The organism is Pseudoalteromonas sp. S3431 (genome assembly GCF_000690035.1).
Classification (GTDB): domain Bacteria; phylum Pseudomonadota; class Gammaproteobacteria; order Enterobacterales; family Alteromonadaceae; genus Pseudoalteromonas; species Pseudoalteromonas fuliginea.
Genome location: NZ_JJNY01000041.1, coordinates 115,343 through 158,563, shown reverse-complemented (window position 1 = coordinate 158,563; position 43,221 = coordinate 115,343). Strand labels below are relative to the sequence as shown.

The 43,221-nt window shown below is 39.9% G+C and carries 39 protein-coding genes and 3 tRNA genes; 30 read left to right on the top strand and 12 right to left on the bottom strand.

Annotated elements, in window-relative coordinates:
• Positions 1–539: 539 nt before the first annotated feature.
• The 3 genes from DO88_RS08790 to uvrD form a co-directional block, all read right to left on the bottom strand.
• Positions 540–1,388, bottom strand: coding sequence for a hypothetical protein (locus DO88_RS08790; protein ID WP_033039517.1), 849 nt, complete (start codon positions 1,386–1,388; stop codon positions 540–542).
• Between the two features lie 103 nt (positions 1,389–1,491).
• A complete protein-coding gene (locus DO88_RS08795) occupies positions 1,492–3,561 on the bottom strand; it encodes a GNAT family N-acetyltransferase (protein WP_033039514.1) in 2,070 nt (689 codons plus the stop codon).
• A complete protein-coding gene (gene uvrD / locus DO88_RS08800) occupies positions 3,539–5,704 on the bottom strand; it encodes a DNA helicase II (protein ID WP_033039511.1) in 2,166 nt (721 codons plus the stop codon). The genes DO88_RS08795 and uvrD overlap by 23 nt, the downstream gene beginning before the upstream one ends.
• A gap of 303 nt (positions 5,705–6,007) precedes the next feature.
• On the opposite strand from uvrD, the gene DO88_RS08805 reads away from it, so the two are divergent.
• The 3 genes from DO88_RS08805 to DO88_RS08815 all read left to right on the top strand — a co-directional run bounded on the left by DO88_RS08805 (position 6,008) and on the right by DO88_RS08815 (position 7,446).
• On the top strand, positions 6,008–6,232 hold the full coding sequence (locus tag DO88_RS08805; protein ID WP_002963009.1) for a hypothetical protein: 225 nt from the start codon (positions 6,008–6,010) through the stop codon (positions 6,230–6,232).
• 116 nt (positions 6,233–6,348) lie between these two features.
• Positions 6,349–6,717: a YacL family protein gene (locus DO88_RS08810; protein WP_024590551.1), complete on the top strand. Its 369-nt coding sequence runs from the start codon at positions 6,349–6,351 to the stop codon at positions 6,715–6,717.
• 105 nt (positions 6,718–6,822) lie between these two features.
• A complete protein-coding gene (locus tag DO88_RS08815; protein WP_033039508.1) occupies positions 6,823–7,446 on the top strand; it encodes a dUTP diphosphatase in 624 nt (207 codons plus the stop codon).
• Positions 7,447–7,461: 15 nt separating this feature from the next.
• On the opposite strand, the gene yrfG is transcribed toward DO88_RS08815, so the two are convergent.
• Entirely contained in the window at positions 7,462–8,109 is a 648-nt protein-coding gene (yrfG, locus tag DO88_RS08820; protein ID WP_033039505.1) for a GMP/IMP nucleotidase, read from the bottom strand.
• Between the two features lie 61 nt (positions 8,110–8,170).
• On the opposite strand from yrfG, the gene nudE reads away from it, so the two are divergent.
• The 7 genes from nudE (at position 8,171) to DO88_RS08855 (ending at position 12,752) form a co-directional block, all read left to right on the top strand.
• Complete coding sequence (gene nudE, locus DO88_RS08825; RefSeq protein ID WP_007378907.1) at positions 8,171–8,743, top strand: ADP compounds hydrolase NudE; 573 nt, start codon at positions 8,171–8,173, stop codon at positions 8,741–8,743.
• The gene (cysQ, locus tag DO88_RS08830) at positions 8,736–9,539 is read left to right on the top strand and encodes a 3'(2'),5'-bisphosphate nucleotidase CysQ (RefSeq protein ID WP_007378906.1); all 804 of its coding nucleotides are present in this window, start codon (positions 8,736–8,738) and stop codon (positions 9,537–9,539) included. Before nudE ends, cysQ begins: the two co-directional genes overlap by 8 nt.
• Before the next feature lie 136 nt (positions 9,540–9,675).
• Positions 9,676–9,752 (top strand) — tRNA-Met (locus DO88_RS08835).
• A 161-nt stretch (positions 9,753–9,913) separates the two neighbouring features.
• Positions 9,914–9,990, top strand: a tRNA-Met gene (locus tag DO88_RS08840).
• 149 nt (positions 9,991–10,139) lie between these two features.
• Positions 10,140–10,216: transfer RNA gene (locus DO88_RS08845), tRNA-Met, on the top strand.
• 375 nt (positions 10,217–10,591) lie between these two features.
• Positions 10,592–11,206, top strand: coding sequence for a trimeric intracellular cation channel family protein (locus tag DO88_RS08850; RefSeq protein WP_007376180.1), 615 nt, complete (start codon positions 10,592–10,594; stop codon positions 11,204–11,206).
• A gap of 34 nt (positions 11,207–11,240) precedes the next feature.
• Entirely contained in the window at positions 11,241–12,752 is a 1,512-nt protein-coding gene (locus DO88_RS08855) for a YifB family Mg chelatase-like AAA ATPase (protein ID WP_033029287.1), read from the top strand.
• Here DO88_RS08855 and DO88_RS08860 read toward each other — a convergent pair.
• Positions 12,749–13,453 (bottom strand): response regulator transcription factor, encoded by a 705-nt coding sequence (locus tag DO88_RS08860; RefSeq protein WP_033029285.1) that lies wholly within the window; start codon positions 13,451–13,453, stop codon positions 12,749–12,751. The genes DO88_RS08855 and DO88_RS08860 overlap by 4 nt on opposite strands.
• A 216-nt stretch (positions 13,454–13,669) precedes the next feature.
• Positions 13,670–16,165: an alpha/beta hydrolase family protein gene (locus tag DO88_RS08865; RefSeq protein WP_033039502.1), complete on the bottom strand. Its 2,496-nt coding sequence runs from the start codon at positions 16,163–16,165 to the stop codon at positions 13,670–13,672.
• 84 nt (positions 16,166–16,249) lie between these two features.
• Between DO88_RS08865 and DO88_RS08870 the strand changes: the two genes are divergently transcribed.
• Positions 16,250–17,326 carry a hemolysin family protein gene (locus tag DO88_RS08870; RefSeq protein WP_033029281.1) on the top strand — a complete coding sequence of 359 codons (1,077 nt, stop codon included), beginning with the start codon at positions 16,250–16,252 and terminating at the stop codon, positions 17,324–17,326.
• Between the two features lie 32 nt (positions 17,327–17,358).
• Here DO88_RS08870 and DO88_RS08875 read toward each other — a convergent pair whose 3' ends face one another.
• Entirely contained in the window at positions 17,359–18,570 is a 1,212-nt protein-coding gene (locus DO88_RS08875; RefSeq protein ID WP_033039501.1) for an EAL domain-containing response regulator, read from the bottom strand.
• A 163-nt stretch (positions 18,571–18,733) separates the two neighbouring features.
• On the opposite strand from DO88_RS08875, the gene DO88_RS08880 reads away from it, so the two are divergent.
• The gene (locus tag DO88_RS08880; RefSeq protein ID WP_007376186.1) at positions 18,734–19,750 is read left to right on the top strand and encodes a metalloprotease; all 1,017 of its coding nucleotides are present in this window, start codon (positions 18,734–18,736) and stop codon (positions 19,748–19,750) included.
• A 67-nt stretch (positions 19,751–19,817) separates the two neighbouring features.
• Here the strand turns inward: DO88_RS08880 and DO88_RS08885 are convergent, their stop codons facing one another.
• The gene (locus DO88_RS08885) at positions 19,818–20,765 is read right to left on the bottom strand and encodes a chemotaxis protein CheV (RefSeq protein WP_007376187.1); all 948 of its coding nucleotides are present in this window, start codon (positions 20,763–20,765) and stop codon (positions 19,818–19,820) included.
• A 159-nt stretch (positions 20,766–20,924) separates the two neighbouring features.
• Between DO88_RS08885 and DO88_RS08890 the strand changes: the two genes are divergently transcribed.
• The gene (locus DO88_RS08890; protein WP_033029275.1) at positions 20,925–21,992 is read left to right on the top strand and encodes a potassium channel family protein; all 1,068 of its coding nucleotides are present in this window, start codon (positions 20,925–20,927) and stop codon (positions 21,990–21,992) included.
• 108 nt (positions 21,993–22,100) lie between these two features.
• Here the strand turns inward: DO88_RS08890 and DO88_RS08895 are convergent, their stop codons facing one another.
• A complete protein-coding gene (locus tag DO88_RS08895) occupies positions 22,101–22,562 on the bottom strand; it encodes an EVE domain-containing protein (RefSeq protein WP_033039499.1) in 462 nt (153 codons plus the stop codon).
• Between the two features lie 77 nt (positions 22,563–22,639).
• Here DO88_RS08895 and tesB point away from each other — a divergent pair, with 77 nt between their 5' ends.
• Positions 22,640–23,497, top strand: a complete 858-nt coding sequence (gene tesB, locus DO88_RS08900; RefSeq protein ID WP_002957902.1) for an acyl-CoA thioesterase II — start codon at positions 22,640–22,642, stop codon at positions 23,495–23,497.
• 20 nt (positions 23,498–23,517) lie between these two features.
• On the opposite strand, the gene plsB is transcribed toward tesB, so the two are convergent.
• On the bottom strand, positions 23,518–25,956 hold the full coding sequence (plsB, locus tag DO88_RS08905) for a glycerol-3-phosphate 1-O-acyltransferase PlsB (protein ID WP_007376190.1): 2,439 nt from the start codon (positions 25,954–25,956) through the stop codon (positions 23,518–23,520).
• 417 nt (positions 25,957–26,373) lie between these two features.
• Between plsB and rpsJ the strand changes: the two genes are divergently transcribed.
• The 12 genes from rpsJ to DO88_RS08965 all read left to right on the top strand — a co-directional run bounded on the left by rpsJ (position 26,374) and on the right by DO88_RS08965 (position 32,515).
• Positions 26,374–26,685, top strand: a complete 312-nt coding sequence (gene rpsJ, locus DO88_RS08910; protein ID WP_002957900.1) for a 30S ribosomal protein S10 — start codon at positions 26,374–26,376, stop codon at positions 26,683–26,685.
• Between the two features lie 27 nt (positions 26,686–26,712).
• Positions 26,713–27,348: a 50S ribosomal protein L3 gene (rplC, locus tag DO88_RS08915; protein ID WP_002957898.1), complete on the top strand. Its 636-nt coding sequence runs from the start codon at positions 26,713–26,715 to the stop codon at positions 27,346–27,348.
• Positions 27,349–27,365: 17 nt separating this feature from the next.
• The gene (rplD, locus tag DO88_RS08920; RefSeq protein WP_002957897.1) at positions 27,366–27,971 is read left to right on the top strand and encodes a 50S ribosomal protein L4; all 606 of its coding nucleotides are present in this window, start codon (positions 27,366–27,368) and stop codon (positions 27,969–27,971) included.
• Complete coding sequence (rplW, locus tag DO88_RS08925) at positions 27,968–28,270, top strand: 50S ribosomal protein L23 (RefSeq protein WP_002957896.1); 303 nt, start codon at positions 27,968–27,970, stop codon at positions 28,268–28,270. The genes rplD and rplW overlap by 4 nt, the downstream gene beginning before the upstream one ends.
• Before the next feature lie 15 nt (positions 28,271–28,285).
• Positions 28,286–29,110 carry a 50S ribosomal protein L2 gene (gene rplB / locus DO88_RS08930; RefSeq protein WP_007376192.1) on the top strand — a complete coding sequence of 275 codons (825 nt, stop codon included), beginning with the start codon at positions 28,286–28,288 and terminating at the stop codon, positions 29,108–29,110.
• Between the two features lie 15 nt (positions 29,111–29,125).
• Positions 29,126–29,404: a 30S ribosomal protein S19 gene (rpsS, locus tag DO88_RS08935; RefSeq protein WP_004588689.1), complete on the top strand. Its 279-nt coding sequence runs from the start codon at positions 29,126–29,128 to the stop codon at positions 29,402–29,404.
• Between the two features lie 13 nt (positions 29,405–29,417).
• Complete coding sequence (gene rplV, locus DO88_RS08940; RefSeq protein ID WP_002957892.1) at positions 29,418–29,750, top strand: 50S ribosomal protein L22; 333 nt, start codon at positions 29,418–29,420, stop codon at positions 29,748–29,750.
• Between the two features lie 11 nt (positions 29,751–29,761).
• Positions 29,762–30,463: a 30S ribosomal protein S3 gene (gene rpsC, locus DO88_RS08945; RefSeq protein WP_002957891.1), complete on the top strand. Its 702-nt coding sequence runs from the start codon at positions 29,762–29,764 to the stop codon at positions 30,461–30,463.
• Between the two features lie 12 nt (positions 30,464–30,475).
• Positions 30,476–30,889, top strand: a complete 414-nt coding sequence (rplP, locus tag DO88_RS08950) for a 50S ribosomal protein L16 (RefSeq protein WP_002957890.1) — start codon at positions 30,476–30,478, stop codon at positions 30,887–30,889.
• On the top strand, positions 30,889–31,080 hold the full coding sequence (gene rpmC, locus DO88_RS08955; RefSeq protein WP_002957889.1) for a 50S ribosomal protein L29: 192 nt from the start codon (positions 30,889–30,891) through the stop codon (positions 31,078–31,080). The genes rplP and rpmC overlap by 1 nt, the downstream gene beginning before the upstream one ends.
• On the top strand, positions 31,080–31,337 hold the full coding sequence (gene rpsQ, locus DO88_RS08960) for a 30S ribosomal protein S17 (RefSeq protein WP_007376193.1): 258 nt from the start codon (positions 31,080–31,082) through the stop codon (positions 31,335–31,337). The genes rpmC and rpsQ overlap by 1 nt, the downstream gene beginning before the upstream one ends.
• Positions 31,338–32,176: 839 nt before the next feature.
• Positions 32,177–32,515 carry a hypothetical protein gene (locus tag DO88_RS08965; protein WP_150115546.1) on the top strand — a complete coding sequence of 113 codons (339 nt, stop codon included), beginning with the start codon at positions 32,177–32,179 and terminating at the stop codon, positions 32,513–32,515.
• Between the two features lie 55 nt (positions 32,516–32,570).
• Here the strand turns inward: DO88_RS08965 and DO88_RS08970 are convergent, their stop codons facing one another.
• A complete protein-coding gene (locus tag DO88_RS08970) occupies positions 32,571–34,208 on the bottom strand; it encodes an endonuclease (RefSeq protein WP_008133324.1) in 1,638 nt (545 codons plus the stop codon).
• 305 nt (positions 34,209–34,513) lie between these two features.
• Between DO88_RS08970 and DO88_RS08975 the strand changes: the two genes are divergently transcribed.
• The 4 genes from DO88_RS08975 to DO88_RS08990 all read left to right on the top strand — a co-directional run bounded on the left by DO88_RS08975 (position 34,514) and on the right by DO88_RS08990 (position 39,523).
• Positions 34,514–36,328 carry an assimilatory sulfite reductase (NADPH) flavoprotein subunit gene (locus tag DO88_RS08975; RefSeq protein WP_033039496.1) on the top strand — a complete coding sequence of 605 codons (1,815 nt, stop codon included), beginning with the start codon at positions 34,514–34,516 and terminating at the stop codon, positions 36,326–36,328.
• Between the two features lie 61 nt (positions 36,329–36,389).
• The gene (gene cysI, locus DO88_RS08980; protein ID WP_033039494.1) at positions 36,390–38,087 is read left to right on the top strand and encodes an assimilatory sulfite reductase (NADPH) hemoprotein subunit; all 1,698 of its coding nucleotides are present in this window, start codon (positions 36,390–36,392) and stop codon (positions 38,085–38,087) included.
• Between the two features lie 42 nt (positions 38,088–38,129).
• Positions 38,130–38,870 (top strand): phosphoadenylyl-sulfate reductase, encoded by a 741-nt coding sequence (locus tag DO88_RS08985; protein WP_007376198.1) that lies wholly within the window; start codon positions 38,130–38,132, stop codon positions 38,868–38,870.
• Positions 38,871–39,001: 131 nt separating this feature from the next.
• Positions 39,002–39,523 (top strand): DUF4124 domain-containing protein, encoded by a 522-nt coding sequence (locus tag DO88_RS08990; RefSeq protein WP_007376199.1) that lies wholly within the window; start codon positions 39,002–39,004, stop codon positions 39,521–39,523.
• 245 nt (positions 39,524–39,768) lie between these two features.
• Here the strand turns inward: DO88_RS08990 and acnA are convergent, their stop codons facing one another.
• Positions 39,769–42,513 (bottom strand): aconitate hydratase AcnA, encoded by a 2,745-nt coding sequence (gene acnA / locus DO88_RS08995; RefSeq protein ID WP_033039491.1) that lies wholly within the window; start codon positions 42,511–42,513, stop codon positions 39,769–39,771.
• Positions 42,514–43,221 lie beyond the last annotated feature (708 nt).

Genomic DNA, 43,221 nt, shown 5'->3' with positions numbered 1-43,221 from the left:
CCAGGCTTCAAATTGTAGAGACCCGTTACAGCAATGTGACGGGTTTTTTGCTGTCTGGGATTTAGTAAATAGCCCATGCCGAACTCAGTAGTGAAACAAAATAGCTCGAAGGCGAGCCCCGGCCAACGATAGTGTAGCATTTGCTATGTGACTTTCTACCGCTGTGGGCACTACGACATCCCAGGCTTTAAATTGTAGAGAGCCCGACTAGAAATAGTCGGGCTTTTTTACGTCTGCAGAAAAGTGAAATGTGCGCAATTAACACACACTCATATCGCGACACAAAGATAGTGTAGCATTTCACTGTGGCTCTCCACCGCTGTGGGCACTACGACATCCTACTGCGTAGCGCACAGGCTTCAAATTGTAGAGAGCCCGAATCTAACGATTCGGGCTTTTTTACGTCTGCAGAAAAGTGAAATATGGGAGAGTAACGGACATTACATACTCGATTCTTCTCCAATTCATCTAAATGTACAAGCTGAGCGGAATAGCTCATTATTCCGGTACTAAAGTTAATAACCAAATTTAAAGGCTATTTAAAATAGCCCGTAAGCTTGAGTTTCTTCACTTTCAGATTCTTCTAGTTGTGTTGGTTTAAATATTACGCTTGGATCAATTAATACACTGTGCTTTTGTGAAAGCTTGATTAATCCTCGCATCATATTTTTAGTTTGTGGGTCTAGATCAAAACCGACCTCAGTGAGCTTATCTAGTGGTTTAATGTCTTCTTTTTTATAGTCGATATTATCTTCGACTTTATCTACCAATAACCCTACATGTGGGTTTAAGCCGTCTTTGGTGGTGAAAACAATAATAGGTTTATAGTCTAAGGTTATTTGCTCTTTAGCTGATTCAAATAAACGCTCTAGCTGAATTAGGTTACTACGCTTAATTTTTTCGAGCAGAGCTGATACTTGTTTATAATCGCTTTGATTATGAGCTGATATAGCTTCCTTTACCGTTTCTAGCAATGATTGGAAAGGTTCGTTAAGCCGAGACATTGTTAGTTTTAAGTCTTCATTATCGGTGTTGAACTCTTTGTAAAACAGAATAAAATCTTGTAGTTCTGCATCATTGCTTGAAATAGAAGCCGAGCTATTTAATAAGTTACTTTGAAGGGTATTGAACCAGTTTAATAGTTTTTCTTGCCATATTCTTAGTTGTTTTAGTATATGCGCATTACTTTGTTCGGTTGAGATATTATTTAAAATAATACCTAAATCAAAAACAGGCGTTGGTATATCCATATAATCTTTAACACCAATAAAGCTTTTATTATTGTTGGGTAAAGTTGTTAGATTATTGTCAAAGCGCTCTGTTAATAAAATATCGAGTATTTTAAGTGAAATTGTTTTGCAGCCCACTTTAAAGTTTATTAATTCCATGCCTTTATCTTAATTTACCTATTAATGTTTTAAGGATAGAACAAATTAAATAAATAGCTTAAAGATGGATAAAATTTAACAGTGATAGGGCAACTAAAAGCTATTAGATGGTACTTGTGAGGTTTTTTATGGCACGTTTAAATTGATTCTCAAGCTGTTTTTTTCCTAATAAACCTAAGTGTTGAATCATTTTTTCATTACTTTCATTTTGAAGCACTAACTTTATTAAAAGTTGTTTATCCGACTCTGTTAATTGAGATATACAAGAAGGTGACTGGCTCAGTAACTGCCAAAGAGTTGCAGAGATACTAAATTGAGTGAAGTTACTTTTAGTGAGCAGCGCTAGTCGCTCGTGAGTCTCTAGGCTTATTAACTCGTCGCGAAATCCTTCAATTAGGATATTCACGAGTTGCCAATCTAGTGTTTTAAAGTGTGTTAAAAGCCCATAAAAAAAATCGTTTTTAAACTGCTTTTTCAAAGGTTGAATAATTGTACTTTTGTCACTTAAGCATTTAACCACAAGCGCCGAATGTTCAGCGGTGCTTTTATCGCGTTGATAACCTAATTTTACAGTATCAAACCCTCGGTTTTGCCAAAAATTAAGTAACTGCGCTGTTGCCCCAAAGCTTGCACCAAGCCAACTACATTGGCTTTTTACCTGCGATTCGCAAAAACTAAGTAGCTTTTTACCAAGTCCTATATTGTGGGAACTCGGATCAATCGCTATTCGTACAACGCGAGCGCTCAGTTGCGTTAAACAGTCATTATTAAAGCTAAGTTGTGAGAGTGCTTGCGCCATTAAATGCCCTTGCGGACGGCGCTCTCCACTTATAATCTGTAGGGCAATTTCTTCACTCAAACCACCTTCTATGGCGATTAAGCATACGCCAACTAATTGATTATTAATTTTGCTAATAAATAGTCTTTGCGATGGTGCGTCTAGTAGTTGGCGTAAGTCGTTGACACTACTTTGATAGTGAGCCAGTGCAAGTAGGGCAATAACTTGCTGCAGTAAAGGCTCATTGTTTACAAGGGATTGCTGAGTTATTTCGCTATGTACTGGCTGCTCTAATTCATTACTACTTAACTCTATATATTGTGCATCGAGTGCTAGTAGTGTGCGAATGTGTTGCTCAAGAGGATCGTGTTTAGCAAAGCGCAGTGGCTCATCAAGTGTTACAACTTTAGAGGCTTTATAGTGTGCTTTAATATAGTTACTAAAGCGAATGGTATAACCCCTACCATTGCCTTCATACCCAACCAGAGTGCTTGCAAATACTATACGAGGGTAATGAGCTAGCATTTGTAGTAATAACGGAACAGGAATTGCTGCAGCTTCATCAACGAGTAGTAAATCGCACTCAGGTAGTGTGTTTAATAACGCGTCAGGTGCAACGTAGTGCAAATTGGCGAGCTGTTTATGTTCAGCGTTGTATTGAAGGCTTAACTCTTGGGCTAAATGTTTAAAGCTGCTATGGGTCGCTTTAAACTGAGTGCTGCAAATAATTACTTTTTTATCAGTTAGTTTTGCCGTTGCTAAGCCAAGTGCTGCCGACTTACCTCTGCCTCTATCGGCATTAATGAGTAAAGGCCTGTTGGCACGACCGTTAGCTACTTTTACTATTTGCTCAATACAGTTTTGCTGTGGCTCATAATCAATTTTATTATGCATTACATAGCTAGCGTTATTACTAATACAGCCATTTTTTTCACTAAAGTGAAAAGCGGGCAACGGTTTAATAATAGTCGCGAAACGCTGATTAAATATGCTGTAGTTAATGCTCTGACCGTGTGATTGCACTGTACTCAATGCTGGATCTTGCCAAGAGGCTAAATCATCCAGTTCAGGCAGTAATAAAAACAGTATACCGCCTGCTTTAACGGTGCCGGCAAGTGCTGCAAGTTTATCAGGGTGCAAACCACTAAAGCCATCGTAAACAGCATGAGCAAATTCTTGCCCTAAAATTTGGTGTGTGCGAGTAGGCCAGTACGAATCTTTAATCGCGCACTGCTTGGATACAACAAGTGTATTGTTTTCATCTATTAATGAGTTAAGTATTTCATAACACCAAGTTGAGCTGCCAGTAATTAGCACCAGCTGACGATGATACGCGTCAGCTAATTGTTGCTCTAACTCATTTAGGTGTGCTTTATACCGCTTGTAATCGTGCATAAGCCGTTACTAACCATTTACTACCAAGGTCGTCAAAGTTAACTTGTACGCGAGATTGCGCGCCACTACCTTCATAATTCAGTACAGTACCAATACCAAACTTAGCATGCAGTACGCGTTGTCCTAAGTTAAAGCCACTGTCTTCAAATGCGGCATGGCTAACTGATGCGCTAAAACGCCCAGCGGCAGGCGGGCGAGAAACCTGTGTTTTAATACGAATTTCTTCAACGCAGTCTTCAGGGATTTCGCGTAAAAAGCGAGATGGGCTATGGTATTTTTCTTGCCCGTATAAGCGGCGACTCTCAGCATGGCTAATGTATAACTTATCCATTGCTCGTGTCATGCCTACATAACAAAGGCGGCGCTCTTCTTCTAAGCGACCCGACTCTTCGTTGCTTTGCTGAGAAGGGAACATGCCTTCCTCTACGCCTACCATAAACACTAGCGGAAACTCTAAGCCTTTAGCTGAGTGAAGCGTCATCATTTGTACGGCGTCTTCGTGTTCTTCTGCCTGTCCTTCACCTGACTCAAGTGATGTATGCGCTAAAAAGCCTTGTAGTGGTGAGCTGTACTCTTCGTCTTCAGGCAGCTCATACTGATCACACGCACTAATTAGCTCTTCTAAGTTTTCTACGCGAGCACGACCTTTTTCACCTTTTTCGGCTTGGTACATTGCCATCAAGCCTGAGGTTTGAATTGTGTACTTAGCTTGCTCATGCAAAGTTAGGTCGCTAACTTTATCTTCTATTTGTTCAACGAGTTCTACAAACTTACTTACTGCACCAGAAGCACGACCAGATAAATGCTGTTGTTCTACAATTGCTTTGGCGGCATACCAAAGCGGTAACGATTCTGCTCGTGCACAATCGCGTATATGGCTCAATGTTTTATCGCCAATACCGCGTGCTGGCGTATTAATTACACGCTCAAACGCGGCATCGTCTTGACGATTACCTACTAGGCGTAAGTACGACAACGCATCTTTAATTTCTTGTCGTTCGAAGAATCGCATACCACCATAAATACGGTATTTTAAGCCTTCTTGCAGCATAGCCTCCTCGAGTACACGAGATTGCGCGTTACTACGGTATAAAATTGCGGCATCTTGCAGGGCATTACCTGCATTTAACCAGCTTCGTAGTTTGCTACTTACAAAGCGTGCTTCGTCTAACTCATTAAATGCCGCATAAATAGAAATTGGCTCGCCGTCGTTACCGTCGGTCCACAAGCTTTTACCCATACGCTCTGAGTTATTTTGAATTAATGCATTAGATGCTTTCAAAATAGTCGCGGTTGAACGGTAGTTTTGTTCAAGGCGAATGGTTTCAGCGCTAAAGTCAGTTAAAAAGCGTTTAATGTTTTCGATTTTAGCACCACGCCAACCGTAAATGCTTTGGTCATCGTCGCCTACAATCATAATGCTGTTAGTATCGCCTGCAAGTAACTTTAACCAAGCATATTGAATGGTATTTGTATCTTGGAACTCGTCTACGAGCATATGTGCAAAGCGTTGCTGGTAATGACGTAGTAACGTAGGGTTATTTTTTAACACTTCGTAGCTGCGTAGTAATATTTCGGCAAAATCAACTAAGCCAGCTCTGTCACAGGCTTCTTGATAGGCGGCGTAAACACGCAGCATCATTTGCTCGTTAATATCGTATGCTTGAATATCTTTAGGGCGAAGTGCTTCATCTTTTTTGGCGCTAATGTACCAGCCAAATTGTTTAGCAGGCCATTTTTTATCATCGATATTCATCGATTTTAATAAGCGCTTGATCATCCGAAGTTGATCGTCAGAGTCTAAAATTTGAAAGGCTTCAGGTAAGTTAGCTTCACGGTGATGAGCACGTAAAATACGATGCGACAAACCATGGAACGTACCAATCCACATACCACCTACAGGGGCTTTTAGTGTTTCTTCAACGCGGCTGCGCATTTCTTTAGCCGCTTTATTAGTAAAGGTTACGGCAAAAATACTGTAAGCAGATGCTTGCTCAACTTGCATAAGCCACGCAATACGATGAACTAACACTCGTGTTTTACCAGACCCAGCACCTGCTAACACCAGCATGTTTTGTAGTGGTGCTGCAACGGCATCGCGTTGTTTGTCATTTAAGCCATCGAGTAATTGTGAAACGTCCATCGTTACGCCTTTTTAATCAATATTGTGGGCAGTATAACAGGTGTTTTTGTTAGGCTAAATAAAATACTGTTTTTATAAACAGCTATTTATAAAATAGCCTTAAAAACGAGTAACTTGATAATTTTTTGAACAAAAAAAAAAGCGTAAACGCACAATAAAAATTGCTAATTTGACCTAAAGTTAGCAAAATTTACTAACTCTCTAAATCTAGGCTAATTTAACTATTTGATTTGTAAGCTTTAATAAATTGGCATAGAGTGTGTAAGTAAATAATTATAAAATCAAATAAATACAGAGGTTAGTATGGCAGATCAAGGTTCTGGCGGTAACGTAATCGCAGCATTATGTAATATATTTTTTCCTGGCTTAGGGCAGTTAGTGCAAGGGCGTATTTTAGCGGCTATATTTTTTGCACTCGCTATTATAATAAGTTACGCACTAATTTATGTGCTTGTAGGCTTTGTACTTGTGCCTATTATTTACTTATGGTCGATTATTGACGCAGCGCGTTATAGATCGCGAAGTTAACGGTTTTAAAGTTGAGTAAAATAGCGCCCATGTGGCGCTATTTTACTTTATATGTCCTGTGGTTTACGGGCGTTTACGTATATAATTACGCAATCAAAGATTTACAGGCAAACCCTATGGAATATCAATTTATTCGCGACCCTATTAGTGGGCTACGTATTAAAATAAGCAGTGAACACGCTATTATTGGTCGCTGGCTAAACGAAGAAATAGGCAAAGACAAAGTAGCCATGGTGCTAGCGCTTATTGCATCGGTAAGTTCAAGCTATGAGCCGCTAACGCTAAAAGGCCAAGAAATAGATTTAATATTAACCAAAGACGAAGCATTATTTGAAGCCCATGCGCTTCATCAAGACAGCGAAGACCTAATAGCGTATCAGGATGACGATTTAGCGCTTGAAGAAAATGGTTTAAGTAGTGGTTGTGGCTTTGAAGATTTCATTGATTTAATTGATTCATGGCATGAGTTTACGACGTCACGATAAACATAATTAGCACACTAATAAAAATATACAGCAATGCACAATCAGCATTTTATCTGTATTATTACACCAACGAAATTACGCCAACCAAAAACGACAGGAATTGATATGTCTGCCAATTTAAACAAGCTAGTAGTGATGCTAGAAATGCAAAACGCCATGAACACTAAAGTACATGAGCAATGGTTTACTCAAGGATTTGAATGGTACCGCGCTATTTGGGTTGAGTGCGCTGAAATGCTGGATCATCATGGTTGGAAATGGTGGAAAAAACAAACACCAGATACTGAACAAGTTATTTTAGAGTTGGTTGATATTTTTCATTTTGGTCTATCGCTTAGAATTGACGGCAAAACTAGCTACGAAGACTTAGCAAAGCAACTTGAAACTGAGCTTAGTAATGCTCAACAAGCGGATGACTTTAAACAAACGCTAGAAATATTAGCGGCTTGCGCTGTTGCAGATAAAATGTTTAATGCCGCTGCCTTTGCCGGCTGTATGGCGCAAATGGGTATGGATATTGATGATTTATATCGCGGCTACGTAGGTAAAAATACGTTAAACTTTTTCCGCCAAGATCACGGTTACAAAGATGGTAGCTATATCAAAGAGTGGAACGGGCAAGAAGATAACGAGCATTTAGTTGAAGTAGTTAAAAGCCTTGATACGGAACATGCAGATTTTGCAAAGTTAGTATACCAAGGCCTTGAAGCGCGTTACCCAAAAATCTAGCCCACGTAAACTACGTTAAATAATCTTACGATAGTCGGTAACACTCAGGTAATCGGCTATTTCGTTATGTGGTTGTTGGCTATCAGGGTTAGCAACTGCAAGTAAGTGCTCGATGCCGTATTCTCGTGCGGCATTTAATACCGGCACACTGTCATCTACAAACAAAGTGCGCTGCTTATTAAACCCTAAGTTTTTTTGTACTTGGTGCCACAAACTTTGTTGCTCTTTACTTACTCCATATTCATGAGTAGACACTACACCATCTAGGTAGTTATCAATCGCTGTATGCTCAAATTTAAGCATGACACTCTCAGGGTGGGCGTTGGTAAGTAAAATTAACTCTTTGCCTGCTTTTTTAAGCTCAGTTAAAAAATGAGGTACGTCTTCGCGCATTTTAATTAAATGCTGAGACTCTCGTTTAAGCTCCATTATAGGCAAGCTTAATTGCTGCTCCCAATAATCTAAACAATACCACTGTATTTGACCGCTCACAGCTTGATAGCGTTTTAAAATATCTGCTTTAGCTGCATCTAGGCTAATGCCTCTCGCTAATGCGTGTTGCGCAGGGATAACGTTAAGCCAAAAATGACTGTCGTAATGTAAATCGAGTAATGTTCCATCCATGTCGAGCAAAACGGTATCGATTTTTGACCAATTTAACATAGGAATTTCAACTTATAAGGTTTATTATTGAACTAACTGCCATGATAGCAAATTAACGCCAATGACACAGAAAAAGCACCCAACACCACCACAAATCCTCAGTAACAATGTTGTCGCTAAAAGCCGCCTGTTTACTGTGGAGTCTTTAGAGCTAAAGTTTTCTAATAACGAAGAGCGCCAGTATGAGCGAATTCGCGGCGGTGGCCGGGGAGCAGTGATGATTGTTCCGTTAAGTGCAGATAATGAGTTACTACTTGTACGTGAATACTGTGCGGGCACAAACAATTACCAGTTAGGTTTTCCTAAAGGCTTAATTGATCCGGGCGAAACCCCAGAGCAAGCTGCTAACAGAGAGCTTAAAGAAGAAATTGGCTTTGGTGCTGAGTATTTTAAACCATTAAGAACAGTAACAATGGCGCCGAGTTACTTTAATGCCACAATGCATATTTTATTTGCTAAGCAATTATACCCTCAAACCCTTATTGGTGACGAACCTGAGCCGCTTGTTGTTGTTAAGTGGCCATTAACTCAGTGGCAGTCATTATTAGAGCAAGAAGATTTTACCGAAGCACGCAGTGTTGCAGCTTTGCTATTATTAGATAAGTATTTAGCGTCTGGAGCTGCCGATGAATAAATTAATCGAACCGTGCATTGAATTAGCTGAGCGTGCTGGCGATGCAATTATGGCTATTTATAAAAAAGGCGATATTGGCCAGCAAGAAAAATCAGATAACACGCCTGTTACCAAAGCTGATTTAGCAGCAAATGACGTACTGGTTGCTGGATTAAAAGTATTAGCGCCCGATATTCCAATTATGTCGGAAGAAACACCTATACCAGCACTCGCTGACAGACAAGACTGGCAGCGTTATTGGTTGCTCGATCCGATGGATGGTACAGGCGAATTTATTTTAGAAAGTGGCGATTTTGCAGTAAATATTGCATTGATTGAAAATAACCAGCCAGTGCTAGGGGTTATTCATTGGCCTGCCAAAAGTGTGACTTATTTTGCTACAGCTAAAAATGGTGCTTTTAAACGTGAAAACTCAATTGATAAGCAAATATCTGTAGCGCCACCAGAGAACTTAACGCTTGCAGTGAGCCGCCGCCAAAAAATAGAAGCGGTGAGCCAGTATTTAAATAGTCAGTTTACAACGATTGCTGTTGGCTCCTGTTCTTTAAAAGCTTGTATCGTTGCAGAAGGCAAAGCAGATTGCTTTTTAAGAATTGGCCCAACGGGTGAGTGGGATACAGGTGCTTCGCAAGTTATTATTGAGGAAGCCGGTGGCTGTATTACCGATGCAGAATTTAACCCGTTAACGTACAACCAGCGCGAGAGCACTGAAAACCCTGACTTTATAGTAATGGGACATCCTGATTGGGAATGGCAAAAAATGATAAATCCACACCAAAGATTGAGCGCAGAATAGCGCTTTGGTTGCTTTTTGTTCACTTGAACAACATTAAGTAGTTTAAGCCTTGCATTATATGTTTATTCCTATATAGTAGCGCTCTCTTCAAGGCAGGCTCGTAAATATTACGAAAATGTTTTAAAGAAATTACAGGCGCGGGATGGAGCAGTCTGGTAGCTCGTCGGGCTCATAACCCGAAGGTCGTCGGTTCAAATCCGGCTCCCGCAACCAATATTTTTATTGAAATTTGGTGCAATAGGTAGTTTTAAAAGGTCGTCGGTTAATTCTTCACCTTCACAACTCCCGCAACCAATTTCCTTAGGGATTGAGGTTACTGTAAACTCTAACTTAAGAGATAAAATAAAGTAGTCGATAGACTTAAAATATACAGGCGCGGGATGGAGCAGTCTGGTAGCTCGTCGGGCTCATAACCCGAAGGTCGTCGGTTCAAATCCGGCTCCCGCAACCAATTTTTTATAAAGATTTAGTGCAGTAGGTAGCTTAAAAAGGTCGTCGGTTCACTTTCCACCTTTCCACCTTCCCAGCTCTCGCAATAAATTTTTAATTGGAAGCCAAGTTGTAATGTAAGCAACTTAAAACAAGTCTACAAATTTCAGGCGCGGGATGGAGCAGTCTGGTAGCTCGTCGGGCTCATAACCCGAAGGTCGTCGGTTCAAATCCGGCTCCCGCAACCACTGAAATTAAATATCTAAAAAATTAAAACAAAATCGCACTCTTTATTGAGTGATTTTTTGCGTTTGGAGTTTAATAAATTATTATAAATTTAAATCCACTGTTACTGCGTAAAACACTTTGCACAAGTAAGCGAAGGTCGTCGGTTCGCTTTTTACAAACTCAAGCTCCCGCAACCACTGAAATTAAATATCTAAAAAATTAAAACAAAATCGCACTCTTTATTGAGTGATTTTTTGCGTCTGAAGTTTGGTAAAATTCTTTATATTCTGCTTTATTTAATGACTTTCCTCTAATACCTGTAGCCTTTAACAAATAAATTTTTTAAAAGAGAATTTTATGTTAAAACGGTTAAAATATTTTAAGTAACAATACACATGACAGAACTTTATCACTGGTTTGATTTAATAGGCATTGCGGTGTTTGCTGTATCGGGCACTTTATTAGCGTACGAGAAAAAAATGGATGGCTTTGGAGTCGTAGTTTTAGCTACGGTAACCGCAATTGGTGGTGGTACAGTACGAGACCTAATTTTAGACGCTCCTGTGTTTTGGTTACACGATCAAAGTTACTTTTTAGCCATACTCGCTTCAGTATTTGTTACAACACGCCTTATAAATAAGCAAAAGCCGATACCTCATTATATTTTACAAACAGCGGATGCGTTTGGCTTAGCTTTTTTTGCAGTAATGGGGGCGCAAAAAGCGCAACTTGCTGGTATGCCTGATATGACAGCGGTAATAATGGGTGTAATTACAGGCTGCTTTGGTGGATTAATTCGAGATGTACTTGCCCGTGAAATCCCTATGTTATTAAAAGGTGAGCTTTACGCTATTACCTGCATAGCGGGAGGCACTGTTTATACACTTAGTATTGGTATTTCGTTAGCAACCGAAGTGGCAATGATATTAGGTATGTTAATGACCTTATTACTTCGTTTAGCTGCAATAAAGTGGCAAATCACATTACACGTTTTTAAATATCCTGACTAAACTGGTGTAATCACACCATTTACTAGGATAAGGAATGTCTTTAGCTCGTATATTTTCTCGTGCCCAAGTGGGTATAAGCGCCCCTGAAGTTATTGTAGAAGTTCACCTAGGAAATGGTTTACCCGCTTTTCATATTGTAGGCCTGCCCGAAGCGTCAGTTAAAGAGTCGAAAGATAGAGTGCGTAGTGCGCTCGAAAACTCTCAATTTGGCTTCCCCGATCAACGAATAACCGTAAATTTAGCCCCTGCTGATTTGCCAAAAGATGGCGGGCGGTTTGATCTTGCAATTGCTGTGGGTATTTTAGTCGCCTCTGGACAAATAGTGTGTCCTGATATTCATAAATACGAGTTTTATGGTGAGCTTGCACTTAATGGTGAGGTGCGTGGTGTGAATGCTATTTTACCTTCGGTACTTGCTGCAAAAGAGCAAGATCGCTGCTGCTTTTTACCCTTTGCAAATGACAGTCTAGCAAGCCTAGTTAATGGCGTTAAACGCAAAGCCGTCAGTTCTATTCAAGAAGTGTGGGGGGACTTACTTAATCAACAACCTTTGCCATTGAATATAGAGTACCCCGACTGCACGCAAGCCCCTGACTTTTTGCTCGATTTAAGCGATGTGAAAGGTCAGCCTGGCGCAAAGCGAGTATTAGAAATCGCCGCAGCTGGCGGGCATAATTTACTTTTTTTAGGCCCCCCAGGCACTGGTAAATCAATGTTGGCCCAGCGAATGGCAACTATAATGCCTACTATGTCGGACGATGAAGCTATTTCGACTGCTGCGCTTTACTCTATTATTGGGCAATCTATAGATTTAACTAATTGGCGACAGCGGCCATTTCGTAACCCGCATCATACGTGCTCAGCGGTTGCTTTGGTTGGTGGCTCATCAAACCCTAAACCGGGTGAAATTTCATTGGCACATAATGGAGTGCTTTTCTTAGACGAATTACCAGAGTTTGAGCGTAAGGTGCTTGATTCACTGCGTGAGCCGATGGAGACTGGTACGGTTACTATTTCACGTGCAGCTAGGCAAATGGAGTTCCCAGCGCAGTTTCAGCTTATAACCGCATTAAACCCAAGTCCAACAGGGAGCCATACTGATAAGCGAGCAACTCCCGATCAAGTTATGCGTTATTTATCGCGCGTGTCGGGGCCTTTTATTGACCGTATTGATTTACAAATAGAGCTTCCTCGGTTAACGAGTGTTGAATTACAAAGCACTCAGCCGGAGGAAAGTAGCGCTGAGGTTAGAGTAAGAGTTGAAGCGGCTTATTACCTACAGTTAAAACGCCAAGGTAAGGTTAATGCGAGGCTTAATAATAAAGAAATGAGTGTGCACTGCGTATTAGCGCCTGCAGAGTTGCAGTTCTTAGCCAGAGCAAGCGAGAAGCTGTCTTTATCGCCACGTTCTTATCATCGAGTGATAAAAGTGGCGCGTACTATTAGTGATTTAAAAGGCGCTGAAAATATTAGTTTAAATGAGCTTAAAGAGGCACTTAATTACCGTGCTTTTGAGCGCCTTATTGCGCAATTGACTAAGTATTAAATAGAAAGCATATAACCTTTACCGCGTACGGTAACAATGCGTTTCTGATCTTTTTCGTCATTTAACTTTTTACGTAAACGACCAATAAGTACATCAACAGTGCGATCATTTGGGCTCCAATCTGGCTGGCCTATTTCTTCTGATATTTTTTCGCGGGAAGTTGCTTTACCTGCATTACTAATTAAACAAATCAGCACTTTATGCTCGGCTTCAGTTAAGCGTGATTCAACGCCCGCAGCAGTAATTAATGTGCGGTTATCGGGATGAAGCTTAAAGTCAGCATACTCTATAAACTCTTCGCTTTCGTCGTCTTCTAGGTTAACGGCAACACGCTTATAGAGCGCGCGCATGCGTAGCTCCAACTCAAGTAAATCGACGGGCTTACAAATATAGTCGTCAGCACCTTGAGCAAGACCAGCAATACGATCGGCTTGGGAGTCACGACTCGATAATACAATAACGCCAATATCGGTCAGTGTGTTTAATTCTTTTGCGAGCTGAAGACCATCGCGCTTAGGTAAAACAATGTCAATTATGGCTAATGATATAGCACCGCGCAGGTTTACTCGCTGCTTTACAATGCTAAGTGCATCAGCGCCAGTGGGGTCTACCTCTATTGTAAATTCGGTATCTGCAAAGTGATTTTGGATGCGTTTAACGAGTAGTTCATCGTCTTCAACCAATAAAACATTAATAGCCATAGTACTTTATTTTGAATGCTTATAGCCTTATATGGTAGCACCATTAGGTAAATGCTGAGAAGGGTGTTTAGTCGTTTTAGGTAACTTAATATTTCAAAAGAGAGAAAGGCGTTATGAGAGGATGAGATTAGCACCTTTAAACTAATTCAAAGGTGCTAAATAATTAATACTGCTATTAATAAACCTGTATTAAGTCGTTATTTTTAAGGTCCAGGCTCAGTCATTTTTATACATGGAGTCCCACCATTGAGGCTCGTCTTTTAGTTTTTTATCAAAATATGCGAGCATGGTGTTCCACCAATTAAATCGTTTATCGCGTGCAAAAATTTGGTGGTCGGCGCCTTTGTATTCTATTAACTCTACATCTTTATTAAGCAGTTTAAGCGCAGTGTACATTGTTAAGCTCTCGCCAACAGGTACATTGGTATCGCTATCACCATGAAGAAGTAGCATAGGTGTTGTTACTTTGTCGGCATGAAATACAGGACTATGTTGGCTGTACAGCTCAGAGTTATTCCACGGGAAGCTATTTTTTGATGCTTCGCCAGAATATAAGTAACCCCACCAACCTTCACCCCAATACGAGGTAATATTAGAAATACCCGCATGAGCTATTGAAGCACTAAATATATCGGTTTTAGTTGCTAATAACATGGTCATGAAGCCACCGTACGATGCCCCTAAGTTACCTACTTTTTTACTATCAACATAGTCGTATTTCTTTAAAAAGGCTTGCGTGCCTTCGATAATATCGTCTGCAGTGTAGTCGCCCCAGGCATTAACATGCTGCGCTGAAAACTTTTGTCCAAACCCTGTTGCGCCAGTAGGTTGTACTACATAAACAACGTAGCCATTTTCTGCCCATAAGTTAAACGGGTAACGACCTGTAAAACCACGCGTAACTGGTGAAGTGCCGCCGTAATAATACACGAGCGCCGGGTGCTTTTTAGTTTTATCTAAATTGCTAGGAATATAAACGCGGCCAGTTATTTCAACCCCATGTTTATTTTTAAAATTAAACTCTTCTAATGTAGGGAGTCGTGTATTTGCATAGCTACTTGGTTTTGAATCCCATATTAAATCTATTTTATTTTTACTTACGTTAAGGCGCTTTAGTTGTTGTGGCGCTAAAGCGTTAGTGCCACTTAATAAAATTTCGGTATTACGGTCGTGCGAGTAACTAAATTTTTCAACGATATCCAATCCCGTATTTAATTTTTTAAAGCGCTGTTTACTTAAATCAAATAGATAAAGTGGTTGAGTGTCTTGCTCTGTTACTTTAATAAGCGCATCGCCGTTTTCTAAAACGTGCAGTTGGCCAATCGCGGGGTCGAACTGTTTACTGAGTGCTTTTACGTTTTTACCGCCTTCAGTAAGTAGGTAAAGTTGCCCGTCGTAGTTATTAGCGAGCATAGCTTTTGGTAATGCTCTGCCTGCGCCATTTTTAAAGTCGGGGCCTGCAACTACATAAATATCTTTATTTGTGTATTTGGCTAAATTAAACGTTTTGAATTTACCAAGCGATGAAAGCTTGCTCGATTTTAAATCGAGTTCAACTAACTCTGTTTCTGGGTGGGTTGATGCCTGCATTGCCATTACTGGGCGGCTCATTAATATTTTGCCACGGTTACTATTTGAATCTTCAAGGCTGTAAGAAAGAGGACCTTGGCTAAGTGCTTTTGTTAAACCACTTTTAGTATCAAGCATATAAATTTGGCTGATGGAACGTGCATACGACCAGCGATCTTGCAGACCTTTATAATGCTTAGTTAAGCTATCAGTACTCTCAGGTGATTTAGACCAGCTAAATAAAAGGCTACTGTCGTTATAAAAGGTAAAGCCATTGGCTCCTTCTAAATCGTTTGCTAATATTTTTATTGATAAATTTTTACGATTCAGTTGTTTTAATTCACCGTTGAGCAAATACACCAAAAACTGATTATCAGGGCTCCAGATTATGTTACTTGGTTGACCTGCTTCAAATCGATATAGCGTGTGGTCGTCTGCATCTTTAAGTACAGTAACGGTATTTGCTTGGTTTTGTGTTTTATCGCTATAAGTGCGCGTGGTAGTAACGTACTGCTTGGCATTAGGTGCGAGTGATAATTGGCTAATTGTAGGGGCGTCAAACAGTTGTTTTGCAGATAAACGTTTTGTTTGTGAAGTGCTAAGCGTAATTTTATCAACCTCGCTTTTAGGTGCAAAATCAAGCGTTACGTCGCGCCAATTAGCTACTTGCTGAGCTACTATTAAAACAGTGTGAGTACTGTTATTCAAAGCTAGCTTATAGCTATTTTTATCGCCAGTTTGTAGTTCACCATTAATAAATAACTGACCTTGCTCGAGCCCTTTTAAGGTAAGCGTACCTTGTGTGAAGCGGGTTGTTTCAATATTAAATTTTAGTGCTTGTAACCCACCTAGAGTAAGTGCATTAATTTTATTAAATGGTTGCCAATTTTGTTTTTTCCCAAATACAGAAAAGCTCTCTGAGTCTGCTTGTAATTGCGGTAATAGGTTGTTAATAATGGTCTCACCGTGAGGTGTTTGAAAAGGCTTTAACTGCATGTCTTCGGCAAGTGGGCCGATAAATTGAATTTTTGATTTATCCAATGGTGCTGCTATTGCTGCAAAGCTTAAGCTACTAAGCGTTAAAAGAGTTGCTGCGCGTTTGACTAGCTTATTTTGATGACACCAAGGTGCGCTAAATTTCATTATTGTGCCTATTATTATTGGAAGTTTGGTCAAATATAGCATGTATTGTTACTATGCTTACATACCCAATATAGAGGAGAGAAAGTGACTTTACTGATAGTTTATATGGTAGTGGCGATTGTGATATCGTTTTTATGTTCTGTGATGGAGGCTGTGCTATTAAGTATTTCGCCCAGTTATGTTGCATCACTTAGAAAAGAGCATCCTGAGCTTGCTAAACGGCTCGAAAAGCTTAAAAACAATATAGATCAGCCTTTAGCTGCTATTTTAACTTTAAATACAGTTGCTCACACTGCTGGTGCTGCCGGAGTGGGGGCACAAGCTGCCGTCGTATTTTCCGACGCAGCTGTGGGTATTGCATCAGCTATTATGACGTTACTTGTATTAATTCTTTCTGAAATTATTCCTAAAACATTAGGTGCTAATTACTGGCGAGCTTTAACGCCAAGTGTGACCTATTCATTACGCTTTTTAGTTATATCCTTAAAGCCTTTTGTTTGGTTTGCACAAAAGCTCACTAACCTGATGAGGCCAGAGCACAACGAAGCGTATTACATCCGTCAAGAAATAGAGGCTATGGCTGATATAGGCACTGAATCAGGGGCGCTTCATCAAGATGAGTCTGAAATAATTCGTAACCTATTGCACTTTAGACATGCAAAGTTATGCGATTTAATGACACCTCGTACGGTCATTTTTAAAGTTCATAAAGATTTGACTGTTAATCAGTATTTAAACGATCACGGCTCGTCATCATTTTCTCGTATATTGGTATTTGATAAAGACAGCGACGATATTGTAGGGTTTGTGCATAAAAACGATATTATGCTGGCATTTCACCGTTTAGGTACTGATTACAAAATTAGCAAATTGATTAAGCCCATTTATACGGTGCCAACCTCTCAGAATGTATCGTCATTACTGCAAACTCTTTTAACAAAGCGCACACATATATGCTTAGTTGTTGATGAGTACGGTGACGTACAAGGAATTGTAACGCTAGAGGATATGATTGAAGCTTTAATGGGATTAGAAATCGTAGATGAGCGTGACCAATCAACTAATATGCGAGCAGTAGCTAAGCAACGTTGGCACAAACGCTTAGCAAGTAGTGCGCATATAGTCAGTGAAGAAGATAAGCACACTCGGGGTGATAATTAGCTAACAGGCCCCGAGTAAATATTAGTACCGCTTTAAGCGGGGCTGCCATCAGTTCTTAGCCAATTTTTAGCCCAATCTATAAATTCATTTTTGGGTTTAGGAGAGCTATATAGAAAGCCTTGTATGGTTAAGTCTTTTTTATAGTGTTTTAGATAGGCAAGCTCTTCTGGTCGTTCAACACCCTCGGCTACTAAATCTAAATGCTCTTTGTTCGTGATATTAACCAATGAACTAACAATAACCTGAGAAAATAAGTCAGTTTCTATATTACTAATGAGGGAGCGATCTATTTTAATTTCAGTAAAGGGTAGGTTTCTGAGTTGGTTTATATTAGTAAAACCAACACCAAAGTCGTCAAGCGACACTCCAAAACCATGCATTCTTAATCTGTTTAATGTTTCAAGCTGTGCGAGGCTTGAGAGTGCATGCTGTTCTGTTATTTCAATAATAATGTTACTAGGAGTGAGTTGATTAAGCTCTAAAATTAGCAGTAATTTATCTGGACAATTTAGATCATCAAGTTGGATAGGTGATAAGTTAAATGCCATTTTAAAATCGTGACCGAGCTGTGCTTTTATATTTGAAAATTCGCTGGTGGCCTTTTCAAAAAGAGAGAATGTAATTTGATTAATTAAATTGTACTGCTCAGCAAGGCTAATAAAGCGATTTGGTAAAATAATGCTACCATCCTTACTTGATACAATCCGCGCCAGTATTTCAACACTCTCTATTTTATTATTAATCGCATTAACTTTAGGTTGATAAAAGGGTGTTACCTCATCATTTTTTAATGCCTTAATAAGTTCACTTTTTGAGATCAGGCTCTCTCTTAATAAAGTGTGACAATTTAATTTTGCTACTTTGGTAAGTAATTTTCTCATTTGGGATAGTTGAACAGGTTTTGGTATATTACCAATCAGGTGTGCGTTGTGTTGTTTTGCCAGATCAGCTGCTAGGCTAATTACTTTATGGTCCATTTCAGACACAATAATTATTCCGCCTTGATAATTTAATGCTCCGAGATGTCGTATTAATTCCATTCCATCCATTTCAGGCATATTGAGATCGGTGAAAACAGCGTCAAAGCGGTTTATGTCATTGGCTACTTTTTCGAGTGCCTCGGCAGCACTTAAGCAGGTAACAACCTTTTCAGACATATCTAATTCACTGAGTATGGCTTCCATAATTATCAAAATTGCCTTTGAATCATCAACGACTAAAATATTTGGTACCATTTTCTTCATTGTTATCCCTTTCAAAATAAGGCGTATTATTACTATAAAAGTAGTAGTATTTTTTGCGTTTGTCAGTTTTAAATAATTTTATTTAAAAAGTTACTAACTACCGTTACTCGTGTTTTTTAGCCGATTCGGTATACTAACGCCATTGTTTTAAACGGTTTTAATTATGATAAGAATAGATCTTACTTTAGCTGAACAGCCTTTTTCATTTATGGTTTCAGGGCAAAAGATTGTACAAGTTTTTCATGCTCAACAAGCCATTACCTTTGATAATCCTCGTGAAAACTATTATCAATTTACTTACGACAACAAAGTAATAGGTATTGATACAGAGGCAGTGGAAGAGCAAAGCATTTCGCTATTTGTAGATGAGCAATTTGCAACACAACTTGCGTTACCTGCCCCGGTAAATGCAGCACCTAAAAAAGGCTTTTTAGGATTAGCAGCATTAGGTTTTAAGCTTTTTAAAAGTGCCAAGGTAATTAAAGTAGTGCTTGCAGGGGCTTCTGTTGCAGGCTATGCGTGGTTATTTAGTATCGAATTTGCACTAATGCTAATTGGTTGTTTAGTCGTACATGAGTACGGACATGTGCGCGCAATGAAATACTTTGGCATAAAAACCAAGGGCATTTACCTAATCCCATTTGTGGGCGGGCTCGCTGTTAGTGACGATAAAATAACAACGCGTTGGCAAGATGTAGTTATATCACTAATGGGGCCTGCATTTGGTTTAATTACTTCTGTATTGGGCGTGGTTTTATATTATGCCACAGAGATGGAAATATTTGCCGGTGTGGCGGTGCTTAGTGCGTTATTAAATTTATTTAACTTGTTACCTATTTTACCGCTTGATGGTGGGCATGTATTAAAAAGTATCAGTTTTTCAATGCGTTCATGGATTGGTTTGAGCGTATGTTTACTCGGGGTACTATTTGGCTTATGGCTGAGTTACACATTTGGTTTGATGTTACTGGTATTCTTTTTGTTTGTCGGTGCGCTGGAGATTGTATTTGAATGGCGAGGCCGTCACTATTCACATTTGATGCCGCTAGATAAATATGGCCAAGGCTTTTCAGCTGTTATGTATGCAGTTGTAGTGGCTGGGCATGTAGCTGTAATGATGCATTTTGCGGATTCAGAGAACCCCATATTAAGCCTGCCGATGACCATTTTATCGAGTTGATAATCTACGATTAAAGAAGTATCTCAGTAAGCTGTATACGTAGACAATACAAAAGGGTACCTATTGTCTACGTATAATTAAGCACTATCTTTAAACGGCTTTGTACTTCTTCAACGAGTAAGTCTGGCTGAAACTTAGATAAGAATGCATTACACCCTACTTTTTCTACCATAGCTTCGTTAAAACTACCACTTAAGGAAGTATTAAGGACGACATAGAGATTTTTAAGCCTGCTATCATTACGTATTTCATGGGTTAAGCGATAGCCATCCATTGAAGGCATTTCAGCATCTGTAATTACCATTAAGAGCTCTTTTTCGACATCTCGCCCTTCATCAGCCCAGCCTCTAAGCATGTTAAGAGCTTCTAAGCCATTACTTGCAGGCACAATCTCAATGCCCAGTTGTGACAGCGTATCGCTTACTTGTTTACGTGCAGTGGGTGAGTCATCGGCGTGAAGTATTTTACGTCCTGCAAACTCATTGACGATACCTTGATCAAGTACTCCCTCTGAAATATCTACTTCATATTCAACTATTTCGGCAAGCACTTTTTCTACATCAATAATTTCAACGAGCTGTTCTTGGCCATCGCGCTTTATTTTAGTGAGGGCTGTTAAGTAATGATTTTTACCAACAGAGCTAGGCGGAGGCATAATATCTGACCATGTCATATTGACGATTTGATCAACTTTGCCAATTAAAAAGCCTTGTACGCTTCTATTGTATTCAGTAATAACTAAGTTACAGTCTTCGGCGTATTTTACTGCGGACATAGAAATAGCCTGCCGTAAATCGATTACAGGTATAGATTCACCTCTAATATTCGCAACTCCGGTTATTTTGGAATGAGAATGGGGAATTTTGCTTAAATGTGGCAATTTTACCACTTCCTTTATTTTAAACACATTGAGTGCAAATAAATGCCGGCTATGTAAATAAAACAGTAACAACTCTAAGCGGTTTTCACCAACCAACTGAGTACGTTGATCAACCGAAGCTAAAACACCAACCATAATGAACTTATCTAATCTAATTATTTTATAACTATAGTCTACTATTTTTTAACTTCATAGCTCAGTTATTATTTTTCGATTACAGCTAGTTGTTGCTATGGTGGTATAATTTGCAGTACCGTACTACAGAGTAATTTTACTAATCTATTAGCAATAACTATGCATCATATTTTTAAACGTTTTATCGTGTTATTACGCAGTCATATAGAGCAAGTGAGTTGGCAATCTGTTGCGATTGTTACCTTTATGCATATTATTATTACGTGGTGCTTATTAGTGATCGCAAATGAAAAAGCCTTGATACCCCCAAGTACTTTTTTTTACTATTACGTAATAACAACATCAACGGTAGGTTATGGTGATTTTAGCCCAACGACAGAACTTGGCCGTTGGGTGGTAGCATTAGTACAGATCCCATTTGGTTTAGCTTTATTTGGTGTCCTGCTTGGAAAAACAGGGCAAACAGTTACTTATTTAATTAGGCGCGCTATGACTGGTGATAAAAGTTTTGCACACAGTATTAACCATATTATTATTTTTGGTTGGCACGACACTCGTACAAAAAAGATGATTGATTACATTTTGGCTGACAGGAAGCGAACTGACCGCCGTATTTTACTCGCGGTAACAGAGCAAATGGATCACCCTTTTTTAACTAACGAACATGTTGATTTTGCACATCTAACCAGTTTTACAAATTTATCCGAACTTGAGCGTGTTGCAATAAGTCGTGCCGATAAAGTCATTATTGATGGGCAAGATGACGATCAAACATTTACTACTGCACTGCGTATAAGCCGTTTAGTTAAGGATGATTGCCATATCAGTGCTCATTTCTTAGATGAGACAAAAATAGATATGCTGTTAGAGCATTGTCAAAATGTAGAGTGTAGCAGTGCTAAATCGGCAGAAATACTTGTACGTTCAATGCAAGATCCAGGTTCTAGCCGTGTACAAGAAGAGCTGCTTTCTACACTCCATGGTGATACGCAATTTAGTTTGGCAATACCTAAAGACTGTAAAGATATGGAATTTGGCACTTTGTTTCATCATTTTAAGCTTGAACATGATGCAATATTATTAGGCGTTGCACACAATTTGAGTGCGCAAAATATGGATTTAAACCCACCGCTTGATTACAAAGTAAGTGAAGGTGATATTTTGCACTACATATCTGTAGAGCGAGTATTAAGTAGTGAAGTTGATTGGACAAGTTTGGAACGATAGCTAGCCTACCCAAGGCGATGAAAAAGGCTCTTTTATCAGTGTCGTGACTTTTTGTGACACAGGTTACTTCTTTGCTTTGGATTGCGCCTAAAGACCGAAAGAATAAAGCTAAGTGCTAACCATCTTCACTATTTGCAGCCAGTCATGTTCTGTGACTGGTATAACAGATAATCGCCCTGCTTTTTTTAGTGCTAACTCAGTAATTGAATCATTCGCTTTTATATCTTTAAGACTCACCAATTTTTTTAGATGGCTTTGATAGGTTACTTCAACGACAACCCAACGAGGATTTTCGCTGGTGGCTTTAGCATCGTAATAATCACTACTTAAATCAAATTGAGTGGGATCTGGGTAGGCTTCTTTTGTAACTATAGCAATACCCGCTACACCCACTTGTTTACAGCTTGAATGATAAATCATCACCAAGTCGCCAATTTTAACGCCATCACGCATAAAGTTCCGCGCTTGGTAATTACGTACGCCTTCCCAAAGCGTGGTTTGTTTTGGAGCGTTTTTTAAATCATCTAATGAAAAAGCATCGGGTTCAGTTTTAAAAAGCCAGTAAGCCATAACAGTATTCCTAACATATATTTACTTCCCACTATTGTATAGTATCATTTGAATATCAGGGTAATGAGGAAGAAATGATGAGCCAAGTATTAGATGATTTATTGTCGTTGTTAACACTTGAAGAAATTGAGCAAGGTTTATATCGAGGACAAAGCCAAGATTTAGGCTTTGGTGCTGTGTTTGGCGGTCAAGTTATGGGGCAGGCGCTTTCTGCTGCCAAAGAAACTCTACCTGAAGGGCGAATAGTTCATTCATTACATTCTTACTTTTTACGCCCAGGCGATCCGGCTAAACCCATTGTTTATGATGTTGAAACTATTCGAGATGGGAAGAGTTTTAGTACACGCCGAGTAAAAGCGATTCAGTACGGTAAGCCTATTTTTTATATGACTGCGTCGTTTCAGGGTGAAGAAAATGGTTTGTCGCATCAAGCGACGATGCCTGATGTTCCCGCACCTGAAGAACTACGTTCATCGCTTGAGTTTTACCAAGATAACGCTTCACACATTCCTGAAGTCATCCGTAATAAGTTTACCCGTGAAATGCCAATTGAAATGCGACCTGTGACATTTCATAACCCGTTTAAGCCAGAAGTTATGGAGCCAGTAAAACATATTTGGTTTAAAGCCAATGGTGAAATGCCGGACGATCAGCGTATCCATAATTACTTATTAGCGTATGCGTCTGATTTTGAGTTTTTACCAACTGCATTACAACCTCATGGTGTATCGTTTATGCAGCCAAATATGCAAGTAGCTACTATTGATCATGCAATGTGGTTTCATCGCCCATTTAGAATGGATGATTGGATTTTGTATTCAATTGATAGCCCAAGTGCGAGCAATGGTTGTGGTTTAGTACGCGGGCAGTTTTTTGATCGCCAAGGCAACTTGGTTGCCTCAACAATGCAAGAAGGGGTTATGCGCCAGCGCTAACCCCTTCTGTAAATGCATTGCTAGTTACACTGGTCTTGTACTATATCGCTGATTGACTGCCAGACGCGTGCTGGCAGTAATGTTTTAAGGTGTGCGTAGGTTTCACATAGTTGTGTGCTACCTACTAAGCCCTCTTCACCTTCTGTTATTAATGACTCTCCACGTAAGTTATCGATAAAGCTAACAAGTACTTTTTTGTCAAAAAACTCAGGTGTTTTAATGCCATGCAGTGTGCCTAAACGTTGCGCGAGCACTTGGCTTTCTCTTTCAAGTTCTGCTTTTTCAATGCCATCACTTGTTTGAATAAAACCAATTACAATAGCGTATCGTTGCAGAGTGAAGCTAAGTGCTCGTCCAAGCATTTCAAGCTTAGCTAGGCAGTCATTACTGTTCGTTATATGAATGTTATCGCCATCAAACTCAATTAAATTTTGATCAGCAAAGTTAGCTAAAATTCGTGTTATATAGTTTTCATCAAGAGGCTGTAAGTACCACTCTTTAGCAAATAGCGGATAAAATGTTTTTACAAGTTGCTGGCATTGAGTAATCGTAGTGCTGTGTTGTTTAAATAGGTGCAGTGCAATTAAACTTGGTACTGCGAATAAGTGCAAAATATTGTTTCTATAGTAATTAAATAAGACTTTTTCTTTATCACTAATTGTGATTATTTCACCAAATTCATCACTAATAACTTCAAACTTATTAAGCTTTAATGCATGTGTTAGTAATTGCTCTGGTGTTTCGTCAGGCGCTGTTACTTTATCGCTATAACTGGCATCGCGTTGTAAGCGCAGGTAAAAATCAAGTTGTGCTAAAAGTTTTGGCTTACTCAATGCTTGTTTATCGTTAACGAGTAAAATCATCGCCAATAAGTTAACAGCATTAAGTGCTGCTGCATTATTAATTTTAATCATTACTTGATCAGCAAGTTGAGTTACTTGTGTGCCTAACCATTGTGGCTTTTGTACATCGGTAGGATGTATTGAATCACGCCAATCGGGTTGGTTGTCGTTTAAATATTGATTAATTGAAATTGGATCACCAAAGTTTAGATAACCACGACCATAGTTTTTAAGGTTTTTAATCGCCTTAAAAATACCGAAAATAGATTCGCCTTTTTTATCTTTACCATCCAGCTCTTTAAGGTAAGTGTTTATTTCCATTACGTGCTCGTAGCCAATGTACACAGGAACAATAGATATTGGTCTGTCTATTCCGCGAAGCATCGCTTGTAAGGTCATTGAAAGCATACCTGTTTTAGGCGGAAGTAAGCGCCCAGTTCGGCTTCGACCGCCCTCCGTGTAAAACTTAACAGAGTAACCTTTAATAAACAGTTGGCTTAAATACTCTTTGAAGATGGCAGAATAAAGCTTATTACCTGCAAATGAGCGACGAATAAAAAATGCCCCCGAGCGTCTAAATATCCCGCCGGCAGGGAAAAAGTTAAGATTAATACCTGCAGCTATATGTGGCGGTACTAAACCTAAATGATATATTGAGTAAGTAAGGAGCAAGTAGTCCATATGACTGCGATGACAAGGCATGTAGATTATTTCATGGCCTTTATTAGTCAATTCATGAAGTTGTTCTGTGTGTTTAATATTAATACCGTTATAAAGCTTATTCCACAACCACGTTAAAAATCGCTCAGCTACACGTATCATTGCTTCTGAATAATTAGCGGCTATTTCGTCAAGTAACTTGAGTGCATTTTGACGAGCTTCAGTTTGGCTAATATTTTTAGCTTTAGCTTCATCTAGGATTGCTTTTTTAATTGTAGGGGACGCTAATAAAGAATTAAATAATTGTTCACGAGATGGCATTTTGGGGCCAGTAGCTGCGAGCTTTTGACGTTTAAAGTGAACGCGAGCGACACGCAGTAATTTGTGTGGTAACTCACTTACATCGGCTTTCTCGTTTACCAAAAGCGATAAGTCGAGAGGTTGACTAAAGCGAATAAAGTTATCACGTCCTGAAAACAACACGACAAAAAACTTTCTAAACCAACTAGGTGTTACCGAGTGTGTAATTAATGTGCGTAAACCTGGTTTTTCTTTACCCGGATCGCGGCCCCATAAAATTGTAACAGGTACAACTTGTACGTTCTGTTGACCACTATTAATTAAGTGTTCAATAATCTGCTTACCTTGAGCTAAAGCATTTGTTGGTTTAGCTTTGTCGCCAAATAATGGTGGTGGATTTTTGATTCCAATAAAACGATCTAAATGCTGAGAGCCTAATACTTGCTCTTCAATTGGGCTTGGCAAACCATGTTTTTTACACACATGTGTGAGTGCCGCTAAATCAAATCGTGAATTTAAACGCACTATATAAAATGTAGGGTATTCTGGGTTTAGATCATACTGCTCAATGGGGTTCTCTGGCAGCACTTTACTTCGTACTAGTAAGCGGCTAAATCCAGCAGACAAAACATTTAAACAATAATTAAAAATACGCATCGACTCACCATATTGAGAGTATTAAAGGCAAAATTAGCGCAATAGGATACCATAATATCCAAAAATTCTTTAGTTTGCGCTATTGAGTAGTTAACTTATTAATTGACTAATAGTAGAGGTATTAGTTCAAGTATAGCCAGTGAGTATGTACGGGCGCTTATTTAATCAAATTAGTGGTCATTGTATTGTTTCTAAATAGTTGTTGCATTTATCACCAATACCTCTATAATACGCAGGCTTTCAAAATTCCCTAGGGAACTAGAAAGGATAAATTAAGCTTGGATTTCAAGCTAATAAACAGGAGTTCCGATTTGGAACTCAACGTAGATATAATCAAACAGCCGACATCTTAAGTTTTAAGATTGTTTCGGTCGTTTTTTTATGCTCTTTTAAATGCTCTTTATATTGAGGTTAAGAATGTCAAATCAACGCATTCGTATTCGCCTAAAAGCTTTTGACCACCGTTTGATTGACCAATCAACGGCAGAAATCGTGGAAACTGCGAAACGCACTGGCGCACAAGTACGTGGTCCAATCCCACTACCTACACGCTTTGAACGTTTTACTGTACTAACTTCACCGCACGTTAATAAAGATGCGCGTGATCAGTACGAGATCCGCACCCATAAACGTCTGATAGACATCGTAGAACCAACTGACAAGACTGTAGACGCGCTTATGCGTTTAGATCTTGCTGCTGGTGTTGATGTTCAAATCAGCCTGGGTTAATCGAAAGATTAGAGAGGTTTTAGGAAAATGGCATTAGGTCTAGTCGGTCGTAAAGTGGGTATGACACGAATCTTCACTGAAGATGGTGTATCTATCCCTGTGACAGTTATTGAAGCGACACCTAACCGCATTGCTCAGATCAAATCTGACGCAACAGACGGTTATAACGCGCTTCAAGTAACCGCAGGCACTAAAAAAGCAAGTCGTGTAAACAAAGCTAAAGCGGGTCATTTCGCTAAAGCTGGTGTTGAAGCGGGTCGCGGTCTGTGGGAATTCCGCCTTAACGGTGGTGAAGGCGATTTTGAAGTAGGCGCAGAGCTTACTGTTGAATTATTCAACGAAATCAACAAGGTTGACGTAACCGGTACTTCTAAAGGTAAAGGTTTCCAAGGTGGTGTTAAGCGCTGGAATTTCAGCATGCAAGACGCTACACATGGTAACTCTCTATCTCACCGTGCTCCTGGTTCAATCGGTCAAAACCAATCACCTGGTAAGGTGTTTAAAGGTAAGAAAATGGCCGGTCATATGGGTGCTGAGCGTGTAACGACTCAAAACTTAGAACTAGTTCGCGTTGACGCTGAGCGTAATTTGCTTTTAGTTAAGGGTGCAGTACCTGGAGCTATTGGCGGTGACGTTATCGTTAAACCAGCTGTTAAAGCATAAGTCCTGGAGATTTAGTGATGGAATTAGCAATTAAAGACGCTTCTGGCGGTCTTGAAGTTTCTGAAGCTACTTTTGGACGTGAGTTTAACGAAGCATTAGTACACCAAGTAGTTGTTGCATACGCAGCAGGTGCTCGTCAAGGTACTCGTGCTCAGAAGACACGTTCTGAAGTAAGCGGTGGTGGTAAAAAACCATGGGCTCAAAAAGGTACTGGCCGTGCACGTGCCGGTACAATCCGTAGCCCAATTTGGCGTTCAGGTGGCGTTAGCTTTGCAGCTAAACCACAAGACCACAGCCAAAAAGTAAACCGTAAAATGTACCGTGGTGCGATTAAAAGCATCTTATCTGAATTAGTTCGTCAAGAGCGTTTAATCGTTGTTGAAAGTTTTGCTCTAGCAGCACCAAAAACTAAAGAACTAGTTGCTAAGCTTAAAGAACTTGAGCTTAAAGATGTTCTTATCGTGACTGAAGAAGTAGATGAAAATCTTTTCTTATCGGCACGTAACCTTTATAAGGTTGACACGCGTGATGTAGCTGGTATCGATCCTGTAAGCTTAATTGCTTTCGATAAGGTACTTATTACAGCCGCTGCTGTTAAGCAACTTGAGGAGGCGCTAGCATGATTCGCGAAGAACGTCTTTTAAAAGTGATCCTTGCTCCACATATCTCTGAAAAAAGCACTATTGCTGCTGAAGAAAACAACACTATTGTTTTCAAAGTAGTAAATGACGCAACTAAAGCTGAAATTAAAGTAGCAGTTGAGAAGCTTTTTGAAGTAGAAGTAACTGGTGTTCGCACACTTAACGTTAAGGGTAAAACAAAACGTACTGGCGCACGTTTCGGTCGTCGTAGCGACTGGAAGAAAGCTTACGTTACTCTTAAAGAAGGCAGCGAGCTAGACTTTGTCGGCGGCGCCGAGTAATAAGGGGATAGAATTATGGCACTTCAAAAGTGTAAGCCTACTTCTGCGGGCCGTCGTCACCTAGTTAAAGTGGTTAACCCAGATCTACATAAGGGTAAGCCATACGCACCACTTTTAGAGAAAAACTCTAAATCAGGTGGTCGTAATAACAATGGTCGTATTACGGTTCGTCATATCGGTGGTGGTCATAAACAACATTACCGTTTAATCGATTTTAAACGTACTAAAGATGGCATTCCAGCCACTGTTGAACGTTTAGAATACGATCCAAATCGTAGCGCAAACATCGCTCTTGTATTATATGCAGACGGTGAGCGTCGTTACATTATCGCACCAAAAGGCTTAAAAGCTGGCGATGCAATCCAGTCTGGTGTTGATGCACCAATCAAACCTGGTAATGCATTACCAATGCGTAATATGCCTGTAGGTTCGACTGTTCACAACGTAGAATTAAAACCAGGTAAAGGTGCTCAAATCGCACGTTCTGCTGGTGCATACGTTCAAATCCTTGCTCGTGATGGTCAGTATGTAACATTACGTCTTCGTTCAGGCGAAGTTCGTAAAGTTGAATCTGATTGTCGTGCGACTCTAGGTGAAGTAGGCAATGCTGAGCATATGCTTCGTTCACTTGGTAAAGCAGGTGCAAATCGCTGGCGTGGTATTCGTCCGACAGTTCGTGGTGTTGCCATGAACCCGGTAGATCACCCACACGGTGGTGGTGAAGGTCGTACATCTGGTGGTCGTCATCCTGTGTCTCCATGGGGTAAGCCGACTAAAGGTGCGAAGACGCGTAAGAACAAGCGTACGGATAAATTTATAGTACGTCGTCGTACTAAGTAATATTGAGGAATAGCCATGCCACGCTCTCTCAAGAAGGGTCCTTTTATAGACCTACACTTGCTGAAGAAGGTAGAGAAAGCTTTGGAAAGCGGTGAGAAAAAGCCAATTAAAACTTGGAGCCGTCGTTCAATGATCATACCTAACATGATCGGATTGACCATTGCTGTCCATAATGGTCGCCAGCACGTACCAGTTTTCGTTTCTGACGAAATGATCGGTCACAAACTAGGTGAATTTGCACCAACTCGCACTTACCGTGGCCATGCTGCGGATAAGAAAGCGAAGAAACGATAAGAGGGGAAGATAAATGCAAGCATTAGCTAAACATAAATTCGCCTCTGGTTCGGCGCAAAAAGCACGTCTAGTTGCAGATCAGATCCGCGGGTTACCTGTCGATCGCGCACTAGAAATCCTGGCGTACAGCCCTAAGAAAGCCGCTGTATTAGTTAAGAAAGTACTTGAGTCTGCTATTGCTAACGCAGAGCATAACGAAGGTGCTGACATTGATGAGCTTCGCATAACAACGATCTTTGTGGACGATGGTCCTACAATGAAGCGTATTATGCCTCGTGCTAAAGGACGCGCAGACCGCATCCTTAAGCGTACAAGCCATATCACTGTTATGGTTTCAGATAGCTAGGAGTATAAGTAATGGGACAAAAAGTTCATCCTACTGGTATTCGCCTAGGTATATCTAAACCTTGGGTTTCTACCTGGTACGCGAGTTCAAAAGATTTCTCTGCACAGCTTTTTGGCGATCACAAAGTTCGTACATTCCTTACTAAGGAATTGAAAACGGCTTCTGTGTCTAAAATCGTTATTGAGCGTCCAGCAAAATCAATCCGTGTAACAATTCATACGGCTCGTCCGGGTGTTGTTATCGGTAAAAAAGGCGAAGACGTAGAAAAATTACGTCAAGCGGTAACTAAAATCGCTGGTGTACCTGCTCAGATTAATATCTCTGAAGTACGTAAACCAGAACTAGATGCACAACTAGTAGCAGACGGCATTGCCTCTCAACTAGAACGTCGTGTTATGTTCCGTCGCGCTATGAAGCGTTCGGTACAAAATGCAATGCGCATCGGTTCTAAAGGGATTAAAGTTGAAGTTAGCGGTCGTCTTGGCGGCGCTGAAATCGCACGTTCAGAATGGTATCGTGAAGGTCGTGTACCTCTACATACTCTTCGTGCTGATATCGATTACGCAACTTCTGAAGCCTTAACCACTTATGGTATCATTGGTGTTAAAGTTTGGATCTTCAAAGGCGAAGTTATTGGTGGTTTACCACTAGTACAAGAGCAAGAGAAGCCAGCTAAACGCGCACCAAAGAAAGCCAAGAAAAGTGCTAAGTAGAGGTAGCGAGTAATGTTACAGCCAAAACGTACAAAATTCCGTAAAATGCACAAAGGCCGCAACCGCGGTTTAGCGCAAAACGGTAACAAAGTAAGCTTCGGTACTTTCGGATTGAAAGCAACTGGCCGTGGCCGTATGACTGCTCGTCAAATCGAAGCAGCTCGTCGTGCTATGACGCGTCACGTGAAACGTCAAGGTAAAATCTGGATTCGTGTCTTCCCTGACAAACCGATTACAGAAAAACCTCTTGAAGTTCGTATGGGTAAAGGTAAAGGTTCTGTTGAATATTGGGTTGCTGAAATTCAGCCTGGTAAAGTACTTTACGAAATGGAAGGTGTTTCAGAAGAGCTTGCTCGTGAAGCGTTTGACCTTGCTGCTCGTAAACTGCCATTCAAAACAACTTTCGTAACTCGGACGGTAATGTGATGAAAGCTAGCGAACTAAAAGACAAAAGCGTAGAAGAGCTTAATGCTGAACTTCTAGGACTACTTCGTGAGCAATTTAATATGCGCATGCAAGCTAGCACTGGTCAGTTGGCTCAGACACACACGCTAAGAACAGTACGCCGCGATATCGCGCGTGTAAAAACAGTTATTAACCAGAAGGCAGGTCAATAATGAGCGATAAAATTCGTACTCTTCAAGGCCGTGTAATCAGCGACAAGATGGAAAAATCTTTCACTATCGCTATCGCACGTTATGTGAAGCACCCAATCTATGGGAAATTCATTAAACGTACGACTAAGTTACACGTACATGACGAAAATAACACAGCAAAAGCGGGTGACGTAGTTACTATCCGTGAATGCGCACCAATTTCTAAGAATAAATCTTGGACTTTAGTAGACGTTATTTCTAGTCCAAAACTAGCTTAATTTTTTAATTAAATTAGTTTTGTAAAAAAGCCCCGGCATTAGCTGGGGCTTTTTGTGTTTAAGGCACTGTCAATTTTAAAAGTCATAATTCCAACTGGCATAAATCTTTGAGCAATTTAACGAGTTAAATTACGACTATAACGTCGTTAAAATTTTTATTTAGAACAACTAGATAAAATTTTTGCCTAGTTCTAGCTTAATTTTCTTAATGTTAAATAGACCCCATATATAAGTAGATTGGTATAATCTGGGTCGAATAATTACGAAATCTGAAACTAAAAGAGTGTCGCGAATCGTAAAGCATTGAGTTGTTCGCATCATATAAACCACGTCACGGATAGATATTAAATGTAGTTAAAATATTTGTAATTGATTTTATACTTTCTTTTTTAGAAAAAGTTTATATAGAAGCAGACTTATTAATAGCGTAACAAAAACATATAACGGGGAATACCAATAAAATACGATTTTCTAATCGGCCAGCATCTCGTTGCTCTCTATATATTTTCGCCTTGCCTAAAGCTGAAAATTCAACCTCGAAAGATAAACACGCCCTAGTTTTTATATAAGTTAACCTAAACTCTGGATAATAAATTTATCTCGAGCAGCTACTTTCAGCGCTAACTGCGTTGAATTTACCTACAATAGGCAGCTATTGGCGCGTAAATTCGTCTTGTTTTCACTGAAAATCTCTAGCTAGAGAAATAAATTTAAATATCACCATGATTCAATACGTTAGTAAATCTCTTAACCAGAGTTCAGGTTAAGTTATTTAAAGTGCTTTACCTCAACTTAACTTGAGCTTTTATGATGTGTTTTTTATTTTAGTAATAAGTGATATGTATACCATTCAAAGTTATTTATTAAGCTTAGGGATTACTCAATACCAGCCATCTATCGAGCAGATACAAAATATTGTGAAATTAGTTCAGCACTCTTTTAAATCACCGAATATATTTACGATAAACGCTCTAGATTGGGCTAATAACAATAAGCGAAAACCATTTACGAGTGCTGAACTTACGTTGCTTTCAGGACTATTGGTTAACGTTGGTTATAAGTTATCAATGTATTCAGCCAAGCAAGTTGTTGTAGTGCATAATCGGCAAAGTCTACTTATTACTTTTGGAGAAAGCGGTTTTAGTACTAAGGATGGCAGTAATGTGGTCTTTCAATAGTGGGTAATAAAAAAGCCTCAGAAAATGCTGAGGCTCTTACTTTGTTTATTCGCTCTTACCAAATCATCTCTACAAATTCAGGATGGTCGATATATGGATTACGATTACCTTGAAATTCATAAGCGGCTTGGTTGCGATCTAACTCCATTTGGCTCACAGGATCACTGTTATGCCAGTTGAGCAGCATGGCTACAACCCAGCTTTCAAATACTTGGTTGCGTGAACCGTTAAGTACTGCGTTGCTTGAGGTAGTTATATTTTGCCAAGAGCCAATTACATTTTCGTAGCGTGTTGCCATATAAAAATAAGCGCGTGCAAAGTCACCTTTAAATTCATCAATTGGCTCAAATACAGTACCTGAGTAATTTAATGAGCTTGTAGCTGAACCTAATTTGCTGCCGTTAGTGGATGTAAATGAAGCACTTGATACTTCACCAAATGGATAGTTACTACGCTTTGAGTTTACATAACCATCGGTTGCGTAAATATGGTGAACATCTGAGTTCATAGGTTCAATAGTGCCGCCAAACCAACTTTTCGGGAATGAATGCTCACGGTTGTAACAGCCGCCTTCTCCACTATAGTTACCGCACTGATCGCTCACGGCTGTATAGTTATAGCTGTCTGAACCGTTTGGCTTTTCGCTATACATATCTAAAATACTATTATCGTTTTCAAAGTATTTATCACGTGCTGATGAATCATAAAAATTCCAAATCGCCGAATAACCCTGTGCATTATGATCTTTAGTAATATTATAAAGCTCAGTTTTCAGCGCATAGCCAGTTAAGCCCTGTGTCGTTACATAATAACCAGTGGGTGTTGGATTAGTTCCGCCAGAGCCATCACCAGGTTCTGTGCCAGAATTTCCTAACTCAAAAGCTGAGCTGTCTGTATTGCTAAAGCTCGCACCGCTGGCAAGAGTGATAGAGCCTTGCTTAAGTGTATAGCTACCATTACCAGTAGAGCAACACATGCCATCACCATAACTATCACTAATTACAAGCGTGTATGCCCCATCAGTTAAGCATATTTGTTCATCATACTGAGTGTTTGACTCATAACCACCACCGTTAGCAATTGAACTACCTTGACTATTATTAATAGACCAACTTGTTTCGCTGCCATAATTATCGGTATTAAGCGTTAGGGTAAGGCTATTGTCAGAACAGCTTGTTGATGAGCCACCATCGCTATTTGGTAAAAAATTATCTACGTAGACAATTTCGCTACCGTCAAATCCACTAACATCATAAAAACGCAGACCCACGTTAATTGTTTTGCTGCTACTTGCTGTGTAGCTATGGCTGATTTTTTGCCATTGATTCGTTTGCGCCTCATTTGAATAGCCTTGGTAACCATCGACATACAAACGGGCTTTAATTTTACCTTCCGTATGGTAAATATCAGCAGAAAAATCGTAAGTTTGACCTGCTTCAACAGCAATTTGCTGTAGTAAATCCGTGTTACTTTGCGAACCAGTTGTTACATTTACAGCAGCAGAGCTACTACCGCTTTTCACTGTGCTAGTTGAGCGTGATAAGTTAATACCGCTATCTATAGTAGTCCATGATGCAGGTGTATTTCCTGACCACTGTTCAAAGCTACCATTAGCTACATTGGCCATTACTGGCAGTGAGCCGAGTAATAAAGCCGTACTAAGTAGTTTGTTTTTATATGTCCCGTATGACATGAGTATTCCTATTTTTTATTTTGAATGAAGAATATACCTTATATTAGTTTGGTTACAAAATTGTTAATTTAAAATTCGATAAAAAGCAATAATAAATCTTTAATCTGTTTTTGAAGGTGTTTTTAAAAATTAATAACTAAATGGAATATCAAAGCAGATTCTATTCTTTTTTTATCTATGCAGACCCCGTTATCCTACATACTTAGAAAACCTCAACAGATACACTCTGGATGAGGTAAAACTCATTTTTTAACAATACATAAAGTGTATTGTGTTTAATTTTCAGGGTTATGGGGAATCGATTCATGTTGTTAGGTCAACTAAATGCTGCGGCAAGTCCGCTATCGCAAGAGCAAGTACAGAAGCTGCAAGGTTTAGTGGCTGAACTTAATCCAATTCAACAAGCGTGGGTAAGTGGTTACTTAGCTGCTAATGCTAATTCAGCTGCGCTAGGAGCTCCTATTTCAGGCGCACAGGCTAATGGCGATTCTGCAGCACTAACTATTTTATATGGTTCGCAAACGGGTAATGCAAAAGGTGTCGCTACCAAAATGAAAGAGCAGGCCGAATCACGAGGCCTAGCAGTTAAATTGGTTAGCATGTCTGATTACAAACCAACAGCCCTGAAAAAAGAAAAGTTTTTAACTGTCGTTGTGTCTACTTATGGTGAGGGTGAGCCTCCTGAAGACGGTGAAACACTACATGAATTTTTAGCCACTAAAAAAGCGCCAAAACTAGACAATGTAAAAATAGCCGTTATTGGTTTGGGTGATTCTAGCTATGAGTTTTTCTGTCAAACAGCAAAAGACTTTGAAGAGCGCTTAAATAAACTTGGTGCACAAACTATATATCAACGTGCTGATTTAGATGTAGATTACGAAGATGAAGCTGCAACATGGATCGCCGGTGCACTTGATGCATTTGAGCCAGATTTAAAAGCGCAACAAGATGCCGCCGGCGGTCAAGCTTTAGCTATGCCTTTTGGTTCACCAACTACCGCTTCAAGCCAATATACAAAACAAAATCCATTTGAAGCAGAGCTTTTAACAGTTCAAAAAATTACCGGTCGCGACTCAACTAAAGATGTACGCCACGTTGAAATTTCACTTGAAGGTTCAGACATTACTTATACACCAGGTGATTCATTAGGTGTGTACTTTTTAAATGACGATGTATTAGTTGATGAAGTACTTACACTCACTCAAATAGATGCAGCAAGCATTGTAAAAGTAGGTGATGAAGAGCTAAGCGTACGCGGCGCACTTATTGAAAAACTAGAGCTGACTCAGTCATACCCAGGTTTTGTAGAAAAATACGCAACAGCAACAGGTACGCCTGAATTATTAAAGCTTGTGGAAGATAAAGCTGCAATGCGTGCGTATATTGAACCTCGCCAGATATTTGATGTAATTCGCCAAAATCCAGCAAAAATTGATGCGCAAACATTAGTCGATTGCCTACGTAAGCTGCAAGCTCGCTTGTACTCAATTGCATCTAGTCAAGCAGAGGTTGAAGACGAAGTGCATTTAACTCTAGGCTTAGTTGAGTTTGATGCGTTTGATAGTGAGCACTTAGGTGGTTGTTCGGGTTACTTAACTCGCCGAGCTGAAGAAGGCTGTAAAGTTAAAGTATTTAGCGAACATAACGATAACTTCCGCCTACCAACTAACGATGATACACCGGTGATCATGGTTGGCCCAGGTACGGGCATTGCGCCGTTCCGTGCATTTTTACAAGAGCGTGATGCGCGTGAAGCACAAGGTAAAAATTGGTTGTTTTTTGGTAACCCACATTTCACTCAAGACTTTTTATACCAAGTAGAAATACAGGGTTATTTAAAATCGGGCCTACTTAATAAAGTAGATGTTGCATTTAGCCGCGACCAAGCCGAAAAAGTATACGTGCAAGACAAGTTGCGCAGTAACAGTAAAGACGTGTTTGAATGGTTAGAAGCTGGCGCTCATTTTTACATTTGTGGTGATGCAAATCGCATGGCAAAAGATGTACACAGCGCCTTGGTCGATATCATCAAAGAAAACACAGGCAAGAGCGATGAAGACGCAGAGCAATACTTAAAAGATTTGCGTAGCGCAAACCGCTATCAGAAAGACGTGTATTAATCACGTTTCTTATTTTATTTAACAGCTAACAGCCGTCACTGTAACAAATTTAGGATTTAAAATGAGCGAACAAGATAAAAACGTAAAGCTTTCTGATAACGAGCGTTTGAAAAGAGAAAGTAACTTTTTACGTGGCACCATAGAACAAGATTTAAAAGACGAAATTACCGGTGGCTTTACCGCTGATAACTTTCAGCTAATACGTTTTCACGGTATGTACCAACAAGATGACCGTGATATACGTGGTGAGCGTGCTAAGCAAAAGCTAGAGCCCCTACATAATGTAATGTTACGTGCACGTATGCCTGGCGGTATTATTAAGCCAGAGCAGTGGTTGGCAATTGATAAGTTTGCAGATGACAAAACAAGCTACGGCAGCATCCGTTTAACAACGCGTCAAACGTTTCAGTTTCATGGTGTGCTAAAGCCAAACATCAAAGGCATGCACCAAATGCTTGATAGCGTGGGCATAGACTCTATTGCTACCGCAGGTGATGTTAACCGTAATGTGCTTTGTACTACTAACCCAGTTGAGTCTGAGCTACATCAAGAGGCTTACGATTGGGCTACAAAGATTTCTGAACATTTATTACCAAAAACAAAAGCGTATGCCGAAATTTGGTTAAATGGAGAAAAAGCGCAAACTACAGAAGAGCCAATTTTAGGATCTAACTATTTACCGCGTAAGTTTAAAACAACGGTAACAATTCCGCCTAATAACGAAGTTGATATACACGCTAACGATTTAAACTTTGTGGCTATTGCTGATAACGGCAAGCTTGTTGGTTTTAACGTATTAGTGGGCGGTGGCCTTGCCATGACGCACGGCGATACAGCAACTTATCCGCGTAAAGCCGATGACTTTGGTTTTATACCGCTAGAAGATACCTTAAAAATTGCAGAGCATGTTGTATCTGTGCAGCGCGATTGGGGTAATCGTTCAAATCGTAAAAATGCAAAAACTAAATACACATTAGACCGTGTAGGCGTTGATGTATTTAAAGCTGAAGTAGAAGCGCGTTCAGGCGTTACGTTTGCGCCAAGTCGCCCGTTTGAGTTTACTCATCGTGGCGATCGTATTGGTTGGGTTGAAGGCATTGATGGTAAGCACCACTTAACATTATTTATTCAAAGCGGTCGTATTTTAGACTACCCAGACAAACCGCTTAAAACCGGTTGTCGTAAAATCGCTGAAATTCACCAAGGTGATATGCGCATGACGGCTAATCAAAACTTAATTATTGCCGGTGTGCCTGCAGATCAAAAAGCGGTAATTGAAGAAATCGCCCGTAGTCATGGCTTAATTGATGACACCGATTCGCAGCAGCGTAAAAATTCAATGGCGTGTGTTTCACTGCCAACGTGCCCACTTGCAATGGCCGAAGCAGAGCGTTACTTACCAAGCCTAGTAGAAAAAACAGAAGCATTACTTGCAAAGCACGGTATACCAGATGACAGCATTATTATGCGCGTTGTAGGTTGCCCGAACGGCTGTGGCCGCGCAATGCTTGCTGAAGCTGGTTTAGTAGGTAAAGGTCCTGGTAAGTACAACGTTTACTTAGGTGGTAATTTAGAAGGCACACGTATTCCTAAATTGTACCTTGAGAACGTAGGCGAAGATGTTTACCTAGACGCATTCGATAAGCTAATTGGCCAGTGGGCTAAAGAGCGCAACGACGGTGAGTGTTTTGGTGACTTTGTTATTCGCAAAGGCATTGTTGCTGAAGTAAAAGTATCAGTAACCGATTTTCACGCTTAATTAAATACCAGCGCTAAGCGCTGGTGAGGTTTGGAATTTACCATGAGTGAATTTAAAAACATTTTACAGCTAGATAAACAAAGCCAAGCGGCTATGTTAGCTGATGCTAATGGTTTACTAGCAAATATGAGCGCAGAACAGCGTGTTGCATGGGCGCTTGATAACTTGCCTAATACGGCCTTTTTATCATCTAGCTTTGGTATTCAAGCGGCAGTAATGCTGCATTTAATGACCTCACAACGTCCAGATATTCCTGTTGTCTTAACCGACACAGGTTATTTGTTTCCTGAAACGTATCAGTTTATTGAGCAAATGAGCGAGCGCTTATCACTTAATTTAAAGGTGTATAGAGCGCAGCTTAGTCCTGCATGGCAGGAGGCTAAATTTGGTAAATTATGGGAGCAAGGCGAAGGTGGAATTAAGCAATATAATCAGCTTAATAAAGTAGAGCCAATGACCCGTGCGTTAAAAGAAATAGAAGCGGGTACTTGGTTTAGTGGCTTAAGACGCGATCAATCATCTACACGTGCAGATAAACAGTTTGTAGAAATTAGTCGTGGCACAGTTAAAGTGTACCCGATTATTGAATGGTCGAATCGCGATGTGTATCAGTATCTTACTAAGCATGACTTACCTTATCATCCATTATGGGAGCAAGGTTATGTGTCGATGGGAGATGTACACACTACGCGTAAATTAGAGCCGGGTATGACAGAAGAAGAAACTCGTTTCTTTGGTTTAAATCGTGAGTGTGGGTTACACATTGATGGCGATGGTATTTAACGCGGTACACGTATAGCTAAATCGAAAATAAAAATGCAGCTTCGGCTGCTTTTTTATTGTGAAAAAATTGCCGGATTAAGTATTTTTAATTAGACTCAAAGGATAAAGGATTAATTTAAAGCAGGAACGCTATGAAATACTTTGCCTATTTAGCAATATCAATCATGACTATTGCGCTCATATCTTTATTTTATTTAAAAAAGCCCGATGGTAAAACATGGCTTTCAGTGTCATCAATGAGTGACAAGTCGCACCATATTAAAGAAAAAATAGCGACGCTCACCGGTAATACATTTGATAATGCTGTACATAACGTAAAGCAAGCAAGCGAAAAAATAGTGAGCTCTACAGCCTCAAATAGTAAAATTTTTAAATGGCAAGATGACACAGGTCAATGGCATTTTTCAGACACGCCAAATCCGCATGCAAAAAGCATTGAGGTTAAACTCAATCCAAAAGATATTACAGTTATTGCCGCAGAAGATACGTCTATTTTAAATAACACTCCAAAAGTATCAAGTATGTCAGCAGCATCAGAAACAATAAGTATTTTAGATCCTGATTCTGTTCAAAAGTTATTTGAAGATGCAGGTAGCGTACAAGATAAACTTGAAAAACGTAACAAAGAAATTAATAGCTTAAGCGGTCTATAATAAAGCTAAGGTTTTTATAGGCACGTCGCGATAACGTTTCTCGGCTTCCATGAATAATATGGTTAAATATATCTTTGTCGAAGTGGCAATAGTACCCCTATAGCAATATATGCAGCCGCGACCATTATCCCCTTAATATCATGCTCAACAGTAAAGTAGCTCGATACAATTAATGTATGGCCAGTCACAAAAAGGCCTCCCTTTATTAAAAGGGAGGCCTTTGTTATTTTTAAAACATACTTTGCTTAATCGAGCATATTACGCAGTACATATTGTAAAATGCCGCCGTGTTTGTAGTAATCCCACTCTTTAGGGGTATCAATACGTACATCGGCACTTAAGCTAACTTTTTTACCTTCAGCATTGGTTGCAATAACGGTGACTTCATCGGTTTTATCATACAAGCCATCAATATCAAATTGCTCTTGCCCTGTTAGCCCATGTGACTCGTAGCTTTCACCTTCTTTAAATTGCAGCGGTAATACACCCATACCAATTAAGTTAGAGCGATGAATTCGCTCATAGCTTTGCGCTACAACCGCTTTAACGCCTAATAAAAGAGAACCTTTAGCTGCCCAGTCGCGAGATGATCCCGTACCGTACTCTTTACCGGCTAAAATAATTAACGGAGTTCCGTTTTTTTGATACTCCATAGCTGCATCATAAATACTTGCTAAGTCATTTTCTGGCTGGGTACGTGTTACACCGCCTTCAGTTCCCGGTGCTAATAAGTTTTTAAGACGAACGTTGGCGAAAGTACCGCGCATCATTACTTCGTGATTACCACGGCGTGAACCGTACGAGTTAAACTGGCCTTTATCTACGCCGTTTTCTTGCAGGTATAAACCTGCTGGTGCATCTGCTTTAATAGCGCCCGCCGGGGAAATATGGTCAGTGGTTACTGAATCCCCAAGCTTAGCTAAACAACGTGCACCTCCAATAGTAGGAATGCCCGGTGGTTCTACTTTCATGCCATCAAAAAAGGGTGCTTTTTTAATGTAGGTTGATGCATCGTCCCAATCATAAAGTTTACCATCAGGTATTTGAATTTTCTGCCAGCGGCTGTCACCTTCATAAACGTTAGCGTAGCTTCTTGCGAACATTTCTTTAGTCACTGTTTCTTTAACTAAGTCACTAACCTCTTTAACGCTTGGCCAAATGTTTTTAAGGTAAATATCGTTGCCGTTAGCATCCTGTGCGAGAGGTTCGTTGTATACGTCAATATCTGTTCTACCTGCAATAGCGTATGCAACAACAAGCGGAGGAGACGCTAAAAAGTTCATCTTAACGTCTTGGTGAATACGCCCTTCAAAGTTACGGTTACCTGATAAAATAGAGCTGACCACTAGTTTATGTTTTTGAATCGCGTCTGATATTTCAGTTGCAAGTGGCCCTGAATTACCAATACACGTCGTACAGCCATAGCCTACTAAATTAAAGCCTAGACTTTCTAGGTCGTCCATCAAGCCTGCTTTTTCTAAGTAGTCGGTAACTACTTTAGAGCCAGGTGCAAGGGATGTTTTAACCCAAGGTTTTACATTAATACCTAATTGCTTCGCTTTTTTAGCGACCAAACCTGCGGCTAAAATTACACTCGGGTTCGAGGTGTTAGTACAACTGGTTATAGCGGCAATAACACATGCGCCATCGTTTAGCTCAAACTCTTGCCCTTTAAATTTAACTTTAGCGGCGCCCATAAATTGCGCTTCATCAACAGGTTCATCGGGGTTTGTTGCCGGGCCTTCACTTTCGATACGCGCTTGTTCTTCATCGCTTTTATCACGACGAGCCATACGCTCATCTTGAAAGCCTTTTAAATGCTCGCTAATAACTTTGCCAGCCTCATTTAAGGCAATTCTGTCTTGAGGACGTTTAGGTCCTGCAAGGCTTGGTACAACATCATCTAATTTAAGCTCGAGTGTGTCGGTGTAATTAGCTTCGTCGCCATCGTTACGCCATAAGCCTTGGTGCTTAGCGTAATCTTCAATGAGTTTAAGTTGCTTCTCATCGCGGTTTGTTAAGCGGAGATAGTTAATGGTTTCATCATCAATCGGAAAAATACCACACGTAGCGCCGTACTCTGGTGCCATGTTAGCTATGGTTGCTCTATCAGCGAGTGGTAAATCGGCAAGACCGTCGCCATAAAACTCGACAAATTTACCCACTACACCATGATTACGTAATATCTCTGTTACTGTTAATACTAAATCAGTTGCGGTGGTCCCTTCAGGTAGGCGGCCGCTTAGCTTCATACCCACTACTTGTGGGATGAGTAAGCTAATTGGCTGCCCAAGCATTGCTGCTTCGGCTTCAATACCGCCTACACCCCAACCAAGCACACCTAAGCCATTAATCATGGTGGTGTGAGAGTCAGTCCCTACAAGCGTATCTGGGTAAGCGAATTTTTTGCCATCGCGCTCTTCATTAAAAACAACGCGCGCTAAATATTCTAAATTCACTTGGTGAACAATACCGGTTGCGGGTGGCACTACTTTTAAATTATCAAAAGCGGTTTGCCCCCAACGCAAAAATTCGTAACGTTCTTTATTTCGGTCGTATTCAAGCTTTGCATTTAAATCAAAAGCACCCTCGTTACCATAGCCATCTACCTGTACCGAATGGTCAATAACCAGTTCTGCCGGTGATAACGGATTTATTTTTGCAGGGTCCCCACCTAATTTTTCCATTGCGTCACGCATTGCGGCTAAATCAACAATAGCGGGTACGCCTGTAAAATCTTGCATAACAACACGAGCTGGGGTAAAGGCAACTTCAGATGCTGGTTTTGCTTGAGGATCCCAATTAAGCAGAGCTTGAATGTCTTGTTCTTTAATGTTTGCGCCATCTTCGTTACGAAGGAGGTTTTCGAGTAATACTTTTAAGGAAAAGGGCAATCGTTTTGCTTTGTCACCAAGTCCTTTTAGAGAATGAATATGGTATTGCTCACCATTAATTGTGAGCTGATGTTGGGTGTCGAAACTATTATTCATTATTTGCCCCTTTATGAATTATAAAAATATTTTGAAGAGTGACCTCTGTAGTGCTTGAGTTGCAAAGTACATACCAGCGTAAAAAACCATACTTAGAGAACGAAATTTATACAGTTACCAAGATAGAGATGATGCTGAAAACTTTATTTTCAAGGATGATTTAAAAGAGGGAGGGGGCCAAACGTTATTCGGCCCATACTGATACCTGCTTGATTAAAAAATGATCATTTTATCGCATTAAATAGCGCACTCACTGCGTTAAAAATTATTTTTATAGAACAACTATATATCGTAATTTCGCCTCGTGATTACGCTATTTTCTTAGCGTTATAATAGCCCACTAATTTAATGCAATTGGTATAATTACTGTAACCAGCCTTGTTGCGTAACTTTAACACTCACACAAAGCAAAGCCGGCCCAAAGTGCCTCTTAATACGGCAATAGTAAATGTAATGGTTAACTAAATAGGAATGTTAGAATGCGCAGCTTGTTGATTTATAGTTGGTTTAATTATCATCTTGGGAGTCATCATCTGCATAAAAATACAATAACGCCAAGTAAGTTCCATACGAGTTAATGCCTATACAGCAGGTTTAAACCAATGTTGGGATGTATTGACAGGCATGTAACCACCTTATTTTTATTATTTACTAACACGCCCTAGGTTATTGAAGAGTAAAAAGGCCAACTATATAAGTTGGCCTTTT

Coding starts and splice junctions, on each gene's coding strand:
- DO88_RS08795 (WP_033039514.1), bottom strand. CDS start 3,561: ATGCACGATTACAAGCGGTATAAAGCACACCTAAATGAGTTAGAGCAA.
- DO88_RS08890 (WP_033029275.1), top strand. CDS start 20,925: ATGCATCATATTTTTAAACGTTTTATCGTGTTATTACGCAGTCATATA.
- DO88_RS08860 (WP_033029285.1), bottom strand. CDS start 13,453: ATGGCTATTAATGTTTTATTGGTTGAAGACGATGAACTACTCGTTAAA.
- DO88_RS08975 (WP_033039496.1), top strand. CDS start 34,514: ATGTTGTTAGGTCAACTAAATGCTGCGGCAAGTCCGCTATCGCAAGAG.
- rpsJ (WP_002957900.1), top strand. CDS start 26,374: ATGTCAAATCAACGCATTCGTATTCGCCTAAAAGCTTTTGACCACCGT.
- DO88_RS08895 (WP_033039499.1), bottom strand. CDS start 22,562: ATGGCTTACTGGCTTTTTAAAACTGAACCCGATGCTTTTTCATTAGAT.
- DO88_RS08875 (WP_033039501.1), bottom strand. CDS start 18,570: ATGAAGAAAATGGTACCAAATATTTTAGTCGTTGATGATTCAAAGGCA.
- cysQ (WP_007378906.1), top strand. CDS start 8,736: ATGAATAAATTAATCGAACCGTGCATTGAATTAGCTGAGCGTGCTGGC.
- DO88_RS08805 (WP_002963009.1), top strand. CDS start 6,008: ATGGCAGATCAAGGTTCTGGCGGTAACGTAATCGCAGCATTATGTAAT.
- rplW (WP_002957896.1), top strand. CDS start 27,968: ATGATTCGCGAAGAACGTCTTTTAAAAGTGATCCTTGCTCCACATATC.
- plsB (WP_007376190.1), bottom strand. CDS start 25,956: ATGCGTATTTTTAATTATTGTTTAAATGTTTTGTCTGCTGGATTTAGC.
- rplB (WP_007376192.1), top strand. CDS start 28,286: ATGGCACTTCAAAAGTGTAAGCCTACTTCTGCGGGCCGTCGTCACCTA.
- DO88_RS08810 (WP_024590551.1), top strand. CDS start 6,349: ATGGAATATCAATTTATTCGCGACCCTATTAGTGGGCTACGTATTAAA.
- DO88_RS08865 (WP_033039502.1), bottom strand. CDS start 16,165: ATGAAATTTAGCGCACCTTGGTGTCATCAAAATAAGCTAGTCAAACGC.
- rpsQ (WP_007376193.1), top strand. CDS start 31,080: ATGAGCGATAAAATTCGTACTCTTCAAGGCCGTGTAATCAGCGACAAG.
- nudE (WP_007378907.1), top strand. CDS start 8,171: ATGACACAGAAAAAGCACCCAACACCACCACAAATCCTCAGTAACAAT.
- DO88_RS08790 (WP_033039517.1), bottom strand. CDS start 1,388: ATGGAATTAATAAACTTTAAAGTGGGCTGCAAAACAATTTCACTTAAA.
- rplV (WP_002957892.1), top strand. CDS start 29,418: ATGCAAGCATTAGCTAAACATAAATTCGCCTCTGGTTCGGCGCAAAAA.
- rpsS (WP_004588689.1), top strand. CDS start 29,126: ATGCCACGCTCTCTCAAGAAGGGTCCTTTTATAGACCTACACTTGCTG.
- DO88_RS08855 (WP_033029287.1), top strand. CDS start 11,241: ATGTCTTTAGCTCGTATATTTTCTCGTGCCCAAGTGGGTATAAGCGCC.
- DO88_RS08885 (WP_007376187.1), bottom strand. CDS start 20,765: ATGGTTGGTGTTTTAGCTTCGGTTGATCAACGTACTCAGTTGGTTGGT.
- DO88_RS08970 (WP_008133324.1), bottom strand. CDS start 34,208: ATGTCATACGGGACATATAAAAACAAACTACTTAGTACGGCTTTATTA.
- uvrD (WP_033039511.1), bottom strand. CDS start 5,704: ATGGACGTTTCACAATTACTCGATGGCTTAAATGACAAACAACGCGAT.
- rpsC (WP_002957891.1), top strand. CDS start 29,762: ATGGGACAAAAAGTTCATCCTACTGGTATTCGCCTAGGTATATCTAAA.
- acnA (WP_033039491.1), bottom strand. CDS start 42,513: ATGAATAATAGTTTCGACACCCAACATCAGCTCACAATTAATGGTGAG.
- rplD (WP_002957897.1), top strand. CDS start 27,366: ATGGAATTAGCAATTAAAGACGCTTCTGGCGGTCTTGAAGTTTCTGAA.
- rpmC (WP_002957889.1), top strand. CDS start 30,889: ATGAAAGCTAGCGAACTAAAAGACAAAAGCGTAGAAGAGCTTAATGCT.
- DO88_RS08985 (WP_007376198.1), top strand. CDS start 38,130: ATGAGTGAATTTAAAAACATTTTACAGCTAGATAAACAAAGCCAAGCG.
- DO88_RS08990 (WP_007376199.1), top strand. CDS start 39,002: ATGAAATACTTTGCCTATTTAGCAATATCAATCATGACTATTGCGCTC.
- DO88_RS08880 (WP_007376186.1), top strand. CDS start 18,734: ATGATAAGAATAGATCTTACTTTAGCTGAACAGCCTTTTTCATTTATG.
- tesB (WP_002957902.1), top strand. CDS start 22,640: ATGAGCCAAGTATTAGATGATTTATTGTCGTTGTTAACACTTGAAGAA.
- DO88_RS08965 (WP_150115546.1), top strand. CDS start 32,177: ATGTATACCATTCAAAGTTATTTATTAAGCTTAGGGATTACTCAATAC.
- rplC (WP_002957898.1), top strand. CDS start 26,713: ATGGCATTAGGTCTAGTCGGTCGTAAAGTGGGTATGACACGAATCTTC.
- yrfG (WP_033039505.1), bottom strand. CDS start 8,109: ATGTTAAATTGGTCAAAAATCGATACCGTTTTGCTCGACATGGATGGA.
- rplP (WP_002957890.1), top strand. CDS start 30,476: ATGTTACAGCCAAAACGTACAAAATTCCGTAAAATGCACAAAGGCCGC.
- cysI (WP_033039494.1), top strand. CDS start 36,390: ATGAGCGAACAAGATAAAAACGTAAAGCTTTCTGATAACGAGCGTTTG.
- DO88_RS08815 (WP_033039508.1), top strand. CDS start 6,823: ATGTCTGCCAATTTAAACAAGCTAGTAGTGATGCTAGAAATGCAAAAC.
- DO88_RS08850 (WP_007376180.1), top strand. CDS start 10,592: ATGACAGAACTTTATCACTGGTTTGATTTAATAGGCATTGCGGTGTTT.